The sequence below is a fragment of the Nostoc sp. PA-18-2419 genome, from assembly GCF_005869855.1.
Lineage (GTDB): Bacteria > Cyanobacteriota > Cyanobacteriia > Cyanobacteriales > Nostocaceae > Nostoc.
On sequence record NZ_SZNH01000034.1, the window covers coordinates 1 to 57,671 of the forward strand.

42 protein-coding genes (1 of these 42 running past the window's edge) are annotated in these 57,671 nt (G+C 39.6%); 24 read left to right on the top strand and 18 right to left on the bottom strand.

Annotated features, from left to right (window positions below; all coding sequences use genetic code 11):
• Positions 1–447: transposase (locus tag FCR06_RS25685; protein ID WP_138504792.1), on the top strand; the 447-nt coding region annotated here is incomplete at its 5' end.
• Between the two features lie 2,917 nt (positions 448–3,364).
• Here the strand turns inward: FCR06_RS25685 and FCR06_RS33005 are convergent.
• A complete protein-coding gene (locus tag FCR06_RS33005) occupies positions 3,365–3,559 on the bottom strand; it encodes a hypothetical protein (RefSeq protein WP_189523581.1) in 195 nt (64 codons plus the stop codon).
• 22 nt (positions 3,560–3,581) lie between these two features.
• Here FCR06_RS33005 and FCR06_RS25690 point away from each other — a divergent pair, with 22 nt between their 5' ends.
• From FCR06_RS25690 to FCR06_RS25700, 3 genes are all read left to right on the top strand, one after another.
• Complete coding sequence (locus FCR06_RS25690) at positions 3,582–4,451, top strand: CmcJ/NvfI family oxidoreductase (RefSeq protein ID WP_138504794.1); 870 nt, start codon at positions 3,582–3,584, stop codon at positions 4,449–4,451.
• A 160-nt stretch (positions 4,452–4,611) separates the two neighbouring features.
• The gene (locus FCR06_RS25695) at positions 4,612–5,145 is read left to right on the top strand and encodes a GNAT family N-acetyltransferase (protein WP_138504796.1); all 534 of its coding nucleotides are present in this window, start codon (positions 4,612–4,614) and stop codon (positions 5,143–5,145) included.
• On the top strand, positions 5,126–5,836 hold the full coding sequence (locus tag FCR06_RS25700) for an HAD family hydrolase (RefSeq protein ID WP_138504798.1): 711 nt from the start codon (positions 5,126–5,128) through the stop codon (positions 5,834–5,836). Before FCR06_RS25695 ends, FCR06_RS25700 begins: the two co-directional genes overlap by 20 nt.
• 107 nt (positions 5,837–5,943) lie before the next feature.
• Here the strand turns inward: FCR06_RS25700 and FCR06_RS33855 are convergent, their stop codons facing one another.
• The gene (locus FCR06_RS33855) at positions 5,944–6,126 is read right to left on the bottom strand and encodes an amidase family protein (protein ID WP_223280289.1); all 183 of its coding nucleotides are present in this window, start codon (positions 6,124–6,126) and stop codon (positions 5,944–5,946) included.
• Positions 6,127–6,166: 40 nt separating this feature from the next.
• The gene (locus FCR06_RS25710; RefSeq protein ID WP_223280290.1) at positions 6,167–6,781 is read right to left on the bottom strand and encodes an arsinothricin resistance N-acetyltransferase ArsN1 family B; all 615 of its coding nucleotides are present in this window, start codon (positions 6,779–6,781) and stop codon (positions 6,167–6,169) included.
• A 191-nt stretch (positions 6,782–6,972) separates the two neighbouring features.
• On the opposite strand from FCR06_RS25710, the gene FCR06_RS25715 reads away from it, so the two are divergent.
• A complete protein-coding gene (locus FCR06_RS25715) occupies positions 6,973–7,863 on the top strand; it encodes an NAD(P)-dependent oxidoreductase (RefSeq protein ID WP_138504800.1) in 891 nt (296 codons plus the stop codon).
• Between the two features lie 75 nt (positions 7,864–7,938).
• Here the strand turns inward: FCR06_RS25715 and FCR06_RS25720 are convergent, their stop codons facing one another.
• On the bottom strand, positions 7,939–9,378 hold the full coding sequence (locus tag FCR06_RS25720) for an RtcB family protein (protein ID WP_138504802.1): 1,440 nt from the start codon (positions 9,376–9,378) through the stop codon (positions 7,939–7,941).
• A 349-nt stretch (positions 9,379–9,727) separates the two neighbouring features.
• Here FCR06_RS25720 and FCR06_RS25725 point away from each other — a divergent pair, with 349 nt between their 5' ends.
• From FCR06_RS25725 to FCR06_RS25735, 3 genes are all read left to right on the top strand, one after another.
• Entirely contained in the window at positions 9,728–9,922 is a 195-nt protein-coding gene (locus FCR06_RS25725; RefSeq protein WP_138504804.1) for a heavy-metal-associated domain-containing protein, read from the top strand.
• A gap of 94 nt (positions 9,923–10,016) precedes the next feature.
• A complete protein-coding gene (locus FCR06_RS25730; protein ID WP_138504805.1) occupies positions 10,017–12,344 on the top strand; it encodes a heavy metal translocating P-type ATPase in 2,328 nt (775 codons plus the stop codon).
• Positions 12,345–12,505: 161 nt separating this feature from the next.
• Positions 12,506–12,727, top strand: a complete 222-nt coding sequence (locus tag FCR06_RS25735) for a hypothetical protein (protein ID WP_138504807.1) — start codon at positions 12,506–12,508, stop codon at positions 12,725–12,727.
• A 141-nt stretch (positions 12,728–12,868) separates the two neighbouring features.
• On the opposite strand, the gene FCR06_RS25740 is transcribed toward FCR06_RS25735, so the two are convergent.
• A complete protein-coding gene (locus FCR06_RS25740; protein ID WP_138504809.1) occupies positions 12,869–13,300 on the bottom strand; it encodes a nucleoside deaminase in 432 nt (143 codons plus the stop codon).
• Between the two features lie 177 nt (positions 13,301–13,477).
• Positions 13,478–14,029, bottom strand: coding sequence for an NUDIX hydrolase (locus FCR06_RS25745; protein WP_138504811.1), 552 nt, complete (start codon positions 14,027–14,029; stop codon positions 13,478–13,480).
• Positions 14,030–14,153: 124 nt separating this feature from the next.
• Between FCR06_RS25745 and FCR06_RS25750 the strand changes: the two genes are divergently transcribed.
• The 3 genes from FCR06_RS25750 (at position 14,154) to FCR06_RS25760 (ending at position 17,121) form a co-directional block, all read left to right on the top strand.
• Positions 14,154–15,206 carry a dipeptide epimerase gene (locus tag FCR06_RS25750; RefSeq protein WP_138504813.1) on the top strand — a complete coding sequence of 351 codons (1,053 nt, stop codon included), beginning with the start codon at positions 14,154–14,156 and terminating at the stop codon, positions 15,204–15,206.
• On the top strand, positions 15,190–16,236 hold the full coding sequence (locus FCR06_RS25755) for a DUF1611 domain-containing protein (RefSeq protein WP_138504815.1): 1,047 nt from the start codon (positions 15,190–15,192) through the stop codon (positions 16,234–16,236). The genes FCR06_RS25750 and FCR06_RS25755 overlap by 17 nt, the downstream gene beginning before the upstream one ends.
• 480 nt (positions 16,237–16,716) lie before the next feature.
• Complete coding sequence (locus FCR06_RS25760) at positions 16,717–17,121, top strand: hypothetical protein (RefSeq protein ID WP_138504817.1); 405 nt, start codon at positions 16,717–16,719, stop codon at positions 17,119–17,121.
• Positions 17,122–18,117: 996 nt separating this feature from the next.
• Here the strand turns inward: FCR06_RS25760 and FCR06_RS25765 are convergent.
• A complete protein-coding gene (locus FCR06_RS25765; protein WP_138504819.1) occupies positions 18,118–19,683 on the bottom strand; it encodes a metallophosphoesterase family protein in 1,566 nt (521 codons plus the stop codon).
• Between the two features lie 121 nt (positions 19,684–19,804).
• A complete protein-coding gene (locus FCR06_RS25770) occupies positions 19,805–20,776 on the bottom strand; it encodes a YegS/Rv2252/BmrU family lipid kinase (RefSeq protein ID WP_138504821.1) in 972 nt (323 codons plus the stop codon).
• Positions 20,777–21,472: 696 nt separating this feature from the next.
• On the opposite strand from FCR06_RS25770, the gene FCR06_RS25775 reads away from it, so the two are divergent.
• The gene (locus FCR06_RS25775) at positions 21,473–22,117 is read left to right on the top strand and encodes a sterol desaturase family protein (RefSeq protein ID WP_223280291.1); all 645 of its coding nucleotides are present in this window, start codon (positions 21,473–21,475) and stop codon (positions 22,115–22,117) included.
• A gap of 200 nt (positions 22,118–22,317) precedes the next feature.
• Here FCR06_RS25775 and crtR read toward each other — a convergent pair whose 3' ends face one another.
• On the bottom strand, positions 22,318–23,373 hold the full coding sequence (crtR, locus tag FCR06_RS25780) for a beta-carotene hydroxylase (RefSeq protein WP_138504825.1): 1,056 nt from the start codon (positions 23,371–23,373) through the stop codon (positions 22,318–22,320).
• Positions 23,374–24,528: 1,155 nt separating this feature from the next.
• Here crtR and FCR06_RS25785 point away from each other — a divergent pair.
• From FCR06_RS25785 to FCR06_RS25795, 3 genes are all read left to right on the top strand, one after another.
• On the top strand, positions 24,529–24,951 hold the full coding sequence (locus tag FCR06_RS25785) for a lysozyme inhibitor LprI family protein (RefSeq protein ID WP_138504827.1): 423 nt from the start codon (positions 24,529–24,531) through the stop codon (positions 24,949–24,951).
• A gap of 134 nt (positions 24,952–25,085) precedes the next feature.
• Positions 25,086–28,070 (top strand): valine--tRNA ligase, encoded by a 2,985-nt coding sequence (locus tag FCR06_RS25790; protein WP_138504829.1) that lies wholly within the window; start codon positions 25,086–25,088, stop codon positions 28,068–28,070.
• 256 nt (positions 28,071–28,326) lie between these two features.
• Positions 28,327–28,761: a hypothetical protein gene (locus FCR06_RS25795; protein ID WP_138504831.1), complete on the top strand. Its 435-nt coding sequence runs from the start codon at positions 28,327–28,329 to the stop codon at positions 28,759–28,761.
• A 55-nt stretch (positions 28,762–28,816) separates the two neighbouring features.
• Here the strand turns inward: FCR06_RS25795 and FCR06_RS25800 are convergent, their stop codons facing one another.
• The gene (locus tag FCR06_RS25800; protein ID WP_138504833.1) at positions 28,817–30,805 is read right to left on the bottom strand and encodes an ABC1 kinase family protein; all 1,989 of its coding nucleotides are present in this window, start codon (positions 30,803–30,805) and stop codon (positions 28,817–28,819) included.
• A gap of 592 nt (positions 30,806–31,397) precedes the next feature.
• Between FCR06_RS25800 and recN the strand changes: the two genes are divergently transcribed.
• From recN to FCR06_RS34655, 7 genes are all read left to right on the top strand, one after another.
• A complete protein-coding gene (gene recN / locus FCR06_RS25805) occupies positions 31,398–33,146 on the top strand; it encodes a DNA repair protein RecN (protein WP_138504874.1) in 1,749 nt (582 codons plus the stop codon).
• A 352-nt stretch (positions 33,147–33,498) separates the two neighbouring features.
• The gene (locus tag FCR06_RS25810; protein WP_138504835.1) at positions 33,499–34,743 is read left to right on the top strand and encodes a hypothetical protein; all 1,245 of its coding nucleotides are present in this window, start codon (positions 33,499–33,501) and stop codon (positions 34,741–34,743) included.
• A gap of 205 nt (positions 34,744–34,948) precedes the next feature.
• Positions 34,949–39,670 (top strand): response regulator, encoded by a 4,722-nt coding sequence (locus tag FCR06_RS25815; protein ID WP_138504837.1) that lies wholly within the window; start codon positions 34,949–34,951, stop codon positions 39,668–39,670.
• A gap of 45 nt (positions 39,671–39,715) precedes the next feature.
• Entirely contained in the window at positions 39,716–40,402 is a 687-nt protein-coding gene (locus FCR06_RS25820) for a hypothetical protein (RefSeq protein ID WP_223280292.1), read from the top strand.
• Positions 40,403–40,576: 174 nt separating this feature from the next.
• Positions 40,577–42,766 (top strand): OmpA family protein, encoded by a 2,190-nt coding sequence (locus FCR06_RS25825; RefSeq protein ID WP_138504840.1) that lies wholly within the window; start codon positions 40,577–40,579, stop codon positions 42,764–42,766.
• Between the two features lie 30 nt (positions 42,767–42,796).
• Positions 42,797–43,321, top strand: coding sequence for a Rab family GTPase (locus tag FCR06_RS25830; RefSeq protein WP_138504843.1), 525 nt, complete (start codon positions 42,797–42,799; stop codon positions 43,319–43,321).
• 4 nt (positions 43,322–43,325) lie between these two features.
• The gene (locus FCR06_RS34655; protein WP_317616845.1) at positions 43,326–45,863 is read left to right on the top strand and encodes a PAS domain-containing hybrid sensor histidine kinase/response regulator; all 2,538 of its coding nucleotides are present in this window, start codon (positions 43,326–43,328) and stop codon (positions 45,861–45,863) included.
• A 132-nt stretch (positions 45,864–45,995) separates the two neighbouring features.
• Here FCR06_RS34655 and FCR06_RS25840 read toward each other — a convergent pair whose 3' ends face one another.
• On the bottom strand, positions 45,996–46,412 hold the full coding sequence (locus FCR06_RS25840; RefSeq protein ID WP_138504845.1) for an ATP-binding protein: 417 nt from the start codon (positions 46,410–46,412) through the stop codon (positions 45,996–45,998).
• 150 nt (positions 46,413–46,562) lie between these two features.
• On the opposite strand from FCR06_RS25840, the gene FCR06_RS25845 reads away from it, so the two are divergent.
• A complete protein-coding gene (locus FCR06_RS25845; RefSeq protein WP_138504847.1) occupies positions 46,563–47,753 on the top strand; it encodes a PP2C family protein-serine/threonine phosphatase in 1,191 nt (396 codons plus the stop codon).
• A gap of 20 nt (positions 47,754–47,773) precedes the next feature.
• Here the strand turns inward: FCR06_RS25845 and FCR06_RS25850 are convergent, their stop codons facing one another.
• From FCR06_RS25850 to FCR06_RS25865, 4 genes are all read right to left on the bottom strand, one after another.
• Entirely contained in the window at positions 47,774–48,103 is a 330-nt protein-coding gene (locus FCR06_RS25850) for an STAS domain-containing protein (protein WP_138504849.1), read from the bottom strand.
• 179 nt (positions 48,104–48,282) lie between these two features.
• The gene (locus FCR06_RS25855) at positions 48,283–49,023 is read right to left on the bottom strand and encodes a PIG-L deacetylase family protein (protein ID WP_223280293.1); all 741 of its coding nucleotides are present in this window, start codon (positions 49,021–49,023) and stop codon (positions 48,283–48,285) included.
• A 64-nt stretch (positions 49,024–49,087) separates the two neighbouring features.
• On the bottom strand, positions 49,088–51,070 hold the full coding sequence (locus FCR06_RS25860; RefSeq protein WP_138504851.1) for a glycosyltransferase: 1,983 nt from the start codon (positions 51,068–51,070) through the stop codon (positions 49,088–49,090).
• Between the two features lie 98 nt (positions 51,071–51,168).
• The gene (locus FCR06_RS25865; protein WP_223280294.1) at positions 51,169–52,581 is read right to left on the bottom strand and encodes a DUF3131 domain-containing protein; all 1,413 of its coding nucleotides are present in this window, start codon (positions 52,579–52,581) and stop codon (positions 51,169–51,171) included.
• Here FCR06_RS25865 and FCR06_RS33010 point away from each other — a divergent pair.
• Positions 52,580–52,783 (top strand): hypothetical protein, encoded by a 204-nt coding sequence (locus tag FCR06_RS33010; RefSeq protein ID WP_189523582.1) that lies wholly within the window; start codon positions 52,580–52,582, stop codon positions 52,781–52,783. The genes FCR06_RS25865 and FCR06_RS33010 overlap by 2 nt on opposite strands.
• A gap of 70 nt (positions 52,784–52,853) precedes the next feature.
• Here the strand turns inward: FCR06_RS33010 and FCR06_RS25870 are convergent, their stop codons facing one another.
• From FCR06_RS25870 to FCR06_RS25880, 3 genes are all read right to left on the bottom strand, one after another.
• A complete protein-coding gene (locus FCR06_RS25870; RefSeq protein WP_138504855.1) occupies positions 52,854–55,613 on the bottom strand; it encodes a DUF3131 domain-containing protein in 2,760 nt (919 codons plus the stop codon).
• 553 nt (positions 55,614–56,166) lie between these two features.
• Positions 56,167–57,519: a selenium-binding family protein gene (locus tag FCR06_RS25875; RefSeq protein WP_138504857.1), complete on the bottom strand. Its 1,353-nt coding sequence runs from the start codon at positions 57,517–57,519 to the stop codon at positions 56,167–56,169.
• A gap of 96 nt (positions 57,520–57,615) precedes the next feature.
• Positions 57,616–57,671, bottom strand: partial view of an ABC transporter permease gene (locus tag FCR06_RS25880; RefSeq protein ID WP_138504859.1) — the end only. It continues 1,066 nt past the right edge of the window; only the last 56 of its 1,122 coding nucleotides appear in the window; its start codon lies off the right edge, out of view; its stop codon occupies positions 57,616–57,618.

Below are 57,671 nucleotides of genomic sequence, written 5' to 3' on the forward strand. Positions count from 1 at the left end.
CGCGGCACTAGAGCGTATAATTTTAAACCATATTACCGGGGAGCAAAAATAAGTGTAATCGGAGGAATTAGCTTAAAGAAAGTGTTAGCCGTGATGACTTTAAACGGCTCAATGGATGGAGATGCATATAAAGTTTTTGTAGAACATTTTTTACTTCCGCAATTATGGGTTGGTGCAGTCGTTGTAATGGATAATCTACCTGCTCATAAAGTCGAAGAGATTAAGCTTTTGATTGAAGGAGTGGGAGCAAGTATTCTTTATCTATCTCCTTATTCTCCTGAATTCAATCCAATTGAACATTGGTGGTCACAATTAAAAGCTTTTCTGAAACAATTTTCTCCCAAGAGTTCATCTGTCGTTGATGGTTTAATTAAAATTGCGCTGAAACTAGTTGATCCAAAACATCTAAAAAATTGGTTTACTAATTGCTGCTACTGTACCTCATAAACCTCAAATATGCTGTAACTTATATTTACCTAAATATAATAAGCATAATTTAACTCCTGACTTACTTTAAACTAAAATACAATATTTTTAGATTTTTTAATGCGTATATAAATTTATTATTGTTTAATCAATATGTGAAAAAAGTTTCCTTTTAGTATTTATATTTTAAAAAAATATGTCTTAGGATGGTTAGATTTTGAATTATTTCATTTACATTATGCTCTATCATATTCCATAATTATTAGACACATCCTAAAGAAAGATGATTATAATTAAGACTAAGTTTAAATTAATTTTGGTGTGTCGAATAACTGCTTTCTATGGAGGTTTAGCGTTCAGCTAAGCCTTTTTTATTATTACTATAGTTTGGTTCAATACTTATATAAAATATTGGTATACTCTCTAAAGATAGATGTATTTATCAACAAAATTGACTAAATTCTGCTGATAGACTCTACTCTTACCTAAGGCTTGGTTAATAACCAAGCCTTTCTTGATTAACTTAACTTACTACAGTTATCCGCTTTGATTTGAAGGAACTTACTTGTAAAATTAGGCAATATAAAATCAGGAAAGTATTAGTTAACTCTTATCTAAAGCATAGCAATCCTATTTAAATAAAAAAATTGTATACATTAATTTTCCATAACCCTCTTGTAAGAGTGTCTTTTACTTGCCTATACAGATAAATAGATAAATCAAATCAAATTATTATAGATAACAACAGCTATAGTTTCTACCCTACTAATGGACTGGTATAATATGAATTATTACAGAATAAATAATAAAAAAATCACTAATATATAAATAATATTTTATTGTTTTTTATTATTTAAATCTATTGATTAATTATTGATATTAGACATTAAGTATAAGTAATTTATTAAAATTTAAAATAATTAAATATAAATCTTCATATTAAATATTTATTTATAAAATTTTATTTTAATATATATTAAGACAAATTACAGTTAAAAATAATTTAATATTATCAACAAATAAAATTGTCAAAATGCCTATATTTCTTCTTGCCTACATCCATTGTTAATTTCCAAGCTCAAATAGGATTACTATATCAAGCACGGGTATTAGATTAATAAAATATTTTTGATATCCATAACTTGTTAATTTTCCAACAGATTGGACTATTTTTGTAAACACACTATAGACAGATGAACTCGAATAAAAGTAATTCTAAATTAGCTAGGTATGGTAAACACTTGGTATATGTAAGGCGTGGCTTTTAGCCATGCCTTTTTCGTCACCAATACCGAAAAAGAGCAATAACAAGTTAGTAAAATATTTTCTTTATTGTCTCTAATTCTAATTTACTTGAAATAACAGATTAATATCAAGTTACAAAATATTTGACACCTTACTAAAGGAATATAAAAATTCATTCAAAACTACTAGTTAGTATTTTAAAATACTATCTATAAATAGACTATATCTCAAAAAGATGTATATATCATAGAGAGAGCAATTTTCGTATCATTCTAAAGGTAGTAGAAATAACTATTTTCCAGAGTTAATATTCAGCCTGTTAATGCCTGAAAAACGTGTATGTACCCTGGAATAATATCCAGGGTTTTTTTTCAAAATTGATATAAGCCAAACAGAGACTTTCAAATCTATCTGTTATAAATTCTGTTTATGCTTGGCATTGGTACAAGTATGTGTCTTATAGTAATCTGCTTTTATTTTTGAACTTATTTGTGTAGCGACGCAAGAGCCAGTCTGGTCATGGGATTTCATCCCATGAGTGTTTCAAAGCCTTTCAAGAGCAGGAGAGAGGAATTAAAGTGAGTTTTGGAGTGTATATCTTAACTTATCAAACATGCTCTTAGTACAAAGTTTTATAGATACTTTATACAAAATAGTTGATAGTCCTTTTTTGTACTTAAAATCCTTTAATAGTACATTTATATATACTTAAAATAAATAAGTTAATATTTTGACAAAATAATGAAATATCAAATTTTATGATATTTAAACACATCCTCTAGGATGATGATCTATCAACATCCTGGAACTAAATTAATTTAGTACGTTGTTAAGCACAGCAATTATTTAGGTTTGGTTTAGAGCCAAACCTTTTTTATTAATAAGCTAAAAGTGGTATACCAAATTTTCCAATATTTGGACACAGCCCATAGGAAGATGAACTAAAGTAAGAGTAAGTTTAAATTAATCTTGGTGTAGTAAATGCTTGGTATATATAGAGGCTKGGCTTAGCCAAGCCTTTTATTAGAACTTATTAAGTAGTTATCTATCAGTTTTTAGAATACTTGGACAGACTTTATAAAAAGATGAACTAAAACAACAGTAAGTCTAAATTAATCTGGGATGTCTTTTTAAGCACTAAATATATATAGATTTAGCTTAGCATTAGGCTAAGCCTTTTTCTGAAAAAGATTGCAAAATTATCATCAATATTATGCTTTTATTGCATCAGTGCCTATCTATCATAGCCTGACAGATGCGATTGTAGTATCAGGGAATAAAGATGGATACCCCTGGTGTTGATTTGACCGGGGGTTTTTATTTGCCTGTAAAGTGTAGCGAGCGCTGGCATTGTTGTCTGTGTACTCATTGTCCAGTTAAAAGTAAAGAGTGATCGCCTAGATTATCTATCAAAAGTAACTGGGAAAGACAACCCAGATGAGCGAAGAGTTTTTCCCCCTCTCCTTTGCCTCTTCACATGCCTAGTCTTTTTATCCTTTATATAACGATGCGTTTAATAATCAGAGTATAGTTAGATTAACTAATTATTAGCTTTCCATAAATTTAAACAATCGTATATTTGTTGTCTAAGGACTTGAATTTTACTGAGAGCTATGTAATAATCCTAAAATAAACACCTTAAAGTCGATAGATAAACAGTATTTTATAAGGGGAAAAGTATTATATAGCTAAGTTATTCACATCCTGGTGATTGGCGATCGCCTTTTAGCTTCAGTCGTAGTGTAACGACCTTTGGTAATAAATCCGCAACAGCCAAGCCCCGGATGATAGCCAAATTGTCCCAAGGTAGGAAGCTGCGGTGATGGTTGCCACTCATGGCTGGATGTATAACAGCGGTTTGCAACCTCAACAAACCAGAGGAATGCACAAAGTTACAAATGGTATGACTTATGAGCTTAAATAACCAAGTTCTAGACAGACCGATTTTTGAAGATTTGTCATCTGTAGAGGCTAACCTCAATTACCTGCTGCCAACTACAGACAAGCTTTTCAGCTACGCTTATGAACCACCATCAGGTGTTCTCCGTTCTAATGGCAGCTATCAGTCATACAAGCTGCCAATCTACAATGCTCGTTCGATCGCAGAGAATATCTCGTTAGCTCGAGAAGGTTTCGCATTTACTGAGCATCATACCAACGTGCGTAACTTTTACAATCAAGAGGAGATACGCCAAGTTTACTACCCAGAAGCGAAACAGTTATTAAAAGAAGTAACTGGTGCAACTGAGGTAGTGATATTCGATTGCACCTTGCGTAATGCCGCACTAATGAAGCAAGACATTAACAGTGGCATTAGGGAACCTGTGAAGCGTGTACATAATGACTTTACCGCTTCCAGCGGACATAGACGCCTCCGCAGGGAGTTGGCAGCACAGGGTATAGATAACATTGATAGTCTATTACAACAGCGGTTTGCGGTTATCAATGTTTGGCGAGGAATTGGCGACATAATTCAAGAATCACCATTAACACTATGTGATGCCCAAACTGTTGCACCAACAGATGTGGTAATTAATGACCTAATATACCGCGATCGCATTGGGGAAACCTACGCCGTCACTTACAACCCGAAGCATAAGTGGTACTACTTCCCGCAAATGCAAAGGAACGAAGCAGTATTAATCAAGTGTTTTGACTCCGCAGAGGACGGACGCGCCCGCTTTGCACTCCATACAGCATTTGAAGATCCMACCAGCCCAGTGAATGCACCTCCACGGGAAAGTATCGAGTTGCGGACATTCGTGTTCTATCCGGAATAATTAAGTACTACAAAATACTAAATTTTGAGTACTAAATATTGATAATCTCCCGCTAAAATGCAAACTATTTTAGCGGGAGATTCTTTGGTTACATCTTGAGCTGCTTTATAAACTGTGTAGCCAGCATCTAATACAGCGTTACTAGAAAGACTACAGGTGTATGAGAGTAGATAAATCGAACTTATGCCTATGTAAAACTGAGGAAGCTGACCTTGATTACATTGTGGCTGCTGAAAATGTTGATGAAAATCGCCAGTATATAATTCCTTGGTCACGCGAACAACATTTACAAGCTATCTTAAACTCTAATATTGCTCATCTGATTGTTAAAAAGGAAATAAGAGTAGGTTACGTTATCCTAGCAGGGTTGCTTGATTCCAATCAAACCATTGAATTTCGGAGAATTGTGATTACTGAAAAAGGAAAAGGTTATGGTAAAGCAACAGTTGAAATAGTTAAACAATTAGTATTCGAGACTTACAATGCTCATAGATTATGGCTGGATGTCAAAGTACAAAACAAACTTGCCCAAGCTGTGTATAAAAAATCAGGTTTTGTTGTAGAAGGAACGTTGCGTGAATGTTTGAAAGTAGATGGCAAGTATGATTCTTTAATTATTATGTCTATTTTGCAGCAAGAGCATCGGAACGAGTGTCTGAATTCAAGTGAATACGATGAAATTAGTAATGTTTGACATTGATGGCACTCTTACTGAGTCGAATAATCTGGACGATGAATCATATTTACAGGCCTTGTATGAGGTATTTGGTTTTTCGGAAGTATCGAGTGACTGGACATCATACACTTATGTAACAGATGCTTGCATTTTAAAGGAAGTTTGTCAAAGTAAACTTGGTCGTATTCCTTCATCTAGGGAAATTGAAGCATTTCAACAGCGTTTTTTAGAATTACTCGTTGATAATGCCCAAGCAAGCAGTGGAGTAAAAGCGATACCAGGTTCATCTAATATATTGAAAAAGCTACTTGTATCTTCTGACTATCAGGTAGCGTATGCTGGAGGAGGTTGGGCAGCATCAGCGATATTCAAGTTAAAATCTGCCAATCTTCCTGTTGATAATATTCCTTGTGCTTTCTCAGATGATGATGAGTCGCGTGAGGGGATAATGGCGATCGCCTTTTCTAGAGCTGAAATATATTACAATCAACTTTTCTCTGAAGTTGTTTATATTGGCGATGGTGTTTGGGATATTCGTTCGGCTTGCAAATCAGGATATTCATTCATTGGTATTGCTTCAAATAATCAAGCTAAAGCATTGTTCAATGAAGGGGCGACTAATGTTTTTCCCAACTATGATGACTACGAGAGTTTTTTACTCGCCTTAAAAAACGCTACAGGCATAACGAAAGTAGATACATTTTCATAAGCTTTAGCTGCTTACAATACTAGTAAATCTCTGTATTTAGCAGCAACAATTTGTATAGCTACCAAACCCTTTTTAGTAAAACCGCAAGGTACAGAAGCGGCGGCTTGTTATGTGAGATTAATAGGATAAGAAAAAGGCGACCAATCTCGCTGGGGATTATCAATATATGACTGGGGTCTGTTTTGCCCGATGGGAAAAGCAGTTATAGGTAATGTGGGAGTAATTAGCAAATCATAGTTTTCATGAAAGTGTTGCAAATATCTTTTGGCAGTAAAGGGTATACCATCCACTTCAGAATATTGAACGGCTTAAAACTTCCATTAGTTAAACTTACATCAGCAAAAGTCCACTCGTTAAAGCTTCATTCCACAGAGGTGATTTTTGTATTTCTACTACAGAAAGAGGTGGATTTACAAGTTGTATGGAACTATCGCTCTTACTACATTGCTCAGGCTGTAAAGATAATTGCCAGTAACCTACATCACGCCACTTACCAAGTTTAAACCCGACTCGATGAAAAACTCCTACAGGCACAAAACCAACAGCTTCATGTACAGCCACACTGGGTTGATTGGGTAAAGCGATCGCAGCTACAACGTTATAAAATCCTTGGAGTTGCAGTAACTTAAATAGCGCTGTATACAAGGCTTTGGCAACTCCTTTTCGGCGATGATTCTCAGCGACGTACACAGATGATTCTACAGACCATTGGTAAGCTGCACGGGTACGATAAGGATTAGCATAAGCGTAGCCTGCAAGTTCACCGTTAATTTCGCAAACTAGCCAAGGCATCTGCTGTTGATAGTTCTTAATCCGGTTTTGAAACTCCGTTTCGCTGGGTGGTTCTAATTCAAAGGAAATTGTGGTTTCCTGGACAATTGGTGCATAAATTAAGAGCATCTGTGATGCATCGTTTTCATCGGCTAGTCTGATTGTCAGCTTCACTGCAATAGCTTGCTTGCTAAGATGAATTTGTGATAACTTCGTATTTAGGGAAAGTACGGAAACTCAATCAGTTTACTGTATTTTGTCTGATAACTCAATCTTCCCACCCATGCTAAACAAAGAGTATTGAGTGCCCAGATAAACGAAGCACATCAGTACTCTTTGAGCAGGAATTTGGAATCAAGTTTGCCATGCAAATTCAAACTGTTGGTATTTTAAGTCCGGGCGACATGGGGCAGGCGATCGCTGCTGTACTCAATCAACATGGATTGAAGATGATTGCGGCATTGGATCACCGAAGCGATCGCACTCGACAATTAGCCGCCACAGCCAACATCCGAGATGTCGGTTCGCTCAAACAATTAGTGATTGAATCTGATGTAGTCCTGTCAGTGCTAGTTCCCGCGGCCGCGACACAAGCAGCTCAAGAAGTAGCTCAAGTAATAGGCAGCGTTGGTAAAAGCATTTTATATGTTGACGCCAATGCGATCGCACCCCAAAAGGTTAAAAACATTGCCCAAATAATTGAATCAAACGGCGGACAATTTGTCGATGCATCAATCATTGGCCCGCCTCCACGAGTTCCCAATCGCACCCGCATCTATGCATCCGGAAAACAGGCAATTCAACTCGAACAATTGCGAGAGTATGGATTAGATGTGCGGGTTATTGGCGATGAAATTGGTCAAGCTTCTGGGTTAAAAATGTGCTATGCAGCACTGACAAAAGGATTAACAGCGATCGGTACAGAATTGCTGATTGCAGCCCATCGCTTAGGTTTAGACCAAGAACTGTGGGCTGAAGTGTCCAGTAGCCAGTCAGAACTAGCAAAAATACTTACTCGCTCCTTGCCATCGATGACACCGAAAGCACATCGATGGGTGGGGGAAATGGAAGAGATTGCAGACACCTTTGAGGCCTTAGATTTGACAGAGCAGATTTTTCAAGGAGCAGCGGATGTTTATCGGTTAGTCAAAGAAACATCCTTGGGTAGGGAAACTCCGGAAGAGAGTGCTGGCGATCGGCCACTATCTGACATAATTACTACCCTTTCCCAAGAAACTTTAAAAATTGACGGTTGAGCTGATCCCACTTCTAAAAGGAGATGGGATTTCACGTTGATGGTTAACAGTCATCAGTCAACGTTTAACAAGGCTTTACGCTTTAAACGTTAACACCGGACTCAACCGCGCCACAACATCCACCATTCCTACCTCAACCTGAACATCAATTACAGACTGAATTGGTTTATAAGCTGCGGGTGCTTCTTCAATGCGGCGTTCTTGACGCAAGGTGATACAGTTTACTCCAGTTAATCCCAGTTGTGCCTCACTTTGGGATGCACCTCTGCGATTGAGATCGAAACGAGAACGAATTCTTCCCGCCCCATGTGAAGCAGAATCACAAAATACTGAATTGCCTCTACCCACCATTAGATAAGAATAAGCACCCATTGAACCAGGGATAATCACTGGTTGTCCTGCATAGGCCGGACAAGCGCCTTTACGTGTTACCCATCCTTTAGCAGAAGGTAAAGTGATGTTGTGGGGTAAGTCATAAACTAGAGGTGCTTCCACATCTTTGTATACTTCTCGCAAACGCAAACGCAGCAGTTCCGCTAACAGCAGGCGATTAACAAAGCCATAGTTAGCAGCTGTTGCCTCAGCTTGCAGGTAACTCGCTACTAGTTGAGGATGAGAAGAAGTAGAAAGAGGAAAAATTTGAGAATCTGGATATTTCAAACCTTTTTGCCAAGCCGCCTTAGCTTTATCGCGCCACATTCCCCCGATGTACTTACCCACATTCCGAGAACCAGAGTGAATCATAAAAGCCAACTGTCCCTCGCGTACTCCCCAAGCGTGGGCAAGCGTGCGATTTTCGACTTTATCAACTCGCTGCACTTCTACAAAATGATTGCCACCACCGATGGTTGCTAGTCCACCATCGCGCACTAATCCAGTATTGGGAACCAATTCTTCAGGTGCGAGTTTCCAGTCACCATCCATTGAACCACTTAAGAAGATAACATCGCTTTCTTCGGCAAGTTGTTGCAAATCAGACTTAATTACACTCCCTGTCGGTCTATCTAGCATGGCATCCAGCCAACCAGGAACTCCGTACTGAAATAAAGCTTGCATTGCCTGAGCAGTCATCGTTACATCACGCGTACCAAAGAAGTAATCCCCTTTCATCTGTTCTACGAATTGGTCACGCTTTGCGAGGAATTCCTCGATTGTCAAATCAGCAACATGCAGGCGCATTCCACAATTGATGTCAGAACCGACAGCACTAGGAATTACTTGACCGACAGTTTCTACGACTGAACCAATAGCAACCCCTGCATCACCAGGATGAAAATCAGGTGTAGCACAGGCACGACATACACATCCACCGGATGGGTGGCGAACGCTTGCCAAATTCGCTAACTGCTTGAGTGCCTTAGCTTCTACAGGGAAACCTTCCGGTAATAGTACTTCTGCTACAGGAGCATCAGGAGAATTAATTAGACGGACACAATAAGTCTGATTATTGTAACTTACATCCAAACCCTGCCGCCCTAAAGCACGCAGGAGACGTTTTAAATTTTTTGGCTGCATGAAAACTCCAAAATAGAGTCTTAAAAAAGACCCGTTGTTGTGAAGAGATAACAAGACTTGGGTTCAGCAGCCGCGTCTCATGTGGTGAGGAAGGTCGTTTTCCGAAAATTATGGGAAAAACAACAGATATATCACTTAATAGCACACATTTTTATATGATAACAAGTTTTTGTAGTGTGTTGTATTTTTGAAACTTTTAAAAATCTCTAGACTCTCCAGTCAGATGGAGAGTCTAGGATAAATTTAAGACGATTCTTCAGCCAGAAATCAGAAGTTTCTGAAGTGTAAGGTATACGTCCCAGTCATCCAGCTTGGCGTGGCGAGGTTGTTCATTTTATCCCGTAAATCTATGACTTTCCAACTCACAGTTCCCAACATGGCTTGTTCTGCTTGTGCAAGTACTATTACCAAAGCACTTCAGGCAGTCGATGCCAATGCTAGCATTCAAGCCGATCCAACAACCAAGCTTGTCAGCGTAGAAACTCAAGCATCAGAAATAGTGATTAAGGAAGCCTTAGCTGCTGCTGGCTATCCAGTCGCTTAGAGAGGATGGGGCAGATGGGCAGAGGAAAAACTGCTACAACTTCTGCCCATCTCCCTATTCCTCAATCTCCAGTCCCCAACTCCCAATCCTTAATATGGATACTCTCACACTCAAACTTCGAGGCATGAGTTGTGCTGCTTGTGCCAACAACGTGGAAAAGGCTATTCGCTCGGTTCCTGGAGTGATTGACTGTAACGTTAATTTTGGAGCAGAGCAAGCCGCCATCAAATACGATCGCTCTCTCACCAATCTAGAGAAAATCCAAGCGGCGATCGCCGTGGCTGGTTACTCCTCCGACTCACTCTCCGAAGAAATGCTGTCTCAAGAAGATGATGCGGAGACAGCAACTAGACAAGCAAAACAACGCGAACTATCCCAGAAAGTAATAGTAGGAGGTGTAATTAGCAGTTTCCTATTTTTGGGATCGCTACCCATGATGACTGGGGTGAATTTGCCTTTGATTCCCAGTTTCCTGGAGAATCCTTGGCTACAGCTGGTGCTGACAACACCGGTTGTGTTTTGGTGTGGTGGCTCTTTTTACCGCAATGGCTGGAAAGCTTTCAAGCGCCATACGGCGACAATGGATACGCTGATTGGTTTGGGTACAAGTGCAGCCTATCTATATTCTTTGTTTATTACTGTTTTCCCGGGATTTTTTATTGCTCAGGGCTTGATTGGTCATGTTTATTATGAAGTTGCCGCTATTGTCATTACCTTAATTTTGCTGGGGCGATTATTGGAAAACCGCGCCAAGGGACAAACTTCTGAAGCTATCCGCAAACTCATGGGACTCCAAGCCAAAGATGCCAGAGTCATCCGTAATGGTGTGGAAATCGATGTTCCCATCGCCGAAGTCAGAATCAACGATGTGATTTTGGTACGTCCTGGTGAAAAAATTCCAGTAGATGGCGAAATCATTGCAGGGGTTTCCACAGTAGATGAAGCGATGGTGACGGGTGAAAGTTTGGCTGTGAAAAAGCAACCAGGAGATGAGGTGATTGGGGCGACGATAAACGGTGCAGGTGCATTTCAATTTCGGGTGACACGAGTCGGAAAAGATACGTTTTTGGCTCAAATCGTCAAATTAGTGCAACAAGCACAAGGTTCTAAAGCACCAATTCAGCGCTTAGCAGATAGAGTCACGGGATGGTTTGTACCAGCTGTGATTGCCATTGCGATCGCCACTTTTGTGATTTGGTTTTACTTCACAGGCAACCTCACCCTAGCCACAATGACAACGGTAGGTGTATTGATTATTGCTTGTCCTTGTGCTTTGGGTTTAGCTACTCCTACTTCTGTAATGGTGGGAACCGGCAAAGGTGCAGAAAATGGCATCTTAATTAAGGGCGCAGACAGCTTAGAACTAGCACACAAAATCCAAACCATCGTTTTAGATAAAACTGGTACTTTAACTGTGGGTAAACCTACGGTTACAGATTTTGTCACTCTCAACGGTACAGCCAATGGTAATGAACTCAAGCTTTTACAGTTAGGAGCAACGGTAGAACGAAATTCTGAACATCCCTTAGCCTCAGCTGTTGTCAGATATGCCCAGTCTCAACAGGTGAGTTTAATAGAGGCTAAAAACTTTCAAGCAATTGCAGGTAGTGGCGTGCAAGCAGTTGTTAGCGATCGCTTGGTGCAAATCGGAACTCAACGCTGGTTGACTGAACTCGAAATTAACACTACGACTCTCCAGCAGTATAAAAATGCATGGGAAACTGCTGGCAAAACAGTGATTTTCATCGCCGTAGATGGCGAAATCCAAGCAGTAATGGGTATTGCCGATGCCCTCAAACCTTCATCCACAGCAGTAGTCAAAGCACTACAGAAGTTAGGTTTAGAAGTAGTCATGCTTACCGGGGATAATCAAAAAACAGCCCAAGCGATCGCCGAGCAAGTTGGCATCAAACGAGTATTTGCCGAAGTCCGTCCTGATGGAAAAGCGGCGATTATTCAATCTCTGCAAAAAGAGGGACTGGGGACTAGGAACTGGCGACTAGAAAAAATACTTCCTAGTACCCAATCCCCAGGACTCAATCCCCAATCGCTAGTAGCAATGGTAGGTGATGGCATCAATGATGCGCCAGCACTAGCACAGGCTGACGTGGGGATTGCCATCGGTACAGGAACAGATGTGGCGATCGCTGCTAGCGATATCACTCTCATTTCTGGGGATTTAGAAGGAATTGTAACGGCTATTCAACTTAGTCGTGCGACTATCAATAACATCAAGCAAAACCTATTTTTTGCTTTTATTTACAACATTATTGGTATTCCTATTGCTGCTGGAATTCTCTTCCCAATTTTTGGTTGGTTACTCAATCCCATTATTGCCGGAGCCGCGATGGCGCTTTCTTCACTTTCTGTTGTTAGCAATGCCCTAAGATTGCGTAACTTTCAACCAAAAGCTATCTCATAAATTCCAAGACAAACTATCTGATTTTCGATGTAAAAGAGAATGAAGATTGGGTTTAAAACTCCAAAATTATGTTTGAGACTTAACTTCTCTCAAATTTGGGAATGCTTACCCCCTCTCCAGTTCTTAATACCCAATCCCCAGTCCCTTTTTGGTATTAGCAAATGTTCAGCAAAAAAATGCTTTGGGGAAATCTGGCTGGTTTATTCCTGCTGACTGGAACATCAGCCGTAACCTTAGCAGAAATGCCAGTTCATTCAGAGCAAAGTAGCCAATTTCAGCACATAGAGCAACCTTTGGGCTTAAAAGTTGGCGTGGCGATCGCTGGTTTAGCTTTAATTGGGTTAGAGTTGTGGTGGTTTCTTCTCTATGTAGCCGATGAATAAGTAATACCAATTTGAAAAATAATTATGACAGATAGCTCGTAAAAGCAATTATCATTAACTCTTTCTCTTTGAGAGGCTAGACTAAGACAATCCAAAATCAAAATTGGTATAAGTTGAGCTAAATTTTCCAGTTATTCAACTTCACTTGCCGATATCTTCGTTCCAAAGTTCGGGGTTAGTTTCAATAAACTCATTCATTATTTGTTCGCATTCTTCAAGATTGAGATCGATTACTTCTACACCGTGAGATATCATAAAGTCTTTGGCACCAGGAAAAGTTTTGGATTCTCCAGCAATAACTTTTTTAATGCCAAATTGTACCACTGCCCCAGCGCATAAATAGCACGGCATTAAAGTTGAATATAGTGTTGTACCTCTATAGTTGCCAACTCTCCCAGCATTGCGGAGACAATCAATTTCGGCATGGGTGACAGGATCGCCATCTTGTACGCGTTTATTGTGTCCTTTGCCAAGAATTTTCCCATCCTTGACAAGAACCGAACCGATAGGAATTCCACCTTCTTGTCTGCCTTGTTTTGCTTGTTGAATTGCAGCCTGTATAAATTCATCCATTTTTTTATTCTCCTTAATATGTCAAAACAACTCGTATTAATAGATCGTGATGGTGGTATAGATGATTATTTAGCAACTATGCTCCTGTTGACAATGGATTTATCGATGCCAGATGGCGCAAAGTTTAAATCTGCTTAAAGGATTCTTCTTACTAAATTTAAAAAAGTCTATTGATTACTAATAAATTATAAATTTTAAACCTAAAAAGAGGGCGGCTACAGTTCCCGCTACAGAAATTTCTCCTTGAATAATTTTCTGTAAAACTGATTCTACGGGAATTAATACAATTTCAATTTCTTCTGTAATATCAAGTTTTTGTTMTCTAACCTTTATCACATTTTCTGCTAAAAATAAATGTATTTGATTAGTATCTTTGCTTGGCTTATCGTATAAAGTTCCTATTTTTTTAAATTCTTGGGAAATATAACCAGTTTCTTCTGTAAGTTCTCTGATTGCTGCTACTTCAGCACTCTCTTCTGTAGAATCGAAATTTCCTGCTGGCAGTTCCAAGAAAAAATCACCGACGGCGTGTCTGTATTGCTGAACAAAAATAATTTCTCTGCTACTAGTTATAGGTAAAACCATTGCAACGTCAGGTCTAATACTGACAAAATAATCATCAATAATTTTCCCATTGGGCAATTCTATTTCATCTTGTCTGACCTGACACCAATAATCATCTAAAACCATTTTTGATTTCAAAGTTTTCCATTTTTTTAAGTTGCTCATAAATTAAGTAACAAATAAAATAACCAGTCAACTAGTGAATGTAAAAAAGTATAACAGATACCTCCGATAGTCTAAATTTTGAAATTACACTGGCTTTTGCAATAACATAATATGCTCTAGATTTATGCAAATACATATAAATTTATTTACAGTTAATAAGAGATTTCCATTGACTATTAGTAGAGGTACTACGGCACAGACAACAAATGTCTGGGTGAGAATTTCAGAAGATGGAATCGAAGGCTGGGGGGAAGCGTCACCCTTCGGTGTGGGTAATCATCGACAATCAACTGATACAATCAAAGACGCATTACAGCAAGTTATACCACTGTTACAAGCATTCAGTCCCTTACAACGCCAGCAAATTGAGCAAGTGTTAACCCAAAACCAGGTTCCTTCTGCTGTGAAAGCAGCCTTGGATATGGCAATGCACGACTGGCTTGGTAAACGGGTAGGGTTACCGTTATGGCAAATTTGGGGACTAAATCGCCACGCTATTGTACCGACTTCTGTGACAATCGGGATTAATTCACCAGAAGGGGCGATCGCCAGGGCAAAAGACTGGTTAAACTTTACAGATGTGCGTGTTTTCAAAGTCAAGCTAGGTAATCCAGATGGCATAGAAGCAGACCGAAAAATGCTCTTAGCAGTCCAAAAAGTAGCACCAAAAGTAGAATTTTTTGTTGATGCTAACGGTGGGTGGACTTTAGCAGATGCGATCGCCATGTGCAATTGGTTGGCTGATTTAGGTATAAAATATGTAGAACAGCCATTGCCACGGGGGCAGGAAATAAGTTTAGCAAAACTCAAGCAAAATTCTCCTCTGCCCATCTTTGTCGATGAAAGTTGCTTTACAAGTTCTGATATTCCGGATTTAGCAAACTACGTGGATGGTATTAATATCAAACTGATGAAATCAGGGGGACTAACCGAGGCAATGCGAATGGTAGATGTAGCCCGGGCCTATAAGTTACAAGTAATGTTCGGTTGCTATTCTGACAGCTCGTTAGCCAATACAGCAGCAGCACAGCTAGCACCACTAGCTGATTATTTAGATTTAGACAGTCACCTTAACTTAATTGATGACCCCTTTACAGGTGCATTGATCGAACAAGGGAGAGTTTTGCCAAACGAATTACCAGGTTTGGGGGTACAACACAGTGCGTCTGGGACTTAATCAACGAATAGCTATTTTACTTCATGAGGGAATTAGCGGGACTGATGGTAAAACAGGGCTAGCAATTTTACGTTATAGTCAAGCCCCAATCGTCGCAGTTATTGATCGCGACTCTACTGGCAAATCCCTACCAGAATTAACCGGTATCAAGCGTGAAGTGCCAATTGTAGCATCACTAGCCGCAGCCTTGGAGTATAAGCCGGAAGTCTTGTTAATAGGTATAGCCCCAGGAGGTGGCATCGTACCAGATGATTACTGGCTGGAAATTAAAGACGCTCTACAAGCTGGAATGTCCTTAGTGAATGGTTTACACACACCGATGGCAAATATGCCAGAGTTAAATGCACTCCTCAAACCAGGGCAACTAATTTGGGATGTGCGCAAAGAACCGTCTAATATAAATATTGCTAGTGGAATGGCACGCACCCTGCCGTGTCGGCGGGTATTGACTGTGGGAACCGATATGGCGATCGGTAAAATGTCAACTAGCCTAGAGTTACATTGGGCGGCAAAACTGCGCGGATGGAATTCTAAATTCTTAGCCACAGGTCAAACTGGTGTGATGTTAGAAGGCGACGGTGTGCCTTTGGATGCCGTACGGGTGGACTTTGCTGCTGGTGCTGTGGAACAGATGGTGATGCGCTATGGCAAAAACTACGATATTCTGCACATTGAAGGACAAGGTTCGCTGCTACATCCTGGTTCCACAGCAACCCTACCTTTAATCCGCGGTTCCCAACCAACCCAACTGCTATTGGTACACCGAGCCGGACAAGTTCATATACGTAAACATCCACATGTAGTAATTCCACCTTTACGTAAAGTGATCCAGTTGTATGAAACTGTCGCCAGTGCTGGTGGTGCTTTTGCAAGTGTACCTGTAGTGGGTATAGCACTAAATACAGCCCATCTAGATGAATTTGCGGCTCATGAAGCGATCGCTCAAATCGCAGTAGAAACTGGGCTACCTTGTACCGATGTTGTCCGCTTTGATGCTAATGTGCTATTGGATGCAGTAATGAATAATTAGCTGCATAGAATCTGTTAAGAAAATTTTAGCCATTTTCATAATCCAAAATGAAAATGACTATAAATTATTATTGATTACAAAAAGCATTTTGTTCACTTACTACACCTTCTAGAAGTAGCTATCAACTAGGCAGGGGTTGATTTATAGAATCGTTGATAGTTATATCCTCGCTTGACTTTTAAAATAGTTGCTACAAATCTATCTCCGTACCTCATTCAAATGAAAACCGCTACAAATTTAAAAAAAATGCCATCGCTTAACGAAAAAGTAGTGTTAGCTAAAATGTTTATTTTATTTAATCTATGTAAATTCAAATTATTGAATTAGCTTTAATATTAATGTTTTAAATACATCTAAAGATAGAGAAAAATATATCTATTGAAACTTAAATCACTTCTCAAGATAGTAGATTGTAAATCAAAACCAGCCTACTCTAGTTCTCGAAGTTATTCAATACATTTTTTAACGAGGACATTATTTATGGCTGAAGCAGCTAAAAAAGGTATAGATTCATCCGAACGCGCAGAAGAAGATACATACGATCGCGGTATTATCCCCGCTGAAACAGCTGCTCGCAAAGAAAGAGAAGGAGATAAGTTTAAAACAATTCCTACAGAAGAAAGAGAAGCAAGTGCACCTACTGATGACCAAACCGATCCGGAAAGTATACGTACTACTGACGGTTACACTGTAGACAAAGAGGGTTTATTAAATAACTATGCAGTTGAACCTGAAATGTACTACGAGACACCGGGTGATGCACGCCAAGAAGCAGCAGAAGATACAGCAGAACGTATTGAAGAACTTGGAGAAGTTAACCAAGATGAAGATGGCAAGTTGACAGAAAAAGGTGACCAGCGCGGTAGAGGGCCAGGAGCAATTTAATAAAATCAGTGAACAAAAAACAGGCGTATGGTGTGGTATTACTCCACACCAACGTTTACCACCGACTTTTGTGTGGAATTTTGAGTTGAGGGACAAGATTGACAACTAATAACTGATAAAAGTTAAAAACCTTATTCTTCCTGGGTACAATTACACGTAATAAAGGCTAACGAGAAAGTTTGTAGAGACGTAATGGTTGCGTCTCTGTTTTTGTGGTTAAATTAATCAGTAGCTCTACAACAATATTTATTATTGCTTAAATCTAAACAATAAGTTTTCAACTGCATATAATCTTAGTTAATCTCGACTTATCTTTGGCAGATTTTTTAGCTTTTGATACATTGGGTTTGGAATAATTTATGGCGACCTATGTCAGAAAAAAACCTTTAGTTATCATTAAAGAAGATAATATACTCCCACGTTTAGCAATTCTCACGACTATTCAAGCAGGTTGGCATGGAATCTCACTTGCATACTACGTCTTAAACTGCTTGTGCATTTCCTGAAGTTTCCACTCCCTAATGGCACTCTCCAATTATTTTCACTCATGGAGCGCGGGTAATTCATGCCGAACGGAAAATGGATGGACGCAGCAGGGCGAACGCATCTAAATTATACTTTTCACCACTGAGGTTAAGAATCAACGAAAAAATCAGCATTTATCGTTTGATTTATTTTCTAAACCTCAATGCGATCACTAAAATCTTCGTCAAGAAGCAGGGATTAATGAGATTCTTTTTCAGTCTATTGAGAATATAACAGTTTTATTGACATGAGGCGGCCGCCCTGATGGACGCAGACATCGTGATGCTGTACTTCGAGGCGATAATTTACAAGTTTTATCTTAATTAATCTGAGGTTAAAAAGTAGCAGATATTTTCCTCATCCTGGGAAGTATTGATATTGTGATGGAATCTGTAGAATGAGGAATGTGGAAAGCAGAGAGCCGTAGCATCTCCGGCTCTGCTCAACAGTCAACAGTCAACAGTCAACACTTCAATGTCCCGTTCCTGAAACAATCAACGGTTCAAGTTCGCTATTATGCCATTGTCGTTGATACCATTCGGCAACCAAAGGACGAACAATAAACTTGGGATGATCTTTGCCTTTGACATCAATGCGTAAACCTGAATAAGGCCGTCGTTTCTGAGAATGGTAACCATTGCGACCGATAAACAAATGCGATCGCGCTACTAATCTATTCTCTTCCATCAAATCTGCTCCTTCAATTCGCTGGCGTCGCAGACTAAACCCACTACCACCACAAACAAGCCAGTGGATATGAGAATCACCGTGCCCTGTATCCGTTGTTTGCAGATGTTCTAAACAGTGGGCGTGTCCATTCAATACCAAATCAATCAAAGGACGCCCCTGATTGAGAGAACCTATTTGTTCAGCTACTCCATCGAGAACATCACGTAGGTGGTTACGAATTGTCAAAGTTTGTGCCTGCTGCCACTTCGTCGCCTCAGTCACATAAGGAGGATGGTGGAAATAAACCACCCGTCCTCGAACTTCGTCAGTGTTCCAAGATTCAATTAATCTCTGCTTGAGCCAATCGAGTTGTTCAATATCAGTCTGGGTTGGTCGGTCTGTGGCCAGTTGCTTCTCAATATCAACAATAATTTCTTCAATTTGCGACAGTTTGGCTTGGAAGTCCTCTAACTCATCGACTTCGATGGGGTTTTCGGGATTGAGCTTAGTTGAGGTTTCCATGATTTGCAGCTTTTCTTGCTCTAAATCCTGACGGCGTTTTTCTAGGATTTGGCGGTCGGCTTCACCTTGCCTTGTTTTTGGTAGGGGTGGTGGATCGTTAAATGTATTAGAATCCAAGGCAAAAAAGTCAATACCGCCATAGCGAAAAGTATAGTAGCGATTAGGAAGACGGGTGAAGTGCCCTGGTTTATAGCAAAGACAACGACCTGTGTCTGTCTTGGCAGTGTAGTAGCGATTTAAATGCTCGTCTAACTCTCCTGGAAGCCGCAACGCTTTGAGATAGTCTAAAAACGCCCGTGCATAGGCGTCACCTGTATCTGAGCCATGCAAACCTACATCTAAATCTAACCGCGATCGCAACAACTTACGAATGGGTAATGTTGTCACAGACACTAAGCCTAAGAAAATCGGCAGATCGTAATAATCATGATTTCCCAGCACAGGTAAAATCGGCAGCTTAAAAACCATCTGGTCATAAGCAATTTGTCTGGGATGCTCACCACCCAAGAGAAACTCTCGGTAAGGCTCTATGAAGTTCTGCTGGTAGTACTCACTCGACCCCACTAAATAGATTACATCCCCCGTATGTAGCATAAAACGACATTCATTGTGATGGGGCAGCATCAGTTCGGCCACTTGTCGCTGGGGATTCTGTCCCCCATGCCTTCCAGAACCACTATCACCTACAACTAAAAACGAAAACTCTGAATCGTCTGCTTGGCCATCATCTAGCACTAATCGAGTTTGGTCGATGCTGCGTTCTACAATCAACGGGTCTTGCCATCGTACCCGCTGATTCATTTTGCGAATTTTTTTAGCAATAGGTGGATCGGATACTAGTTTCAATGCAATCTAACTCCTGAATCTTCAATTGTAAGGGAGTGGGGAGATGAGCAGGTGAGGAGGTGGAAAGGAGAAGAACTCCTCACTGCACAGTCAACAGTTAACATTCCCAATGCCATAACCCTCACTCTTCAACTGGATTTTTCATCTCAATAATCAAGTTGGGGAGTCCTTCTAGTTTTTCTGTTGGCTCTACTTCTTCTACTAGTGGCACAAAGATTTTTAAGCCTGCTTGTACACACTTAACTTCTATCGGTGTTGTGCCGATGATTTCGCCATCCAAAACAACTTTTTGTGGTGGGTCTGTAGTAATTTTAAATTGTTTGGATCGCAGGTAACCAATGTCATTGCGTTCTGCTGCGTTGCCTGTAGAAGCTGTTTGAAATAGATGAAATGTAGCAGCGATCGCTCCAGCTTTGGTAGTTGGAGCTACAATCGTTAAATCTAGTAGCCCGTCATCAAAAATGATCCCTGCTGGCCCCTGTGCCAAAACTGAAGTGGCAGGTGCGGCATTTGCCACCGTTACTGCACAAGCGCTAGTTTTGATTATTCTGTCTTCGGTTTCAATTTCAACATCAAAGTTTTTTAAGTTTCTCAGTTGCTGAATTCCTGCGAGGACGTAAGCCATCATTCCAAAACGATTTTTGGCTTCTCTGTCTGCGAGTTCTATAGTTTCAGCTTCAAAGCCAACGCCTACTAGTAATACCATTGGAAGATTGTTGCAATAGGCTACATCTACATTGCGAGTTCCTCCCTGCAAAATTGTCTGACATGCAGCTGCGATCGTGTCAGGAATTCCTAAAGCTGTAGCAAAAGCGTTTGCCGTACCTCGGGAAATTATACCGAATGGAATATTACTACCCACTATTGCAGCGGCCGCTGCGGAGAGGGTGCCATCTCCCCCGGAAGCAATAATCGCATCTACCCCTCGCTCTACTGCTGCATACGCCAAGGCGTCGGCACCAATTTCTTCAGTTGTTAGATAAATATCTAAATCGATTTCAGGCTCTAATATTGCTCGAATTTCTGCCAGTTCTAATTCTGGGTCACCCTGACCCGCTACTGGATTGAATATGAGGCAGGCGGAACGATTCATATAAAATTATAATTTAGCTTGGATCGCTAGAGATATCAAATTATTTTTACCATTTTTATCAGATATCGGCTTCCTTCTAGTGGCTTGGTTACACTCAGCCCAAAACCGTTTTCGAGCAAATTTAACTGTCTTAACTAACTTAAAAAATGCACTAGGGAATGGAAAGTAGGGTTATAAACCTTTTTCGTGTTTTAGACTATAAAATTTTCCTATGATTTAGTAGCTAAAAATAGGGAGTGAGGAGTTAGCAGTAAGGTAATTTTTTTATCGTTGGTTGTACAATTTTCTGGTTATTGACTGTCTTAACTGTATTGTAATTATTTCAACAGACTTTTTAACTATCTGTTAACAGCCTTATATGTCCTTGCTTTTTCTTTGAAATACTGAGATTATTAAATGTGAATTCCTTAATACAGCATAATTGATTAATCCAGGAGCAAAGCAAAGGCGCTCTGCCAAGGCGTCATAATTCACAAGTCAAACAGGTTTGACGCTAAGTTACCAGACTTAGGTTGTGTACTTCACTGATTTGAAATTTGCTGTATAATCAGCACTTTCATTTCACTAAATTAATATTGGGGATGGGTCTGATTGACGAGTCACTCATTTTGGTATTACTGCTTTTTTTTCTTCGTTATCACTCTTGCTCGATATTTTCTGATAGCTGGAGGAGCATACTTGCTCTTTTATTCAGTTATGGGAAAGTCTCTCGCGAACAAGAGTTTGCGTTTGAAACCGTTGATGAATTCTTCTATTAGAAAAGATATTGAATTATCGATACTCTCCGCAGTGGTTTTTGGTATTTGTGGAGCGTTTATTATTTCAGAGTATACTTCGGGGGCAACGCTATTATAMACTGATTTATATCAGTACGGATTGTGGTATTTGATAGCTAGCTTTGGTTTGGTGTTAATTCTTCAGGATACATACTTTTACTTTATCCATCGGATGTTTCACCACCATCTAATTTTTAAATGGATGCATTATGGACACCACCGTTCCGGAGAACCAACGCCCTGGAGTTCTTCTGCATTTGATTTGCCAGAGGCAATTGTACAAGCACTTTTTTTTGTAGGTGTGAGCTTTATAGTTCCATTGCATTTTATTACCTTAATTGTCGCACTCATAACTATGACAGTATGGGCTGTGTTTACCCATCTCGGATTTGAAGTATTTCCTACTTCATACAAGAGCCATTGGATTGGAAAGTGGCTGATTGGTTCTATGCATCATTCAATACATCATCGCAAATATAAAGTACACTACGGTTTGTATTTTACGTTCTGGGACAAGCTGCTTGCTACTGAAGACCCTAGTTATTTAAATCAAACTGATACATAAGGGAACTCGAAGAAATAAATTATCCCGTTTGAAGTTTATGACTGATGACTGTTTACTGCCAACAACGGGATATTTTTTTATTTTTAGTCCCTGATAAAGTACAGCTTATATCAAGTTCGGATAATTACTTATTATTAAAATCTCTTGGTGTCAGAGCGTCAGTCTTAATGATAAGTCTTCAAACGAACATGATATTATTATCAATTGCGTAATTTTTCTTTATTTTTTGTTGTTTGATGGTCAAATCGAATTCCTACAAAAATATCATAAATAAACTCTAAAAAGTCTTTCTTTTGTAATAATCCTGAAGTTTGATAACAGCCTTTTTCATCTAACAGAGGCTTCATCAAATAGTATGTAGACTGATATTTATACCAAGGAATACAAGTCCATAAATGATGAATTAGGTGGTAGTTCTGTCCTAAAATCAAGATATTAAGAATTGGACTAGGATATACACGAGCATTTTTCCAGCGATCGCGTTCTCTAAAAGGACGATGGGGCAAATAGTCAAAAAAGAAACCCAGTACTATTCCTACTATCCCAGAAGGTACAACCCAAAAATTGAGAACATACATTAAAAAATGATATTGAATTGCTATATAAAAAATTGCAACGACAATTAAACGGCTAATAAACCATTCCCATAGCTCATATTTCCGCCACAATCGTCGTTGAAAGAAAAATATTTCATGGTACAAAAACCGAAACGCAATTAGCCACAACGGCCCACCTGTAGAAACATAATGATCTGGGTCATCTTTAGGATGGTTTACACGAGCATGATGCTGCAAATGCACTCGGGTAAACACTGGAAAAACAAACCCTAGCATCAAGGCACTACCATGTCCTAACATGGCATTAATTATCCGATTGCGGTGGGCAGATTGATGACAAGCATCATGAATTACTGTCCCCGCGCAATGCAAGGCAATAGTATTAATGCTAAAGCACAACCAGTGCGGCCATTGCCAAAGCCAGTAACCAAAGTTAGATAACACCAATATTGCCACAGATGCTAAAAATAGCACTAAAGTGGGATTGAAATCACCAGGAGGCGCTAAAAGTTCCTTAGGCGGGACTTTTAAGAGCTTGTGAGTTTTAGAGGTGAGCGTTTCTAATTCTGTATTTGCTACGTCTTCTAAGCTGACTTCTAAGTTATTGCCATTTAGCTTTTTATAGTCATCAACGGCTGGGTCAATGATGATTAGGCTTTCGGCTGGAATGTCAAAAAAATTAGGATCTAAAGAGGTCATAATTTTTTACTGGTCGCGGTTCCTTGATAAAATGAGCTTGAAATCCCTTTATTGAGCCAGCACAGAATAGATTTCTTGCTCTGATTAGAGAGATGAAACCCTGAAAATCTAGCCGATACTGTTCTTAATGATTATGTAGGGACTGTAACAGGTGTACTGTAGAAAATATACTACACACACCAACGAAAAATTGGATTTTCGTTTTGAGGTTGGTTCTGTTACTAATGATGTCAATAGCAACGATACACACATTTTGGTTTGATATCGATATTTACCGATTCACCAAAATAATGCTTTTTTCCACGTGCGGAACTTGTGTTTTCTTATTGCTTTTGTAAAAAACAATTTTCAACAATATAAACAATACAGTTTTTTGATTACTTAAGGCAAGACTTTGGTAGTAATTTTATATAATGGGAATATTTTCGAGAGAAGTATTATATTTCTTATAAAAATTTATATGTTATTTATTTATAATGTTTAAATTTTTGATGATAATTTTTAATTTTGAGATTTTATTTAAGCACTAGCTTGCATTCAATCCCTTTAAATGAAATTGATATCAAAAAGCGAATATTCGGAATTGTTTAAATTTTCAAATACTTAAATTTATATTTAAATAAGTAAATCAGGTCTGTCATCAGAGTAAAGAGTAGCGAATAGAGAATGAGGTATTTTCATTGTGATTTGTCGATTATAGTTACTTGATATCTCTTGCAAAAGTAATTTTTGCACATTTGTACGTAAAGGGCAAAGAAAAATTTTCTCCTTGCTGACTTTTACAATAAGTATTATAAATAAGCGCAGCTAACCGTACACTTTCGATTCGCTAAAACTTACCCAGGCTTTATATCCTTGTCTACAGGAGATTCGCACACAGACGGCATTTTTCTAGCTCTGACTGAGACTTCTAGTCCTTTATGTTTGCCGAATTAAGATTCTTGACTTAATAACTAATTTATGCTGCTTGCTAGGCTAAAGTCGTGGTGAAAACTTACCCAGTATCCAAACCAACCATACTCTGAATTATCAGATTTAAAGATTTCAAGGGCTTTTATTCGACCTTGATTTGTTCGTGGTTTGGTGGGATTAGATGTTCGACCGATTGAAAGATGGCTAAAATTGCTAAAATAATTAATGTACTAGGTAAAATTAATGTACTATTTCTTGCCTTTATTAGTAAATATACTAATTCTTAACAGTTTATACATTCCTACTGCAACAAAAGCAAGTACAACGCCGAATTTACCAAAATTACATTTAGCTCAAAAGCTAAACTGCAATAATGCTCAAACTCAAGTAGCAATTAATGAATGCAGTAGGTTATCTTATCAAAATGCTGATAAAAAATTGAATACAGTTTATCAACAACTGCTGCCTAAGTTAGAGAGAAATAGAAAACAAAAATTGATTGCTGCACAACAAGCATGGATTAAGTTTCGAGATAGCAGTTGTGAGTTTGAGGAAAGCCAATATGAGGGTGGGACTATAGCCCCGACAATTTACTTTGGTTGCTTAGAAAATACTACAAAAGAGCGTACCCAACAATTACAGCAGTATCTTAAATCTGACCTTTAACGTCTAGCAATTCTAAACCAGAAAGCAAAAATTATCTTAATGACTGTCCTTGGTCATTTGTCCTTAGTCATCAAAACCCCCTCCAAGCCTGTGGCAAAATTTATTAGAGTCCTTCCATAGTTAGTTTGCCCCGCATGACCGCAACCATTCTCAATCTCCCCAGTCTCTACGACCCTTTTTCCACTGAAGCCAAGTGGCAAAAATTCTGGGAAGATAACCAAGTTTACAAAGCTGACCCCAACAAAGGCGGCGAACCTTACTGCATTGTCATTCCGCCGCCTAATGTCACCGGCAGTTTGCACATGGGTCACGCTTTTGAAAGTGCCTTGATTGATACTCTCGTGCGCTACCACCGAATGCAGGGACGTAATACGTTGTGGCTACCTGGAACTGACCACGCCAGCATTGCTGTGCATACTATGCTGGAAAAGCAACTCAAGACAGAGGGTAAGACTCGCTACGAATTGGGGCGCGAGAAATTCTTAGAACGCGCTTGGCAATGGAAGGCGGAGTCTGAAGGAACCATTGTTAATCAATTGCGACGCTTGGGTGTTTCGGCAGACTGGTCGCGAGAAAGGTTTACCTTAGATGAAGGTTTATCCAAGGCTGTTGTTGAGGCATTTACTCGCCTTTATGAAGAAGGCTTAATTTATCGTGGTGAATATTTAGTTAACTGGTGTCCAGCTTCCCAGTCGGCTGTGTCTGATGTAGAGGTAGAAAATCAAGAGGTTAATGGCAATCTGTGGCACTTCCGTTATCCGCTGACAGATGGTTCTGGTTTTGTGGAAGTAGCGACGACTCGACCAGAAACGATGCTCGGCGATACAGCAGTGGCAGTTAATCCTAATGACGATCGCTACAAACATCTCATCGGCAAAACTCTTACTCTGCCCATTTTACACCGAGAAATTCCCATCATTGGGGATGAATACGTTGACCCCACTTTCGGCACAGGCTGCGTGAAGATAACTCCCGCCCATGACCTGAACGATTTTGAGATGGGTAAACGTCACAATTTGCCGTTAATAAATATTATGAATAAAGACGGCACTCTTAATGCCAATGCCGGAGAATTTCAAGGACAAGACCGCTTTGTTGCGAGGAAGAATGTGGTTTCTCGCTTACAAGCAGATGGTTTTTTGGTGAAAATTGAAGATTATAAGCATACTGTTCCCTACAGCGATCGCGGTAAAGTACCCATTGAACCCCTGCTTTCAACTCAGTGGTTTGTCAAAATTCGTCCTTTAGCTGACAAAACTTTAGAATTCCTCGACCAGCAAAACTCGCCGGAGTTCGTCCCCCAACGCTGGACAAAGGTCTATCGTGATTGGTTAGTCAAACTCAATGATTGGTGTATCTCTCGCCAATTGTGGTGGGGACACCAAATTCCTGCTTGGTACGCGGTCAGTCAAACTGATGGGCAAATTACCGATAACACGCCGTTTGTGGTGGCGAAATCAGAAGCCGAAGCTTGGGAAAAAGCTAAGGCGCAATTTGGGGAAAATGTCAAGTTAGAACAAGACCCAGATGTCCTAGATACTTGGTTTTCTTCTGGACTTTGGCCGTTTTCAACTTTAGGCTGGCCGGAACAAACTCAAGATTTAGCGACTTACTACCCTACCACTACTTTGGTGACAGGCTTTGATATCATCTTTTTCTGGGTTGCCAGAATGACCATGATGGCTGGACAATTTACTGGGCAAATGCCGTTTACAGATGTTTACATCCACGGGTTGGTGCTGGATGAAAAAGGTCAGAAGATGTCAAAGACCAAAGGTAATGGGATTGACCCGTTGTTATTGATTGACAAATATGGTACCGACGCCCTGCGCTATACCCTAATTAGGGAAGTGGCGGGGGCGGGACAAGATATCCGCTTGGAATATGATCGCAAAAAGGATGAATCACCATCTGTAGAAGCGTCGCGCAATTTTGCTAACAAGTTGTGGAATGCTGCTCGGTTTGTGATGATGAATTTGGATGGACAAACTCCTGAACAATTGAGTCAACCAGTCAGCACAGAATTAAGCGATCGCTGGATTATTTCTCGCTACAATCAAGTTGTCAAACAAACCAGCAATTACATTGACAACTACGGTTTAGGAGAAGCCGCAAAGGGATTATACGAGTTCATTTGGGGTGATTTCTGCGACCAATATATTGAACTGGTGAAATCTCGCCTCCAGCCAGATGCAGACCCCGGATCGCGACGGGTAGCACAACAAACCCTCGCCCACGTACTGGAAGGGATTTTAAAACGGCTTCATCCCTTTATGCCTCATATTACGGAGGAAATTTGGCAAACTCTCACCCAACAACCAGCAGATTCCCACCAAACTCTAGCTTTACAACTTTATCCCCAAGTAGATGCAAATCTAATTGATTCAGCTTTAGAAGAACAGTTTGAATTGCTAATCGATACTATCCGTACAATTCGCAACTTGCGCGCTGAAGCGGATGTCAAACCAGGGGTGAAGGTGACAGCTAATTTACAAACTGAAAGTGAAAAAGAAAGACAAATCCTTACTGCTGGACAGGTTTACATTAAAGATTTGGCGAAGGTTGAAACTTTAACTATTACTGACAAGCAAAAAAGCCAAACTGTTGCTGCGAAAAAACCTCAGAGGGGTTTGAAAATAATTGGTTTAACTATTTTGGCGATTGTCTTAGCTAAGTTAAGTTTTAATGTAGCGAATACGATTGATGAAACTCCACTAGTTGGAACTTTCTTTAAAATAGTTGGTTTTCTGTACACAGCGTGGTTTGTTAGCCAAAATTTACTGACTGCCGAAGCTAGACAAAAGCTATGGAGACAGTTTTTCCAAGCCACAGAATTACAACAAACACAAGAACCAGAAAATGCGATCGCTGGTGTAACAGGTACAATACAAGTACTAATTCCCCTCAGTGGCGTGGTCGATATCGAAGTTGTGCGCGCCAAACTAGAGAAAAGCTTAAGTAAAGCTGAAGCGGAAATTCAATCTTTGAGTGCCAGATTAAACAATCCAAATTTTGTTGATAAAGCTAGAGCCGACGTAGTTCAAGGAGCCAGAGATGCTTTAACAGAAGCCGAAAAACAAGCAGAAATTCTGCATGTACGCCTGAAAGCGTTGCCGTAGGTATCGCCTGCGTGGATTAGGATAACTGTAATGATCTAATGGGTAATGGGAAAGTAATTAATTCTCAATTACCCATTAAGCACCTTCAAATAAGCTGTTGCGCATTTTTTGAAAGTACAATTCATCTAGCTAAATTTCTGACTGTAACTCAACTTTATTCTTTTAAATTTTGACTTATTTATCAATATTTATACTTTTTGTTGATTAAAAATAATTTCTGAAATTTGGAATTTTGAATCGAAGCGGAGCGACTTTCATGCTATACCTAGCCCAAGTGCGTAAAAACGATTTTTTAGACCAGCACCAATTACGTTTATTGGCGCGTCAGGAAGTTGATAACTTGTGGGCGATAATTCCAGAAGAGGCTTTCATTCTGCTAGGAAAGGGAAATCCCATGAGCGAGAACTTTCTTGTTTTAGTCGAACTTTCTCCCACAGGCGATATTCAAAGAGTAGAAGATGCCACCAATTGGGTACTTCATTTAGTACAAACCTACCTCACCACCGGTATTACACCAGAATTTTTACTGCACGAAGCTGAGAGAGCAGAACATTGGCGACAATCGCTGACGTTGCAAAACCAAGACTTAGCACGGCGTTCTCTGGAATTGGAAGCCAGACGCGAACAAATTCAAGCTTTAGAAGAAAGCCTCAAACGTGAGAAAAATGGTTATCACAAAGATGAGGAATAAAATTTAGATTCAGACAAAATATTTAGGATGCAGTTAGCTTTTCCCTTAACAAAACTTACGATGCCAATAATTGCCGAATTATCCTGGCTAAAGCCTTTTGTGTAAAGCGGCTGGTCACTTGTTGACCTAAACGCTGCACACCTGGATTTACCAATAGCTGAGCAATTTTAGGTGCAAGTTCTACTGGGTCAAAGCCTCGTGTTTCTCGGAGAATATTTAAAATCCGTTTGATATGCTCTAAGGTTTGTTGTTGTTCAACTGTTGCGGCTGGAGTTTCATTAATTGCTGTTAATCCTACTCTTTCTCTAAGTAAATAGGTAAAGTTATGTAAAATATTTTTACCTAAAGCATCGAGTCCATTAACAGATTCATCCACCAATTTGTCACGAATGAAAGCGCCACGTTCAGACGAGAGAAATTCTACGCCTTGATTCAGCACTAAATTAAAGTCATAATCTTGACTATTACGCGCATTTCGTAACAAGTTTTCTAAGCGGTTCCAGCGGAATCTGCCATCTTTAAATAGCAAATCTTGCAATGATGCTCTTAACGATGGTGCTGGGTCAGTTAACAAACGTTTAGAAACGTAGGGATAAGCTTCGCTGAGAACTTTAAAAGTCGGGTCTATAAATATTGCAATGCCTTCTAGCGTTACGAGGGAGCGAATAATTAAAGCGTAATAGGGCGGTACGCGGAAAGGATATTCATACATTAAAGCCGATAGTTCATCGGTGATGCTTTTAATGTTAAGTTCCGCAACACTAGCTCCTTGAGCATCAGCAAATACTCTGGCAAAAGCTGGGATAATTGGTGTTAAATCTGTTTCTGGTGATAAGAAATCTAATTTAACGTAATCTTTCGCTAAGCCTTCAAAGTCGCGGTTAACGACATGAACGATCGCTTCAATCAAACCATAGCGCTGTGGTGGTTTAATTTCGCTCATCATCCCAAAGTCAAGATAAGCTAATTTACCGTCGGTTGTTGCTAACAAATTACCAGGGTGAGGATCGGCGTGGAAAAATCCGTGTTCTAGCAGTTGGCGTAGAGAACACTGCACACCCACTTCAATTAGATAACGAGCATTTATACCTTGGGCGCGAATTTCTTCTGTTTGAGTTAATTTAGTGCCGTTAATCCACTCCATCGTCAACACACGACGATTGGTATACTCCCAGTAAATTTTCGGTACGTATACGTCTTTTATGTGACCGTATAACTCAAAAAATCGTTCCGCATTTTCACCTTCATGGATATAATCCATTTCTTCAAAAATGCGCTCGCCTAATTCATCGAGAATCCCAACTAAGTCACTTCGTACCCGCTTGACCTTTTTCTGCACCCAAGCGGCGAGGTTACGCAAAATATACAAATCAATAGTAATTCGCTCTCTAAGGTCAGGGCGCTGGACTTTGACAGCAACTTCTTCACCAGTTTTCAACTTACCTTTATAGACTTGTCCCAAGGAAGCGGCAGCAATTGGCTGGGGCGAAAGTTCGGCATAAATTTCTTGAGGAGGTGCGCCTAGTTCTTCTTCGATAAACTGGTAAGCAATTTCGTTGGCAAAAGGTGGTAATTGGTCTTGTAGCTTGGTTAATTCTTCCAGGTATACCGGAGGAACCAAATCCGGTCTAGTGGACAAAGCTTGACCAATTTTGATGTAAGCAGGCCCTAGTCGCGTCAGTAATTCTCGTAATTGAACGGCTCGACGGCGGTCATTTTTGACGACAATTCCCCGTTTACTATCCGACCACAACCCAAAAGCGAAGGACAGGGTTGGCCTCAACACAGCAAAAATCCGCCCTAAAACTTGCAGCGATCTGTTTCGGTAATGCGCCGCTATCTCCACGGGATTGTAACGCGTCTCAGGTTGGACTGTTTTAGTATCCTCTCGGGCTGCCAAAAGCCTTGGCGATCGCACTACCAAGTCTTGTGTACCAGATTCTGGCACTACATCAATCATATGCAGTTCGCCTTGGCTACTTTTGCCGTTGCGACTGTCCTCCTGAACTGGTTCGGAAGTAGGGGGAAGTGTCTTAACAATCATGGAAGAAGGCCACCGTTCAGAACGTTCGTATTAAGCATTGTAACAATATGTTGAGGGACTGGGTATTGGCGATTGGGGACAAGGGGTAATGGGGGCTCCATACCAACAAAGTATTCCGAAATAAGAATCTAAACAGAATTAATCACACAAATTGTTCTTCTGTTTTCTGTTAAGAGTTCCCTTTCCACACGAATGAATTTAATTTTGTGCAACTACTTATCTATTTTTATATCCCCTAGTACAGCAGAGCGGAAATAAACCAACCATTTTAAATGTCTGAAACCCTTATCAACAGGTAATTAGGTTAGCGAGGAACGAGCGTCATTACGAATTACGCCTTGCGGTACTAGTCCCCAGTCGCCAATGCCATTGCTCTGCTAAACTAATATGGGCATATTAATTTAATAATAGTAGGTATTGCTGCTTTTCTCAGTGCTGAGTCGTTTTAAGTAAAGACATCGCTTGCAGCCTTACTAACTCCAAAATTTTTTCCGACCCACAACTCAGCACTGGCTCGACGCCTTGTTGGCGTAGCCTAAGGTAGAGAAGAAAGCTAACAACACTCGGCACTATGGAAGGAGAATTTGGCTTGATGTTGCTTTGCTTGCGAATTGAAAACTTTGCCCTCATCGACCAACTGGAATTAGAATTTAGTGCCGGACTAAATGTGTTGACGGGTGAAACCGGTGCCGGAAAATCGATTATTTTGGATGCTATTGATGCGGCTTTGGGCGGTAAAGTTTCTAGTCGAGTGATTCGTACAGGCACAAGTCGGGCAATGGTAGAAGCTACTTTCACTTCAACCCCCCCCTTCGCTGCTTGGTTGACCGAACAAGAAATCGATTTGCTTGATGAAAACTCTGTAGTCATTAGTCGAGAAATCACTGTCACAGCTAGTAATGTCCGCAGTCGATCGCGAGTCAATGGCGTGTTAGTAAATCGGCAGATCGTAGCAGGACTGCGCGATCGCTTGGTGGAAATCACAGCTCAAGGTCAAACGGTGCAAGTGGGACAATCTGCTCAAGTCCGGGACTGGTTGGATTTGTATGGCGGTGACTCACCAATGCAGCAACGCCAAAAGGTTGCCAGTAGCTTTAGTGCTTACCAACAAGCGCATCTCGTGCTAGAAAAACGCCGCACATCAGAACGCGAACGTTTGCAACAACTAGACTTGCTCACTTATCAAGTGCAGGAATTGGGAGCAGCCAATCTGTGCGAACCGAATGAATTGGAACAGTTGGGACAAGAACGAGAACGCCTGAATCATGTTGTTGATTTGCAACAAATGAGTTACAAAATTTATCAGGCTTTGTATCAAAATGACAATGAAACTCCCGCCGCCGCAGATTTATTGGGAGACAGCGAAGCGACATTAAATGACATGGTAGAATACGACACCCAACTGCAAGCCCTGTTGGAATTAGTCAGGGACGCCCAAGCTGCGGTCATGGAAGTCGGAAGACAGATTAATGCATACGGCGACAATTTAGAAGCCGATCCCCAGCGGTTGGAAGAAGTGGAAGAACGGGTTCGGGAATTAAAGCAAATTTGCCGCAAGTATGGACCGACATTAACAGAAGCGATCGCCTATTACCAGCGCATCCAAGCCCAATTAACCCAACTTAACGACAGCGAACAATCGATCGAAAATCTAGAACAGCAAGAAAAGGCGTGTTTTGAGAAACTCACTCAAGCAAGTAATCAATTAACTCAACTGCGTAGTAAAGCTGCTGCTAATTTAGAATCACGTTTAATATCTGAACTTAAGCCCTTAGCAATGGAAAAGGTGAAGTTTCAAGTTGAAATTTTGCCGACTTTTCCAACTGCTATGGGAGCAGATAAAATTACCTTTATGTTTAGTCCCAACCCTGGAGAACCACTGCAACCTTTAACAGAAATTGCCTCTGGTGGAGAAATGAGCCGTTTTTTACTGGCATTGAAAGCTTGTTTTTCCCAAGTCGATGCAGTTGGGACAATGGTATTTGATGAAATTGATGTCGGGGTTTCCGGAAGAGTTGCCCAAGCGATCGCGGAAAAATTACACCAGTTAAGTCAACATAACCAAGTATTATGTGTTACCCACCAACCTTTAGTTGCGGCAATGGCAGACCGTCATTTTCGGGTGGATAAACAAACAATCAATCAAGATAAGAGTAAAAAAGCTAACAATGGCAACAGCGAACAACGTACCGTTGTGCGAGTTACAACTTTAGATAATTTAACTACTCGCCGGGAAGAATTAGCGCAGTTAGCTGGTGGAAAATCAGCAAGTGATGCGATCGCTTTTGCCGAATCTTTGTTATTGCAAGCCGCTAACCACCGTCGTGGCGAGCAGAGTTGATTGAATAATTCGTCAGTTGTACTAGAGGAAACATACTTGGCTAAGCTTGATTCGATCCATTTTTCTAAACTGTGAAATCTGGTACTGAGACCTTAGGGGTCGATAGTTTTATTTTTTAACGATTATAAGTATAATTACTACTTAGGCTGCTTTATGTTTCAGTGAGAGCAGTATTACAAGGTTATCTGTTTGCATTGTCATGGTATAGAATCGCAACCGTACACCTGATTATTTAAAAATTGCTGTAATCAGCATATATTCTGGGCATCATAATCCCAGCAGAATTCATAAACTGGCTGCCAAAGATTTTGGCAGCTAGTTTGTCATTGATATACAACTACAGTATCGGCTGATGGCAGATAGTTTTAGGCATTATCTCTTTATTTATCGATATAGTTTTTTACTTAAGTTTGTTTTGGGATACTTACAGATTCAATTAGGAGTCATCCTCAGCGTAAATATTTGGATATTTTCAGAAGTTAAGTTACAAGCTGCCCAACTATATGAAAACAGGAAACCTCCTTCATCCTCTCCATTAAATGCAACTCAGTATGACTTAGAACTTTCAAAACCTCTACCTTATCGATTTTTAATTGCAGCGCCGGAAAACTTCAATCCTGATTTGCGACTACCGCCACCACCACCCAAACCACCAGAGAATTCTAACCCCCCAACAACTTCCACCAAACCGGGAACACCGAGTGCAGTTTTAGAAAGTATTGATACAGACTATCGCTATGATACAGACAACTTTGGGCAAACCAATTTATTCATCGAACCAACGTTACAGTTGCGATTGAGAAATGGTAATAAAATATTTTTGAAGACAGGTTTTGATTTCTTTGAGCAACGCGGTGTTGAATCAGTTAGCAATTTTCCCTTACAAGTTGGATGGCAAGGAAAAATTGGGCAAGTGACATTGCAAACAGCAGCCGGAGTCGATGTGTTCGACCGTTTACCCACTGCGATTAATCTCAATGCTAAGGTAGAGGCTCCGATTTTGCCAGCACGAGTTTCGCCATCAGGCAAATTGCGATCGCTATTAGTACTATCAGGTAATTTGGAACAAGGGCCTTATAAATCCAATGCCCGAACTTTAGAAAACCAAATTACTGCTTGGCGATTTGGGCCTGATTTATACTGGCAAATTGACCAAAACACCAGCTTGTTTTCTTCATTGCGTTTGGGTAACTACAACGATGGTAATTCTGACGTACAAACTTTTAGTAGGCTAGAGCGGAAATTCGGACAATTTTCTCTAGCAGCCAACTTATTTACTTGGAGTTACGACCGCGATTTAGAACGCACAAGTGGCTATTTTTCACCACCAGATTTCTTAGTTTACAACGCTGAGGTAGCTTGGGAAGGGGATATTACCAAATTCTTACGCTGTCGTTTAGCAGCCAACTTAGGACGACAGCGACTCAAAGGAGAATTCGACAACGCCAATACCTATCAAACACGCTGTACCGTAAAGCTTTCACCCACTATCGAAGCAGATTTGGGCTATAGCTTTAGTAATGTCCGCAATCAAGATACAGGAGAAAGCGCTTACGGCGGTAACTCTTTAACAGGACAATTACGTGTCAAATTTTAACAAAAAGAATTCAGAATTCAAAAGTCAGAATCCAGAATCAAGTGTGCTATAAATTTCTGATTTTCTTCAAATTATAAAGCTTGAGTATTAAAGTCTTCTTAATTTTGACTCCTAAATCATAACTCCTGACTTTTAAATTCTGACTCATAATTCCTAACTCCTGAATTTTCTTTTTTGAAAATCCAAAATGGTATAAGGCTTAAAGATGAAAGCACCATTACCTGATAACGAAACACAGCGAATTGAGTCTCTTTTGCAGTATAAAATACTCGATACTCCTTCGGAAGTTGCTTTTGACGACCTGACTCGTCTAGCCTCATATATTTGTGGAACTCCCATTGCCTTAATTAGTTTAATTGATCGCGATCGCCAGTGGTTCAAGTCAAAAGTTGGCTTAGATGCCCTAGAAACACCCAGAGATGAGGCATTCTGCGCCCATGCTATTTTGGAACCTGAAGTTTTTATTGTCCCTGATGCCACAAAAGACGAAAGGTTTTCTACTAACCCGGCAGTTATTTCCGCTCCTCATGTACGGTTTTATGCTGGTGTACCGTTGACTAATCCTGAAGGATATGCATTAGGAACAATCTGTGTAGTTGACGATGTACCTAGAAATCTATCTCCAGAACAAGTTGAAGCATTACAAATTATTGGTCGCCAGGTAATCAAACAATTAGAAATGCGGCGCAACTTAGCAAGTTTGGTTTTGGCGAATGATACGCGCAAACAAGTACAAAAGAAACGCAAACAATTTTTTCAAAGAGTTGCTGGTGGATTTGGGTTAGCATCAGCAATTTTAGTCTTGATTGGGGTAATTTCTTATCAGAACACAATTCTATTAATTGATAATAATAATCAGGTACAAAAAACTCAAGAGAAAATTAATAAGCTTGAAGAACTACTGTCTGAGATGAAGGATGCTGAAACTGGACAACGCGGTTATATCCTAACTGGGCAAGAAAGTTATTTAGAACCTCACCAAGCAGCACTTAGAAACATCGATCAAACAATTAAAGAACTGGAGGATTTAATCGCAGCTCAGCCCAGCCAACAAAAGCAGTTCGTAATCCTTAAACCCCTGATAGCTACAAAACTCGCCATACTCAAGCAGACTATAGACTTGCGCCAAAATCAGGGATTTGAGGCGGCGTTGGAGTTAATCCAGACAAATCAGGGAAAGAATCTCATGGATGATATCCGCAAGGCGATCCATGAGATGGAGAATGAGGACAAAGGATTGCTTCAGCAGCAATCACAAGCTGCCAAAGCCAGTGCTAACAACACGATTTTGACACTTGCGATCGCTATTTGTCTGAGTTTTATTATTCTAGCCATACTCTACTACTTCATTTATCGTGAAGTCAGAGAGCGTAAATTGACAGAAGAGACACTGAACCAAGAACGCAACTTTATCTCCGCAGTTCTTGATACAGCCAGTGCTTTGGTAGTAGTTGTTGACACCCAAGGGCAAATAATTCGCTTCAATCAAGCTTGTGAGCAAACAACTGGTTACTCATTTGATGAAGTCAGAGGCAGGTATTTCTGGAATTTATTTTTAGTGCCCGAACAGATAGAGCCGGTCAAAGCAGTGTTTGAGCAATTACGAAATGGTAAAGGGCCTAATGAGTACGAAAACTATTGGGTAACCAAGGATGGGAGTCGGCGACTAATTGCCTGGGCTAACACTATTTTGCAAGACTACGAGGGTCGTGTGGAATACATTGTTGCCACAGGTATTGATATCAGCGAGCGCAAACGTACCGAACAGCATCTTAAAGCACAATATGCTACAACCCGTGTCTTAGCAGAGTCTAACACCATCGAAGAAGCCATGCACCAACTCTTGCAAGGAATCTGCGAGAGTTTGGGAGCGGCTGTAAGTGAAATTTGGATGGTGGATCGGGAAGTTAATATACTGACTTTTTTAGATAATTGGTATAAAACATCATTGGAGATGCAGGAATTTGACATACTCAGTCGGCAGATAACTTTTGCGCCCGGAATTGGATTGCCTGGTCGTGTGTGGGTTAATGCCGAACCTGTTTGGATTGCTGATGTTGCTAAAGATAACGGTTTTATGCGCTTAAAAATCGCTGCCGAAGCAGGACTGCATGGAGCTTTTGGTTTTCCCATCTGTGGAGGGAAAAAAATCCTTGGTGTGATTACTTGCTTCAGTCATGAAATCCAGCAACCCGACCCAGATTTGGCAGAAGTGATGAATTCTATTGGCGAGCAAGTCGGACAGTTTATTGAGCGCAAACAAGCAGAAGAACAACTTCAACGCCAAAACTTGCGATCGCAATTATTTACTGAAATCACCCTGAAGATTCGCCAGTCTTTGCAAATTAGAGAAATTCTGCAAATTGCTGTTACAGAGGTACAAAAAATTCTCCATAGCGATCGAGTCTTAATCTATCAGCCTGATGGATCTACAAGCACCATCGTCGAAGCAGTGGTTTCTGGGTGGTTGACAATCAAAGAGAAAAAGCTTACTGATACTTACTTTCGAGCGGAGTATCTACAACAGTACTATCTACAGCAGTATCGTCAAAAACGAAATTCCGGGCTTGCAGATTTAGATCTAGGTGAAGTGCAAAAAAATCACATAGAATTACTCCAACAATTTGGAGTCAAATCCAATTTAGTTGTGCCGATTCTTGTCAAAGAAGAACTCTGCGGTTTACTGATTGTTCATCAGTGTGGTAGTTCTCGCCAATGGTCTAGCTTTGAAACTCATCTTTTGCGGCAAATAGCCGATCAAGTAGGTATCGCCTTAGCCCAAGCCCAAATGTTAGATGCAGAAACTCAACAGCGACGAGAACTCGAAGTTGCTCGTCACGAAGCTGAATTAGCTTCTAAAACTAAAAGCGCTTTTTTAGCTAACATGAGCCATGAAATTCGTACCCCCATGAATGCTGTATTGGGGATGACAGGCTTAATGTTGGAAACTCCCCTCAACTGGGAGCAACGGGATTTTATGGAAACAATTCGCATTAGTGGAGATGCACTGTTAAGTCTAATTAACGAAATTTTGGATCTGTCCAAACTTGAAGCTGGGGAGATGGTGTTAGAAACTTTAGATTTTGACTTATCTACCTGTGTGGAAGAGGTGCTGGAATTATTAGCTCCCCCAGCCCACAACAAGGGATTAGAAATAGCAGCCTTGATTTATCCTAACGTCCCGACCGATCTCCAAGGTGATGCCGGTCGTTTGCGGCAAATTTTAATGAACTTGATCAGCAATGCGATCAAATTCACCAGCAGTGGAGAAGTAATAGTGCGAGTAGAATTGCGATCGCACTCCTCGACTACAGCAACCATCTATTTTGCCATCATAGATACCGGTCTTGGCATTAGCTCCCAAGACCAATCCAAACTGTTTACGCCATTTACCCAAGTAGATGCTTCCACTACCCGTAAATATGGCGGTACAGGTTTGGGATTAGCCATCTGCAAGCAACTAGTGAACTTGATGGGAGGAGAAATTGGCGTAGAAAGTCATCCGGGTAAAGGATCTAAGTTTTGGTTTGAAATAACTCTCGCCAAACAACTTCACCCAATTTCTTCAATACACGATGGCTTCCCCAACGCCAAGGGTGAACGCGCACTTCTAACTAATCGCCGCTTGTTAGTAGTCGATGATAATGCTACTAATCGCAAAATTATCCACTATCAAGCTACCCGTTGGGGGATGGTAGTAGACCAAGCTGCTTCTGCTACTATTGCCCTCAAAGCTATTGAACAAGCTGCTAAGCACAACAGTTTCTATGACATTGCTGTGATTGACATGCAGATGCCAGAAATAGATGGCCTGACTTTGGGAGAGCAAATTAAGAACAATTGGGCGATCGCCCAGTTACCTTTGATTATGCTCACCTCTACTAATCAACGGGATGAAGTCCAACAAGCGCTAAAAATTGGATTTGCAGCTTATTTGGTCAAACCTGTAAAGCCGTCCCGACTTCTCGATACGATCTTGGCTATTTTAGAAACGCAATTAGAACCAAAACAAGAGGAGGCGGTGACGCAAACAGAAGCCACTGCATCGGACGGGTTCCCCAACTTAAACCAAGTAGCGTTGAAAGACGCACAGAATCTATCTAGTCCATTCCCCGTGTCCCCATATCTCCCTGTCACTGCCACTTCTAACTCTCCTAAATTAAGAATTCTTTTAGCTGAAGACAATTTGGTAAATCAGAAAGTAGCTTTGAAGCAACTCCAAAGTCTCGGCTACAGTGCTGATGTTGCTGCTAATGGGCAAGAAGTATTACAGTTATTAGAAAAAATTCCCTACGATTTAATTTTGATGGACTGCCAAATGCCAGTTCTTGATGGTTTAGAAGCCACAAAAGAAATTCATCGTTGGCAAGAAAACTGCTTTGCAGGTGGTCGTCGTCCTGTGGTAATTGCAATGACAGCTAATGCGATGAAAGAAGACAAACAAATGTGTCTAGATGCAGGCATGGATGACTATTTGAGCAAGCCAGTAATCAAGGAAAAATTGGCAGCAGCTCTAGAGTGTTGGGCAATGCTAATCTTGCCTAAACAAACTGTTATTTCAAAGACAATTAGTACAAAAGATGCTGATTTAGTTGACCTACCAATAGATTGGGAACGCTTGCATCAACTTTCAGAAAATAACCCAGAATTTGAAATTGAATTATTACAAATATTTGTAGAAGATATTCAAGTGCGTTTAGAAATAATTAAAATGGCGATCGCAGTTCATGATTTTGAGCAACTAGCGCGAGAAGCACATCAAATTAAAGGTGCTAGTGCCAATATGGGTATTACAATTATGCACCAGGCAGCAGAAAAATTAGAACAACTAGCTCGCAATCAAGAGCGTCGAGGTACTAATAAATTCGTTTTCGAGTTAGAAGATTTTGTTAAACGTATTCAAGAGTTTTTAATGATTACTAATTAGTCATTTTTAATTTGCAAATAACTAATTTTATTTGATAGATATAACTTGTCAACAGATGGGAATAATAAATTTGATGTCCTCAAAGTAGGTTCTGAGGTTTTCCTGATGAGTCAGATGAGTAGAGACGATGTCCGAGAACGGCTGGGCAATATCGATCAGATCCGCGATATTATTTTTGGTACACAGCTAAGAGAGTACGAAAATCGATTTAGTAAGCTGGAGTCAGATATTTCTTTGTTGCAACAACAAATGCGATCACATGTTGAGCAACTCAAGTCCAACTTTTCCATTGAACTCAAAACGGGGTTTGAGGCAGTAGAGAAAAAGCTAAAGTCACTCAATATTACAACTCAAGAAGAAACTCTTGACTTACGTCAACAAGTCGATCGACTTAATAAAAAGTTCTCTAGTAGTGTTCAGTCCCTTGATGACGCGTTAGATAGCCAAACTACCTCAATCCGAGATGAAATCTTTCAAACTAAAGTCCAATTACAAGATGATGTTAGCGCCCTGCGAGATCTAATTTTAGAAGAAATAGATCGCCGCTTTTCACAGTTGACAAACACTAAGGTTTCTAAAGACGATATAGCTGAAACTTTGTTTGCCTTAGGAATGCGCCTGAAAGAAACTGAATTTATTCCTCAGCTACGAGAAGCCGCCGATGAACGCAGCAACGATTATACTGCCGTACCGCTTCTAGAAACTACAAAGTTGTCAAAAATGTTAACTTAGTTCAACAGTACGGTAGAGTTACATTCTTAATCACAGTAGAAGATGAAGGGGATAAGGTAAATAATTTTTAACCGGAGCTTTCAAAGTCTCCGGCTCGTTCCTAATTCCTAACCCAGCACAGTCTAAAAGTCCCGCAGAAAGCTAACAGCACTTTTAAAGACGAGATTTACTGATATGACTCAGGTGGAACATTCAATTTCTCAATCTCTTGAATTAAAAGAAGAAGAAGTTATACAGCTTGATAATTTCGTAGATTTACTTGTCGAACTCAAAATTATTGATTCACCTCAGCAATCTTTTTCTCCATTAGAATTAGAAAATAATAACAGTTATAAATATTTTCCTATCAAAAATGAATTTTTGCAACTTCCTTCAGTTCCATTGGAGGTGTGTGAAGCTTATTTAGAATCTACTTTTAATTCTATTCATCACGTACCTAGTTTTTCAAAAATTGCCGAACAAGAGTTAGAGAAATCTATTGAAATATATACAGAGTATGAGAACATTCCTAAAAAATCAGAGGATGCATTTCAAAAATTACAACAAATTTTAGTTGGACATGAACTAGCAGAGTTAAATAATATTATTAATCAAATTCAAGAAAAAACAACAAAATTAGAATATCAAATTTATGAACCAAAAGAGTTAATCAATCTATTGTTACCCTGGATCTCTGAGCTTTTAAAACTGAAGCTGGCTGAATCAAAAGAAGAAATTATAGAGATAATTGCTCCTATTATTGATCGCGCTATCCGTAGTCGTACTGAACAAGATAGAGCGAGTATGAGTGAAGCGATCGCACCTGCTGTTCCTCTAGCAATTTCCCAACAAATTATTGTTGCACCACAGGAGGTATCAGATGCGATCGCTCCGGCAATAGGACGAGCAATTAAAAAGCAAGTTGAAATTGAAGAAAATATTGTTGTCGATGCACTCTACCCAATTATTGGTAGTACCATAGCCAAATATATGGCAGAGACAATCCGTGCTATTAACCGACAAGTTGAAGAAACTTTCAGTGTAGAAGGAATTAAACGTAAAATTCGTGCCAAGTTACAGGGGGTTTCAGAAGCAGAATTAATTCTTAAAGAAGCTCTGCCATTTGCAATTCAAGCCATTTTCTTGATTCATAAAGCATCTGGTTTAATTATCTCAAATATTCAACGCTCTGATGCACAGCAGCTTGAGGCTGAAATGGTAGCAGGAATGCTGACTGCGATTCGCAGCTTTGCTAATGATTGCATTAATCAATCTGGAGGTGTGACCGAATTAGATACAATTGTCTATGGAACTTCAAAAATTATTTTAGAAGTTGCAGGCTACTGTTATTTAGCCATTGTTATTCAAGGAGAACCAAGTAAAATTTTTGTTGATAAAATGCGGCATAATTTCAGCAAAATTATTAAAAAGCATGGCGAACTAATTGAAAATTTTGATGGGGATTTAGATACTGTTCCTAATGAAGTTAATGCACTTTTGCAAGAACTCCAAGAGATAGCTATTCAGCATAAAAAGAAAAAAACTCTATCACCTTTACTAATATTCGGTTTAACAGTTATCGGTAGTATTTTCATTCCTTGGGGCTTTTGGCAATACCATACTGGAGTGATACGTTCTGTTGAAAATAAAACTTTGTTAGCTCTAACTTCTACTCCTGAATTAGCTGTGTATCGATTAACAGTGCAAGTAGAACACAAGAAATTAAAATTAACTGGACGATTACCAAATCAGCTTCTTCGTCGGAAAGCTGAAGAAATTGTCAAACTAACCTCTCCGAATTGGTTGATTGATAATCAAATTTTATTAGTAGAAATACCAGCAGATCCCGTGTTAGCTGCTGCTGAAGTAAAACGAGTTACAGCTATTTTAAATCAAACAGAGGGTACAGCTATTTTTAGTCAATACATTGCTGGTAAAGTATTTATTGAAGGTACTGTTAGCCGGATTGCAGATGCTCGAACCACTTCTCATGCATTTGAGCAAATTCCAGGTGTAAAATTTGTGTCTAGTGCAATGCAAGTAGAACCTTTACAGATTGAAGTGCGATTTTACTTTCAACCTGAGTCAGCTAATTTAATGAAAGCTGATTTAGGACATAAAGTTAAACAGGTCAAATTTTTTCTCAATCAGCACCCAAATGAACATTTAGAAATCATTGGTTATAGTTATGACTATAGTAATAAAAATACCTCTCAACAATTAGCACTTACCCGAGCAAAATCTGTACAACAAGCATTGATTAAATTAGGTATTGAACCATCTCGTCTACAAATAATTGCTAGAACAAATTTACCACCAGGAATTGATGCAACTCAACCCTCGTGGTTAAGCCGCTGTGTGATTTTAAAAACGATAAACCAATAATTTTCAATTTCAGATAAATACAATTTATATATGTCTACAATCTCTAAAAAAATCTGTTTATTTGGTGATTTTGGGGTTGGCAAAACTAGTCTAATTCGGCAATTTGTTGAATCTCAATTTAGTGATAAATATCTCTCAACTGTAGGAGTAAAAATTTCTAAAAAATTAGTTACTTTTTCTAATAAAGGTATATATAGCGAACAAAACTTACAACTTATAATTTGGGATATTGAAGGTAGTAATAAATTTAAAGCAGTTGCTCAAAATTATTTTCAAGGTTCTAAAGCTGCTGTAATAGTTGGTGATGTGACACAACCAGAAACCCTCAACCATCTCCAAGAGCATATTCAAACTTTTTTAACTGTTAATCCTCAAAGTTATATTATTGTTGCACTGAATAAATCAGATATGATTGCAGCAGAATATTTAGAAAATATCCGCAAAATGTATCACTTCAGTAATCAAAACAATATATTAGATACTTATATAACCTCAGCTAAAACTGGCAATAATGTTAATGAGATATTTCAAACTTTAGCTAATCGTTTAATTTAGGAAAATGAACTTATTATTGACAAATATATTGTCTGTATCGGGGATTGAATATTTGATTATTAATAAAAACTTTCGGATTCTAGAGATGTCTCTGGGACTAAATCGTTTTGCTGATATTCCTGAGCAAGTAAGGCGAGATGGTGATGTTCGGATTGTATTTCCAGAATTAGAGGGACTTGAAGATATTTTTGATGCGATTCAACAGGGAGAACAAAGTAGTTTTGAATTAAAGGGAATTAGCCGATCGCCAGATAGTACTTCTCCTTTATACATTGATATTTGTATTACTAAAAATATCCAAGAAGACAATTATAGTAATTCATTTATTATTCTTGTACAAAATGTAACACAACAGATGGTGCTTGAGCAATCTTTATTTCAAGGTGCAAATGAAGCAAATCTTTTGTTACGTAACTTAAAGGCTTCTAAACAATACATTGACCAAATTGTGACATCAATTCCAGATGCTTTGTTAGTAACAACGCTGTCAGGAAATATCAAAAAAGTTAATCCAGCTGCACAAGTCTTGTTGGAATATGATGAAACAGAACTTATCGGTCAACCTATAGCTAAAGTTATCAAAGAAGTCAATCAACATAATATTCAAAGTATTGATATATCCAGAAAATTAGAGATAAATTATTTAGTAAAAGACATAGAAACAGTTTGTCATACTAAAAGTGATAAAACTATTAATATAAATTTTTCATGCTCAATTATTAAGACAGAAATTGAACATTTTCAAGGTTATGTTTATATTTTACGAGACATGACTGAACGAAAACAAGCAGAACTTGCTAAACAGCAATTCTTAGCAATGATTAGCCATGAAGTTCGGACTCCAATAACATCAGTAACTGGTATGGCAAACTTGTTGCTAGATAGTGAATTGACTCTTGAGCAGCGAGACTTTGTTGAAACTATTTACACAAGTGGAAATTTCTTACTTAAAATTATTAACGATTTTCTTGACTTTTCCAAAGTTCAATCAGGCAATCTAGAACTAGAAGAACAACCTTTTATTTTGCGAAATTGTATTAATCAGGCTCTTGATTTACTTGCGCCTAAAGCTAAAGAAAAAGGATTAAAAATTACATTTATAGATAATCATAAACTTCCTACTACGATTGTGGGAGATATTACTAGACTGCGCCAAGTCTTAATTAATTTACTCAGTAATGCTATCAAATTTACTAATAATGGAAACATAGAAGTTTCAGTTACAGCCCGCAAACAAACCGATAATAATTATTTCGCTGTAAATACTTACGAAATTCAGTTTAGTATTAAAGATAAAGGTATTGGAATTCCACGCGATCGCCTAGAACGTTTATTTAAAGCTTTCAGTCAAGTTAACTCGTCTATCACTCGAGAATATGGCGGTACTGGTTTAGGTCTTGCCATCTGCAAGCAACTGTGCGAGTTAATGGGTGGCAGAATTTGGGTTGAAAGTCAGCTGAATACAGGCAGTACATTTTATTTCACAATTACCGCTTCTGTGATTCCAGAAGAGGTAGGACTTAAGAGCAGCCAGTACAATCTTGGGCTTTCACGCCACTTTCTACAACGTGGGGAACCCGCTGTTGACCCTCCCATAGGAGAAGTTCTCATACCTCTGTCTTGCCATCCTTCAGGCGTCTACGGAGGAAGTCTCTCTACGAATGCAACAGACAACTCTATCGCACACAGTGGCTACCCAAGTGGAGCAACTGGCGTTAAGAATTCAGAATTGAGAATTCAGGAGTCAGAAGTGAAAAACTACGAGAATAACTGCAATATTTCTGCTCTTGATTCTTCTAAATTAAGAATCCTTTTAACAGAAGATAATTTAGTTAATCAAAAAATTGCTTTAAAACAACTTAAAAATTTGGGCTATAGTGCTGATATTGCAAATAATGGGCAAGAAGCTTTGGAGATATTAGAAAAAATTCCTTATGATTTAATTTTGATGGATTGCCAAATGCCAATTCTTGATGGTTTAGAAGCTACAAAAGAAATTCATCGTTGGCAAGAAAGCCGCTTTGCAAGTGGTCGTCGTCCTGTAGTAATTGCAATGACAGCTAATGCAATGAAAGAAGACAAACAAATGTGTTTAGATGCAGGTATGGATGACTATTTAAGTAAGCCAGTTTTAAAGGAAGATTTGGTGGTAGTTCTAGAGCATTGGGCAACTATAATTTTGAATGGAAAAGAAACAGATCTAACTTTAGTCGAGCTATCAATTGATTGGGAACGCTTGCATCAACTTTCAGAAAATAACCCAGAATTTGAAATTGAGTTACTGCAAATATTTGTTGAAGATATTCAAGTGCGTTTAGAGATAATTAAAATGGCGATCGCAACTCATAACTTTAAGCAATTAGCGCGAGAAGCCCATCAAATTAAAGGTGCTAGCGCCAACATGGGAATTACAACTATGCATCTAGCAGCAGAAAAATTAGAACAACTAGCTCGCAATCAAGAACGTCGAGGTACTAATAATATCATCTCAGAGTTGGAAGAGTTTGTTAAGCACATCCAAGATTTTTTAATCAAGAGATGAAGCTACAGTCTGAACATCTATTTTAAATTAATAACTATCTGCTTTATTGAAAGATTTTTTAAGAACTCAAACATCAAAAGTAGGAAATTATTAAAAAAGTTTGTCAAATCTGTAATTTGGTTGTATCCAATATTAGTAATATTTACCAATAAATAAGCAGTAACGATTATCTACTGTCGGTTCATAGCTCAATTTGTCAGCAATGGCAGACATGATTTGTAATCCACGTCCACGCTCTTGGTCATTCTCCTCAAATTCTGATGTTTGGCCCAATTGCTCCTCTAAATTAAAATATTTACCTTGAGACCAAATACGAATTTCTATATACTCATTTAAACGCACGGCTTCTATCTCAATGGGAGTTTCAATGGGCAAATTTTTGTGGGCGTGTTCAACAATATTAGTAAAGCCTTCTATCAAAAGCGTTTGACATTGCCACCAAATTTGTTTATTGGGAAAACTTGGTTGATTTATCTGCTCGAACCAAGACAAAACTTCAGGCGAAGCTGTCAGGTCTGTATTGACTTTTAGAGAAATTTTCTTATTCACTTCTTAAATAATAAAATATTTTAACATCATCATATTCGCTAATCAGTTTATTTAATTTGAGTATTTTTACTATACATTACAAACTAAATTTAATATAAGTTAAATAAGAGCAAATACTGATTTCTTATTGTAATTATAAAAGTATTGATTATGTTTAAAATTTTAGTTATTGATGACGATCCTACAGTCCGAGCAGTACTCAAAAGTACACTCAAAAAACAGGGTTATGATATTACTGTAGCCAGTAACGGTGAAGAAGGAATTATACAAGCACAACTGTTACGTCCTGCTCTGATTATCTGTGATTGGATGATGTCCGAGGTAGATGGGCTAGAAGTGTGTCGGCGAATTAGGGCAGATGTAGAGTTGGCAACTACGTTTTTTATTTTATTAACAGCTAGGGGAGCCGCTAGAGGAGAGGAAGAAGATAGAGTTAGAGGACTTGATGCTGGAGCAGACGAGTTTATCTCTAAACCAATAGAGATGAATGAATTGAAAGCAAGAGTCAGAGCAGGATTAAGGCTACATCAACTCAATCAAGATTTACAAAGTAAAAAGCAAGCTTTGGAGACTCTCAATCAAGATTTGCAAACCCAAAAGCAGATTTTAGAAGCAGAATTGACTGAGGCAGCTGATTACGTGCGATCGCTTCTACCCTCACCGCTTGTAGGAACAGTAACTAGTGAAAATTTGTTTATTCCTTCTGCACAGCTAGGCGGTGATTGCTTTGGTCATAATTGGATCGATGACGATAGCTTGGCAATTTATTTACTAGATGTATCAGGACATGGAGTAGGTTCAGCACTCTTATCTGTGTCGGTGCTGAATGTTTTGCGATCGCAATCTCTGCCAAACACTAACTTTTGTCAACCCAGTGAAGTCCTAAAAGCGCTCAATCACGCCTTCCAAATGAGGAAGCACGGTGATAAATACTTCACAATTTGGTATGGAGTTTATCACCGCCTCAAACGTCAACTCATTTATGCCAACGCCGGACATCCACCTGCTTTACTGTTATCTAGTACCTCAACAACAAATACCCAAGTTCAACAGCTAACTTCTTTAGATTTACCGATTGGCTTTTTACCTGATGTCGAATTTGAGGATGCTGTTTTTGAAGTCCAAGAAAATAGCTCTTTATATATTTTTAGTGATGGGGCTTATGAAATTAATCAGCCAAATGGGAATATTTTAGGAATTGATGCTTTCATTGACTTATTAATCAAATGTAGTCAAGAAGATACCTATAATCTAAATCGACTATTAGCAAATATTCTCACATTAAATGCTCAAAATAATCTTGATGATGATTTATCTTTGGTAAAAGTTAACTTTGGTTAATTTACTCAAATGTACGTATTTCAATTTTGTCTTGCTAGTACTTGGCGATTAAATTCCTCTTGGTCAGCAAAGGTTTGAAAAATTCTATCCATTTTAGTCAGTTCAAATAACATTCTGACTTGATCGCTGATAGAACAAACAAAAAGTTTACCATTGGCTTTTCGCACCATTTGCATTGCTGATACTAAAGCACCTAAACCCGAACTATCAATAAACTTTACTTCTTTTAAATCCAACAACAAAATATCAGCTCCATTTTCTACAATTGTGCTAACTTCACGACGCAATTCATTCCCTCTAATACCATCTAAAATTCCAGATAATTCTAGTACTGTCACACTCATATTCATGAATAAAAGCTCCAAGAATTTACTCAAAATTATACATTAATATTTTGGCATTTACTTAATATAAACCGCAAGAGATAAAATAAGAATTTTATTTATATTATGTAATGCTGTCTGATTAATGAGGACTATCCTTTCTCTAACGGTCAATGAAAAATAACTATATTAAAATTTCTCATTGATTAGCTTGAAAAATTCTCTTTGACTCGTCTATTGTTACTATTTGCCATTGCAGTAAAGAAGCTAGCATCAACCCATTGTCGAGAAATTTCAAAAGCTTCAAAATACCCATCTTTTTGACCTAATTCTCGTGCCCAAAATCGAGATAAAATCAGGATTGCATCGAGTTGCATAAATGCTTTGTTTGCTTCGGATTCATAACAACCAATAGCAGCGACTTTTTCTTGAATAACAGAGGTAATATCTACAAAAAAGTTCGGTTCAAAGCCACGTAAAAAAACAGGTGGTGCTGAATACCATAAAGGTATGTTTTTACGGGTAGCAACATTAGAAACTGCGATCGCACACACTTCATGATCTCTATGTCCATATTTTTCAGGTTGTGGTGCGTGAGTAATAATCAAATCCGGCTGCCAACGCTCAATAGCTTCTTCAGTAACTTTAATTACTGCTTGTGTTGAGAAATTGCACTCTTCAAGTGCGTGAAATTCATAATTGGCACCGATGATTTTACCAGCTGCATCTGCTTCTTGATGACGTGTACCCTTAACAGATGAACTAGAAAGGCTACCATCAGTCAAAATTAAGCAACGAACATTCCACCCTGCCTTCGACATCAAACTGAGAGTACCAGCAGCAGGTAAAACTTCATCATCAGCATGAGCATAAATTGTTAACACAGTTTGCTGACTAAAGTTGTTACAGTCTAAATGAGTATTCATGGCTGTTTTCGAGTTTGTCATTAGTCATTGGTCATTTGTCATTTCTTCCCCTGCCTCCCTATTTTCCTAATCCCCCTCATAGCTCTTACGCCTCTTTCGGAGGTTGCCAAACAGATGCGCGGATAATAGCCGACAAAAGTAATAAGTTATAAATAGCCCATGCACCATTGAGTAGGTGGACTTCAGGATAATTAAGATGGCCGATTGCGAACCGATAAAGGCTCCATAATATTCCCAAGATGGTCAAGATAAAAACGACGATTTGTGGCCAAACTAGCGACAGATAAATGCCTGATTGCCGTTGTTTAGGTGTGACTTGGAAATTAAGTTTTTGTCCTGTGAATACACTCCAGACGGCTTTAATTAATAAAGGAAATAAAGCGATCGCGTATTGTTCGGAACGCCAAACCTCTCTTGCTGGAATGCCCCAGCTGGCTGCAATAAAAGTCATGCGGTTAATAATAAAAGCTGGAAAAAAGTGTAAAGCAAAGTCAGGTCCGTAGGTTTTAACTGGAATAATATCCGTGAAAAAATAGATAATTGGACAAGAGATAAAAATCAAAGTTGCAAAACCAGAAAAATAGCTATACATCGTTTTAAAATAATGCAACCTTTGCCAAAAACTTAGCCCTGACTTTGTTAACGGATTTTCTCTCAATAGTACTTGAATTGTTCCTTGTGCCCAGCGTAGCCGTTGTTTAAGAGTAGAACTTAGGTCATCTGGTGCTAAACCTTCTGCCAGTAATTCATGATGATAAATAGATTTCCATCCCGCACCATGCAGACGCATCGCTGTATTCATATCTTCTGTAATACTATTGCTCGATACGCCACCAATTAATTGAAATTCATTTAAACGTTTTTCGTCTTTAGCAAACTCATCAGCAAAATATTGCAGTCCAACACTAATTAGTGCTTCCCGCCTCAAAAGGGCATTTGTACCTGTGTAAAAAGCAGCATTCATGCCATCTTTACCCTGTTGAAGCGGCCCATAAAATAAATTTGCTCGATGTCCAAAAGGATCGCCCGCAGGAATGTTGTAAAAATCCTGGCGGGTCTGGACAAAAGCAATTTGATTCTGGTCATATTTCCCTGTGAAAAGATTATAAGTATAGAAATAAGGCAGAACTCGTTTAATAAATTGTGGTTTGGGAATATGGTCAGCATCTAGGGTGAGAATAAACTGTCCGGAAGTTTCTCCAGAAAAAATTGCATAATTGAGGTTACCTGCTTTAGCGTGATGCGGTATACCAGCTGGTTTAGGACGAGCAATGTAGCGAAAACGAGCGAGTTCAACTAGTTCTATTTCTTTCTTACGAATAGCTTCTTCTAAGGCTTTGCGTTCGGTAGTCAGGCGTTCGCTTATACTTTGATGTTGTGGAGGTAACCAAAGAATAAACTCTCGCAGACTTTGCATAAATCCGCTAGTAAACTGGTTTTCTTGTGATTGTGATGAAGCTTGCAGCCATTCTTCAGCGGCTTGAGTGTTAGGTGCAAGATTTTCTAGTTGCTTCAAGCGCTCTAACAACCAAAAGTGTTCTGCATCAATTCGTTCTGCTTCCTGCTGTAGTTGTGGTGAGAGCAAATCCTCAATACACAATCTTTCTGTCATTGCTCGCATCTGAGGCGAGTTACCATCATCCAGTACATAAACACGTAACTTTGTTGGCGGGTAATCCATTGCTAGAGCAGCTTTGGCAGTTTCTTCTACAATTTCCGGTGGCTCGTTGTAACACGTTACAAACACATCCACTGTTGGCCAGTCGGATCTTGGTATCGGTGGTGTCATCTGGTCGAGGGATTTAATTTGTCGAACTAAAGGCCGCCACAACCCAATTACAAACATCACACCACCGAAATAGCTATAAATTTCAGCTATTAGCAAAGGAATAGAGATCCAAAGCGCATCAAAATTAATCGAATGGGTGATACGCCATTGCAAATACCAGATACCAAAAATTAAATTGATTTCTGCCAAATAGCGAAATAACAGCGTTCTTTTTTTAAGTAACGAGCGGCTGTTTCCAGAAAAGTTTGGTGCATTATCAATAATAGAAACTGAAGTCATATTAGTACTATTTGAGATTGAGGAGTTTGATTTTAGTCTGCTTCAAATTTTGTTTTTCACAATCATGGTTTCAATTCATATCAATCTAAAAAATTAAATTAATCGGCTAGTGGATGTCTACCTCTAGCTTTGTAAAGCAGACTTTCTAAAATAATTGCATTTGTATTTACGTCAACAGAAGCATTAACACCAAGTTGGGAATTTTCATATCGTCCTGAAAAATAGCCGCGATTTTTATCTGCTAAATTTTGAACAAAATCTCGTAGCTTTTTTGCATAAGGCTCATTAGGCATGAGTGCAAACCAAGAAAATGCTGCTTTTGTACTGAGAAACCGTAATTGAGGATAGGCTTTTCCTGTTGTGTTAACGGCTTGCCAAGCTTGACCATTGGAGTAGACGCTGTAATACAAAAAGTAAGGGAGACGATCTAAAGAATCTTCATTGACAGCAGTTAAAATTCCAGTACGTTTAAACCTTTGTAATTGCACTTGAAAAAGATTTTGTACTTGAGGCTTAATAGCATCATTCCAACCTATTTCTAAACCCCACAGTAAATAAGGATCGTTTGTCAGGTAGTTACTAGCTCCAGAGTTTTTGAAATTCCGCTCATCGATTTGCAGCGTAATCCCATCAACTTGAACCGCTTTTGTTGGTGAATTATTCAAAGCATTAGTAGCCTGAAGATTCCACAACTTTAAACAGTGAGCAGCATATTGCTCGTAGCCGAATCGCCCTTCCTGCACTTCGAGAAGTTTGTCTGCTTGGGGAATAGCACCATTTAACCAACCATCTTTGACAAGTTTCGATATCTGCCAACGAGCGACGATGCGATTAATCCGTGAAGCGAAGCTGTCGCCCTTAGGCGAATCGCGATACTCTGGATAATGCGATCGCATAACATGCAATCCAATCAAAAATCGCGCCATATCTAGAGCCGACCAACCACTTGTACCTTCGGGGTCGGGAGTGTTATCGAGATGGCGCATTTCGGCAGTGTGAGTGCTATAAGCTTTGTTGGGTAAATTAGTTGCAGGTAGCGGCAGTTTTTCCAATGTCCGTAGTAAGGCGTTCATCCGCTGTTGAAACATGTCTTGCGGCAATAAGCCTAACTGGTAAGCTGCATGAATTCCTAATAAGGCGCTACCCTGATCCCACCAAGTTGTCCAGGGCAAATTATCTACTGAATTAACTAAACCCGTTTGGGCATTCCAATTGCGATCGAAATACTTCCAAGCTTGTTGAGCCGCAATTCGATCCGCTTCTTCGGCCAATCGTGGTGGTGAGATTTTTAGCGAAGGAATAACAGGTTTTTCTGGGTTAGCTGTTGGTTTTGGTTTTAGCAGCAGTGGTGTTTTGGGAGCAATAGGTTCTGGTGTTTGGATATCAAGGTTAAAGTTATCAGGCGCAGCAATCAGCACAGATGGTGTAGGAGAGCATCGCCATGTCACAGTACTAGGGCAAAGCGGGGATTGCTGATTTGTCATCGCGTACAAAAATGATTGCAAAATCATGCTTTTGATGCCTCTTGTTGCCATTTATGTCTTCTTTGCCAACTCCGCAGGGGATAAACAGCCAACGGATTTGCCTGTGAATATACACCAGCCTCTGGAAATATCTTTTGGATGGATTTTGAATCATGATGTCTGTTGCTTGTACAAACTACTGACTGCATTGACTCATGTACAAGTATTCCCAAATACAACTGGTTATTAACAAATACGCCTTTGTAATTACAGTAATTTCCCTTTCAATTTAGGGAGTGACAAATACACGACTTACGCACTCAAGCCTTTTTGCTACTTGAAACCCAGTAACTTCCAGAACCATCAGAAATTAACTCGGTTCGTTGGATTGCAGTGTTGGGTAAACCTCGCCCAGAATTTCCCTTACTAACTGCTACCCACCAAGGAGACTTCATAGTGGTAGTCGGACGAATTAGGGGTTGTTGATTCATCACTGTGTATAGTAAGGATTGCAAAATCATACTATTGGTGCTGCTAGTGAAACCAACCGCTGTTTTACCTGTGGTTTCATAAAAGCCTTCATAAAATCCAGCCAATGGATTATATAAGTCAGTCGTTCCTTGGAGTAACTCTTGACTATACTTGTTCTCTGGCAGCAAAGCATGATAAGCAAAAGCTACTGCTGTACTTACCAATCGCCCCTTTGGTAGAGGTTGACCGTTATCTCCTAAAGCTGGCCAGGATTCACCTTTGCCAGTAATTGTGCTATGGACAGTGTAAGGCTGGCGATCAATTAAGGTTGTAGCTGAGGCTGTGAGGATGCCGGTGCGACGGTAACGTTCGGCTTGCACTTGGAAAATTGGCTCAAAGAGCGATCGCATTTGTGGATCTAGTCCAAATTCCAAAGCATAAAGTAAGAAAGGATTGCTAACTGTGTATTGGTTTTGAGAGTTAGCATCTGTGCGACGGCGTTGGATTGGTACTTGTATTCCCTCTACTGAGGCTGTTTGATATTCACCGCCAACAGCAGAATGCTCAACATTAAACCCCCATAGTTGAAAAGCACGCGCCGCATATTCTTCATAACCCAAGCGGGTTTCAGGGTTAACGCGAGTAATATATTGCCCATCTGGCGATTTACTGACAGTAGCACTAGAAAGAATACCTTCGCGCACCACACGTAAGTATGACCAATCCAGCACAATTTTATCTACCGCAGCCGTGTATTCTGGATGACAGGTTTTTAAGTTGTAAAGCGCTGCCAGTATTCTGCCTAAATCTAAAGCTGACCAGCCATTTCCATTTGGGACTGGATTTCCACCGTAATCTATTGATTGCAGCGTTCTGGTATCGTAACCCCGACTCGGCAATTCCTCAGCAAATAAAGGTAATTTTGTCAAGGCTGCTAAAAGATGACGGGTGCGCCCTTCAAATTCTTTGGGGGTAATTATATCGAGCGATCGCGCTGCGTGGAGTGCTGCCAGATAATCTCCCAAGCCCCAGAGAGTTGCACCCTTGAAATCGCTGCGATCGTCAATCAGTCCACTTTTAGAATGATAATTTGCTTGAAAGTATCCCCAAGCTGCCTCTGCATAGCGCCGTTCAACAACGCTAAGCGGTCGTTCTAACTTGAGGTTAGACGATGGTTGCGGACTATCTACTGGTGGAATCGGTGCAACAACCACTTCTGTAATTTTAGAAGTATCCGCAGGGGTTGGGGTAGGAACTGTAACAGGATTTGCTTGATTTGAGGGTGTTACGTTCTCACTGGGCTTAGTAGTAGCTACACTCACAGAACTAGAGGCAATTAAGGGGCGATTTCCCCTAGCTTTGTAGTATAAAATCTCCAAAATTAGCCCATTAGTATTACCTGTCAAAGCTTTATTGGGTTGTTTGGATTCTTCATAAAGACCAGCATAGTAACCACTATCATCAGGACTGCGGAGATCCTTGACAACATCAAAAACTTTTTGAGCATAGGCATTATCTGGAAAAAGATAGCGCCAGCCAAAAGCTGCTTTGGTGCTGATGCTGCGAAACTGGGGATAAGGCTGGTTAGTATCTGTAATTGTTGCCCAGTTTACACCGTTGGCGTAGACGGTATTGTAGAGAAAATAAGGTGCTTGGTCGATATTGTCTTCTGTGACCGCAGTTAATTGACCTGTGCTATCGTAACGCCGTTTTTGCACATCTAAAACTCTCGCAGCAAAATCAGCTAACTCACCTTGCAAGCCAAATTCGATCCCATCAAGGATATAAGACTCGCTAACAACATAATTATTAGCGTTGGTGCTTTTAAAATCACGGGTATCAACGGGAATTTGCACACCATTAATTTCGACTAGCTTAAACGGTTCTAAAGCAATAGCTTTTGGTGCAGCAAAACCCCAAAGTTGATAACCTCTGGCACCATATTCTTCGTAGCCGAGTCGTCCTTCTTGCACGAGTAATGTTTTGCTGTCAGGGAGAACAGTAGCGCCAAAAAGTTGTTCATCTTTGAGCGATCGCCCAACTTGCCACTTGGCTACAATTCCTTTGAGCCAATCATTATATTGTGGATGACAGCTGCGGATGACATCAAATGCAGCTAGGATTCGAMCAATATCTAAAGCAGACCAACCAATACCCCGTTCAGTGGGATTGTTGCCATAATCAACCATCTGGGCGGTGGCTGCGTTATAGACTTTATTGGGCAAAGCATCCTCAAATAACTTCAGGCTGCTAAAAGTCGTTAAAAACTTGTTGAGGCGTGCATCAAAGTCTGTTTGGTCAGTGAGATTTAGCGATCGTGCAGCATTCAACGCCATCAGGTAGTTACCCATATCCCAGAGCGTACCGGAAGGATAACCCCCAGTAGAATTGGTAAATCCGGTTGCTGGCTGATAATTTTTCACAAAATACTGCCAAGCAGCACGAGCATAAGTTTGTTCTTCAGATGTGAGGGGGGCTGTAATACTGCTACAGTTATTCGATTGAGATAAAACTGGTGTCGGGACGTAGAACCAAAATTGCAGAAATGTTCCCACTAGGAACAATGCCATCCATCTCAACAGCTTTTGTTGACGGGGTTTGTATATCATAATCCAAAAAAAAAGAGTTAAAAGCGTTATTGCCCGTCTATACAGCTATATTTATAAATCGAGCTTTATCAGGTCTATTCTTTTGGTAATGGCTTTATCGATTCAGTCGAGTAGCGGTAGCGAACAACAATTGCCCACTGATGAGAGAGATTTTATAAATCAACCAGACTACGAACGGCTTGATAACTAGGTTTTGAAATAGAGATTTTCTCAGTCTTGTACGAATAATTTCTTAGGCAAATTACATCCCGAACCTGTTCGATAAACTTCTTGTGGCGTTTTTCCATAAGTTGATATCTATAAAAAGTCTGTATCTAACAACAGGATGATATTCGGAAAAATCTGAGATATCAGGGTGAATTATACGGAAATTTTCTATATTGTTTTCTAAACAGAGTCTAGATACGGAAAAGTTTGTATAGGGACTGACAAATAAAAAAATATTCAATCATTTCTTGTGGGGTGGCGTCTCGACCGCCCCAAGTCAAGGGTGGACAAGATGTCCACCCCACAAATAGTAGTAATTTATTTTTTGGAAATCCCTGACGTTAAATTAAATCCAAATATCTGAAGTGCAATCACCACCAGGATAGCGCATCTCGTGGGCGCGAGAAGGGCCTGCTGGTTCTTTACCAAAGTCAACGTAGAAGTCTTCGTTGATTTTTAGTCCACCATTTTCAGTGTCGCAGTCAATCTGTAATAAATATGAGCCGGTTTTAGATAAATCAGGATAAAACTGATTATCCCAAGTGCTAAATAAGGAATTTGTCACATAAAGCCGTTTACCATCCAAACTCAGCTGTAGCATTTGCGGGCCGCCAGCCAATTTATGACCTTGAACTTCACCACTGTTACCTAACAAACCACCGCACCAAACTTGACTGGTGAGTTGAGGATGGGCTGGGTCACTGATATCATATTGGCGGATATCTCCATGCAACCAGTTGGAAAAGTAAATATAGCGATCGCACATTGAAATCAGAATATCAGTAATCAATGATGGCACTGGTATCGGCCAGCCTTCTACTTCTACTGACGGTATATCAATCACTTTCTCAATTTTCCAGTCACCATTAGGTTTGTGCCAATGCCAAACATTACTGCTGAGTGCTGCGGCGACAAACCCATGAGTGCTGTCGGGGTTATGGTGAAAACGCAGTTCTAAGGGAATTAATCCATCTTCCCCTAAATCAAAACTTTGGATAATTTCCCGTGTTGACCAATTCCAAAAATGTATGTGGTGACCATAGTTGTTAGCTGCTACATCGTTGAGGTCAAAACCCGGATAATAAGTTTTGGGTGCAGCCCATTCACTACTTACCATGACGTTATGACGCGGCTGATACCAAAAGTCATAGTTAAACCGCATCGCATCAGCTTGTCTCTCCCAACGTCCAGCAATATCAAAATTTTCATCCAATAACAAAAAGCCACCAGGACCGTTTCCCTGACTGTCGCCCAACATGGAAATCATCACATGACCATCTGCTAGGCAGTGTACTGTGTGGGGAGCAGTTAAATTAGTTTTTGCTTGAATTTCTTGTGGTTCAATGACTTTATGGAGTTTTGGCGCTTTGGTATCTGCTGTATCAACAATATAGATGCGGCTAGAACGTTGCCCAGGTATGACGTTAAATCTGCGGGATTTACTAGCATCCCCATGACAAGAACTACAAGCATTCCAACCAAAGTGATGTAACTCATCGCCAATGTAAGGCATAGCTAGACGATGAATCACTTGGGAATAAGTTGGCGAATTGGGGTCAACGTCTACAGTGGCAAGATAATCTGGTTCTTCGATACCAGTACCAGTATAGAGGGCGATCGCATAAAGTACCTTTTCTCTTTCAGCCTCAACGGCTGCTTCTGGAGAAGCGTAGCCAGGGCCACAGCAAGCATGAGTCATGGTTTTAGCCTCACAAGCTCTTAAAAATCACAATTACGAGCGATTTTGTTACTAATTAATAGTTTTATTTTATTAGTAAAATACCTTTATAAAAATTTAGCTTAACTGACTGCGAAACTTATTAATACTAATAGTTAATAATACAACAGCAA

Coding starts and splice junctions, on each gene's coding strand:
- FCR06_RS25695 (WP_138504796.1), top strand. CDS start 4,612: ATGAGAGTAGATAAATCGAACTTATGCCTATGTAAAACTGAGGAAGCT.
- FCR06_RS25700 (WP_138504798.1), top strand. CDS start 5,126: ATGAAATTAGTAATGTTTGACATTGATGGCACTCTTACTGAGTCGAAT.
- FCR06_RS25715 (WP_138504800.1), top strand. CDS start 6,973: ATGCAAATTCAAACTGTTGGTATTTTAAGTCCGGGCGACATGGGGCAG.
- FCR06_RS25720 (WP_138504802.1), bottom strand. CDS start 9,378: ATGCAGCCAAAAAATTTAAAACGTCTCCTGCGTGCTTTAGGGCGGCAG.
- FCR06_RS25725 (WP_138504804.1), top strand. CDS start 9,728: ATGACTTTCCAACTCACAGTTCCCAACATGGCTTGTTCTGCTTGTGCA.
- FCR06_RS25730 (WP_138504805.1), top strand. CDS start 10,017: ATGGATACTCTCACACTCAAACTTCGAGGCATGAGTTGTGCTGCTTGT.
- FCR06_RS25735 (WP_138504807.1), top strand. CDS start 12,506: ATGTTCAGCAAAAAAATGCTTTGGGGAAATCTGGCTGGTTTATTCCTG.
- FCR06_RS25740 (WP_138504809.1), bottom strand. CDS start 13,300: ATGGATGAATTTATACAGGCTGCAATTCAACAAGCAAAACAAGGCAGA.
- FCR06_RS25750 (WP_138504813.1), top strand. CDS start 14,154: ATGCAAATACATATAAATTTATTTACAGTTAATAAGAGATTTCCATTG.
- FCR06_RS25760 (WP_138504817.1), top strand. CDS start 16,717: ATGGCTGAAGCAGCTAAAAAAGGTATAGATTCATCCGAACGCGCAGAA.
- FCR06_RS25770 (WP_138504821.1), bottom strand. CDS start 20,776: ATGAATCGTTCCGCCTGCCTCATATTCAATCCAGTAGCGGGTCAGGGT.
- crtR (WP_138504825.1), bottom strand. CDS start 23,373: ATGACCTCTTTAGATCCTAATTTTTTTGACATTCCAGCCGAAAGCCTA.
- FCR06_RS25785 (WP_138504827.1), top strand. CDS start 24,529: ATGTACTATTTCTTGCCTTTATTAGTAAATATACTAATTCTTAACAGT.
- FCR06_RS25790 (WP_138504829.1), top strand. CDS start 25,086: ATGACCGCAACCATTCTCAATCTCCCCAGTCTCTACGACCCTTTTTCC.
- FCR06_RS25795 (WP_138504831.1), top strand. CDS start 28,327: ATGCTATACCTAGCCCAAGTGCGTAAAAACGATTTTTTAGACCAGCAC.
- FCR06_RS25800 (WP_138504833.1), bottom strand. CDS start 30,805: ATGATTGTTAAGACACTTCCCCCTACTTCCGAACCAGTTCAGGAGGAC.
- recN (WP_138504874.1), top strand. CDS start 31,398: ATGTTGCTTTGCTTGCGAATTGAAAACTTTGCCCTCATCGACCAACTG.
- FCR06_RS25810 (WP_138504835.1), top strand. CDS start 33,499: ATGGCAGATAGTTTTAGGCATTATCTCTTTATTTATCGATATAGTTTT.
- FCR06_RS25815 (WP_138504837.1), top strand. CDS start 34,949: ATGAAAGCACCATTACCTGATAACGAAACACAGCGAATTGAGTCTCTT.
- FCR06_RS25825 (WP_138504840.1), top strand. CDS start 40,577: ATGACTCAGGTGGAACATTCAATTTCTCAATCTCTTGAATTAAAAGAA.
- FCR06_RS25830 (WP_138504843.1), top strand. CDS start 42,797: ATGTCTACAATCTCTAAAAAAATCTGTTTATTTGGTGATTTTGGGGTT.
- FCR06_RS34655 (WP_317616845.1), top strand. CDS start 43,326: ATGAACTTATTATTGACAAATATATTGTCTGTATCGGGGATTGAATAT.
- FCR06_RS25845 (WP_138504847.1), top strand. CDS start 46,563: ATGTTTAAAATTTTAGTTATTGATGACGATCCTACAGTCCGAGCAGTA.
- FCR06_RS25850 (WP_138504849.1), bottom strand. CDS start 48,103: ATGAATATGAGTGTGACAGTACTAGAATTATCTGGAATTTTAGATGGT.
- FCR06_RS25855 (WP_223280293.1), bottom strand. CDS start 49,023: ATGACAAACTCGAAAACAGCCATGAATACTCATTTAGACTGTAACAAC.
- FCR06_RS25860 (WP_138504851.1), bottom strand. CDS start 51,070: ATGACTTCAGTTTCTATTATTGATAATGCACCAAACTTTTCTGGAAAC.
- FCR06_RS33010 (WP_189523582.1), top strand. CDS start 52,580: ATGCTTTTGATGCCTCTTGTTGCCATTTATGTCTTCTTTGCCAACTCC.
- FCR06_RS25865 (WP_223280294.1), bottom strand. CDS start 52,581: ATGATTTTGCAATCATTTTTGTACGCGATGACAAATCAGCAATCCCCG.
- FCR06_RS25875 (WP_138504857.1), bottom strand. CDS start 57,519: ATGACTCATGCTTGCTGTGGCCCTGGCTACGCTTCTCCAGAAGCAGCC.